The organism is Arthrobacter sp. MDT1-48-3 (assembly GCF_054511015.1).
In genome coordinates, this window is record NZ_JBTNDL010000003.1 from 1 (window position 1) to 55,683 (window position 55,683).

Below are 55,683 nucleotides of genomic sequence, written 5' to 3' on the forward strand. Positions count from 1 at the left end.
AATGAAGCCCGAAGGATGAAGCTCAAAGTCGTCCACAAGTGGATGACCCGTGCCTGTACTCACTGCACTCCACTCTTTGCCTACCCCCCCCCCCCCCCCCCTCCCCCTCCCCCCCCCCCCCCCCCCCCCCCCCCCCCCCCCCCCCCCCCCCCGCTACCGGGGTGCTACGCCTCGACGGCTTCCTGGTGCCCTGCACCGGGCTCCGTGGATTCGACCGCCGGGGATTCGACCGCCGTGGACTCGACCGGCGCGGAGAACTCTCCGCTGACGACCTCGATCTTGCGTGGCTTCGCGCGTGCGCTGACCGGGATCATCACGTTGAGCACGCCGTTCTCGTACCGGGCGGAGATGCCCTCGGTGTCGATGCCCTGACCGAGATTGAGCTGGCGCAGGAACGAGCCGCTCTCGCGCTCGCGGGTCAGCCACTTGACGCCTTCCGCGCCACGCAGCGTACGCTCCGCGCGGATGGTCAGGAGCTGGCCGTCGACGTCGATGTCGACCGATCCGGGGTCGATGCCCGGAAGGTCCGCGGAGACGATGTAGTGGTCCTTCTCGCGGTAGAGGTCCATCGGCATGAGACGGAGTCCGGGACGGTTCTCCAGCAGGGCGCCGGCAACGCGGTCCAGCTCGCGGAATGGATCGAACTTCATGGCCACTGGAAACAACTCCTTCACAGATGCCACCGGCAGGTGGTCGGTTCTCCAAGGTTGAGCGCCCTCCGCTCAACTAGGAAAAATGTTAGCACTCGACCCAGGAGAGTGCTAACAAAATCTGTTCGCCCAGGACGAACTCCCATGGACGCAGGAAAGGCCCGTACCGACGTATCGGTACGGGCCTTCCCGGGTGCTGTCTCCAGCCGATCCTCGTGCCTGCGCGGGGCCTCGATCCCCGGGCCTTCCGCGTGTGAAGCGGATGCTCTACCAGACTGAGCTACACAGGCAATTGGTTCTCCAACAGCTTAGGCCATCCGGGCGGTGCGCCAAATTCCCCTGCTGCACCGGGCCGGGGCGGAGGCCGGCGCTGGTCATCGGTCCGTCGCCTCAGTAGCCTGAAGGAAAGCCTGCTGATCATCCACCGGCGCCGGCACGGCGACGACGAAAGGGACCGAACCATGGACAACCAGGACATCCTCCAGCGTATCCAGGCACTCGTGCAGGAAGAGCACGACCTCCGCGAACAGCCCCAGGACGCCGGAGCCGGGGCCGAGCACCAGGACCACGCGGCCCGGCTGAAGCGGGTCGAGGAGGACCTCGACCAGTGCTGGGACCTGCTCCGCCAGCGCCGGGCGAAGGCGGACGCCGGTGAGGACCCGGCCGACGCCGATGCCCGGCCGATCAGCCAGGTGGAGGGGTACCGCCAGTAATGGCGTTGCCGCTGGTGCTGTTCGACGTCAACGGGACGCTCTCGGACATGGGCCGCATGTCCCAGCACTTCGAGGAGGTCGGTGCACCCCCGCAACTGGCCGCCCTGTGGTTCGCCTCGGTGCTCCGGGACGGCTTCGCACTGACCGCCGTCGGGCGTAACCCGGCCTTCGGCGACGTCGCCGAGGGCGCCCTACGGGTGGTTCTCGCGGACCAGGTGCTGAACCGGGACCTCGACGATGCGGTGACGCATGTGATGACGGCGCTGCAGGAGCTGCCGGTCCATCCCGACGTGGCGGACGGCATCCGCGCGCTCGCACTCGAGGGCTTCGGTGTCGCCGTGCTCACCAACGGGGCAGCGGCAACGGCGGCGGGCCTGCTGGAGCGGGCCGGAGTCGGGGGGCAGATCGCCGCTGTCCTCTCCGTGGCGGACGCCGCCCGGTGGAAGCCCGCGCGGGAGTCCTACGCCCACGCCCTCGAGACCCTCGGAAAGGCGGCGGGCGACGTCGTGCTGGTCGCCGTGCATCCCTGGGACATCGACGGCGCCGCGCGTGCCGGCCTGAAGACGGTCTGGCTGAACCGTGACGGCGGCCCGTATCCGACCGTCATGACGCCGCCCGACCACGAGGTCGCGTCCGTCGGGGAACTGCCCGGGGTCCTGCGGGCCTGACCGGCGTCGACCGCGGGCACCCCCGGCGGGACGCCCGGCCCCGAACTCCCTCAGACCTCCGCATCATCCGGCAGTTCCGACATCAAGGAGTACCCGTGACCGACCTGACAGCCTTCGCGCTCGTGTGCAGCCTCACCCCATCGCCGGGGCCGTCCAGTTCCGACCTGATGGCCCGGCACATCCTCGACCGCTTCGCGGAGCGGGGAATCGCGACGTCCAGCGCCCGCGTGGTCGACCACCACGTGGCACCCGGCGTGCAGAAGGACATGGGCGACGGCGACGAGTGGCCGATCCTCCGCGAGAAGATCCTCGCCGCCGACATCCTCGTGCTGTCCACCCCCATCTGGGTGGGCCACCCGTCGAGCCTCGCGCAGCGCGTGATGGAGCGGCTGGACGCCGACATCGCGGAGACGGACGAGGAGGGCCGGCCCGTGATGGCGGGCAAGGTCGCGGTGGTGGCCGTCGTGGGCAATGAGGACGGCGCGCACAAGACGATCGCCGACATGATGCAGGGCCTGAACGACATCGGTTTCTCCCTGCCGTCCCAGGGCTCCACCTACTGGGTGGGCGAGGCGATGCAGGCCGTCGACTTCAAGGACCTCGCCGAGGTCCCCGACGTGGTGGCGACGACGACCGCGGGCGTCGTCCGCAACGCCGAGCATCTGGCGAGGCTGCTGCGCCGGGAGAACTTCCCGCTGGAGTGACGGGCCGCCCCCGCTACCGGCCGACGTCCCGGCGTGACAGTCCGACGACGGCGACCAGCACGAGGATGCCGCACAGGGCGAGCACGGCCGCCATGCCCGCTCCGGCGCCGGTCGAGAAACCGTGGAGCAGCGGTGCGGGACCGAACACCCAGTCGTAGGGGGAGAGGCCCTTCAGCCACTGCAGGGCTTCCGCCTGGTTCCCGAGGGCGTTGAAGGCGTAGCCCAGGAGCGCCACCGCAGCCCCGGCGGCCACCGAGGCGGTCCGGGAGCCGGTCACCGCGCCCGCGGTGATGGCCGCCGATCCGCTGAGCAGGCTCAGCAGGTACAGGGCGAGGACACCCGCGACGGCCTTGCCGACGGCGAGGCCGAGCTCGGACGGGGCGTTCAGGGCGAGCACGGCCGCGAGCAGCACCGCGCACACGACGGCGATCCGCAGCGCGAGGGAGAGGACGGCCTCGAGCGCCACCTGCAGGCGTGTGACCCCGTGCGCCAGGGTGAGTTCGAGGGCTCCGCTCTCCTCCTCGCCACCGATCGCCGCTGCACCCCAGCCGACAGCGGCGATCGTCAGGAGGACGAAGCCGATCAGGCCCAGCAGCGTCGCCTGCGTGTATCCCGCGCCCGTGGAGATCGAGTCGAAGCCCAGGGTGGACACGAGTTCCGGGGGCAGGGACGAGACGACGGAGTCGAGTTGGCCGGAGGCACCCATCGACGGATAGATGGGCAGGTAGAGCAGGCTCGCCGCGACGAGGCCGGCCGACCAGCCGGCCATCCCGAGGCGGGAGCGTCGGAGGGTGTGCCGGACGAGGGGCAGGGTGCTAGCGGACATGGCGGGCTCCGGCCGCTCCTGCCGGGGCGGTCGGGGTCCGGCCGTACAGGCCGAGGACCGCCTGCTCGAGGTCCGGTTCCTCGATCACGACGTCGGTGAGCCCGAGGGCCGGGAGGACGTCGATCAGCGCGACGGGCGACCCGGACAACCGCCCTTCCACGACGTTTCCAGGGACCCCGGCGGACGCCCGGTCGACTCCGGGATCGGCCACCTCGAGGCCGGCCGCGAGGAGCGCGGCCGCCTGCCCCGGCGTCAGCGGTCTCTCCAGTTCGAGCCGCACGGTACGGGGCGCCTCGTCACGCAGGTCCGCCACGCGTGACGAACGGACGAGGCGCCCCTCCCGGATCACGGCGACGTGGTCGGCGCACTGCTGCACCTCGGAGATGACATGGGAGGACAGGAAGACGGCCTGGCCCGTCGACTTCGCGTCCCGGACGAGGGCGAGGAACTCCCGCTGCACGAGGGGATCCAGGCCGGAGGTGGGCTCGTCGAGGACGAGCAGGTCCGGCCGGTGCATGAGGGCCTGGACCAGGCCGAGTTTCTGCTTGTTGCCCCTCGACAGCGTCCCGATGCGGCGCGACGGATCGAGACCGAGGCGTTCGACGAGCTCGGACCTGTACGCGTGGTCCACGGGACCGGAGATGCGTCCGAGGTGGTCGAGCATCTCCGTGCCGGTGGTCCTGCCGTCGAGCCTGAGTTCCCCGGGCAGGTACCCGATGCGCTCCCGGAGGCGCGGGCCCGCCCGCCAGGGGTCCGCACCGAGGGTGGTCACCGACCCTGCAGTCGGCTTGATCAGGCCGAGGATCAGGCGCATGGTGGTGGTCTTCCCGGCGCCGTTCGGGCCGATCACGCCCACCACGCTCGCCGGTAACACCTGGAGCGATACGGCGTCCAGTGCCCGCCGCGACCCGTACGCCTTGGTCAGATCGCTCAGCTCCAGTGCGTGTTCCATGCTTCCTCCGAATGCGGGGGCTCCGGGGCCGGGCAGCGGCAGGACCCGGAGGCGTCAGGCCTTTCGCGAGAGCCAGGAGAGCGTCAGCGCGCCCGCGCTCCGCCGGAAGCCGCTCCGCCCGGAGACGACCTCGAGGACCGCCCAGACCGCCAGGCAGAGGGTGCTCGCCAGGCGCAGGCGCCCGCGGTTCTTCTCCTCGAGCGCCGCGAAGGAGGCGGCGCCGAGCAGTGCCCAGCCCAGGATCGGAGCGTTCGGCTTCTGGGCGATGGTCTGCCGGCCCAGGCTGTCGGTGAAGAAACCCATCACGCGCCCTTCTGCTTGGAGGTGCCGGCCGCCTTCTTGGCTCCGGCCTTCTTCTCGCGGTTCTTCTCGACGCTGCGGCGCAGTGCCTCCATGAGGTCCAGCACGTTGTCGCCGTCGTCCTCGCCACCGTCGGCCCCGAACGTCTCCTCGGTGCTGATGGTGTCACCCTTCTCGATCTTCGCGTCGATCAGGGTGCGCAGCTGGACCTGGTACTCGTCGGTGAAGTTCTCGGGGTCGAAGTCGGTGGAGAAGGAGTCCACGAGGGCCGCGGACATCTGCTTCTCCTTGGCGGAGATGCGGACCTTCTCCTCGAGTGCGGGGAAGGAGGCCTCCCGGACCTCGTCGTCCCACAGGAGCGTCTGCAGCATGAGGACGTCACCCCGGACGCGCAGCGCGGCGAGGCGGCTCTTCTGGCGGAGGGAGAACTGCACGATCGCGGTCCGGTCCGTCTCCTCGAGCGTGCGCCGCAGCAGGACGTAGGCCTTGGTCGAGGTGCTGTCGGGTTCGAGGTAGTAGGCGCGGTCGAACATGATCGGATCGATCTGGTCGCTCGGCACGAACTCCACCACGTCGATCTCCCGGCTCCGCTCCACCGGCAGTGACGAGAGGTCCTCGTCTGTGAGGACCACGGTGTGCTCGCCGTCGTCGTACGCCTTGTCGATGTGCTTGAAATCCACGACCTCGCCGCAGATCTCGCAGCGCCGCTGGTAGCGGATGCGGCCGCCGTCCTCGTCGTGCACCTGGTGCAGGGAGATGTCGTGGTCCTCGGTGGCGCTGTAGACCTTCACCGGCACGTTGACCAGCCCGAACGCGACCGCGCCCTTCCAGATGGCTCTCATGGGTCAAGTGAACACCAAGCAGGCTTAGTGGGCCAGAGGAGGCGGGCGGGCCGGCCCTAGACTTGGGAGGTGACTTCCGAGACCGTAGAGCCCATTGTCAGCAAGACGACCAGCGACGACGGCGGTACGGTGCTGCGCCTGGAGTTCCAGTTCGCGTTCCCGCCGACCGTGCTGTGGAAGCACCTGACGGAGGCCGACAAGCTGAAGTACTGGTTCCCCTGCGAGATGGAGTTCGAGCCGCACCCGGATGCGGAGATCCTCTTCCGCTACGCCGACCAGAAGCCTCTGCGCGGAGAGGTGCTCGAGGCGGCGCGGCCGTCGGTACTCGCCTACACCTGGGAGAAGGACAGTCTGCGCTGGGAACTGGCCCGGACGGGCGACAACGGGACCCGGCTCGTGCTGTTCCTGACACCGGGGAGCCCGCGGCACTCCGCGACCATGGCGGCAGGGTGGCACCTCACCATCGCCGGACTCGACGACTTCCTGAACAAGCGCAACCTCGGGCAGGACCCGGCGCTGTGGGATGTCTACGTCGAGCGTTACCGCGAGCAGTTCGCCGACTAGGACACAATCCCTGCCGCCTCCAGCCGGGTGTTCCGACCGAATCGGTACTGGACCACCACCGGCATCCGGTCAAGACTGGGGGGATGGCCCCCCCTCGCTCAGCACGGCAGCAGACCGTCACGGTGGAGGGGCGCACGCTCCGGCTGTCCAGCCTGGACAAGGTGCTCTACCCCGCGACGGGGACCACCAAGGCCGACGTCCTGGCCTACTACGCAGCCGTGGCACCCCACCTGATCCGCCATGCGAGCCACCGGCCGCTGACGCGGAAGCGGTGGGTGCACGGCGTGGGGACGCCGGAGGAGCCCGGCGAGGTGTTCTTCCAGAAGAACATCGACGACAATGCGCCGGCCTGGGTGCCGCGCAACGCGATCCGGCACAAGGACCACACGAACGTCTACCCCCTGGTCGACGACCTCGCGACGCTCACCTGGCTGGGGCAGATCGCCGCCCTGGAGCTCCACGTGCCGCAGTGGCGCTTCGACGCCGACGGCGCCAGGGGGAATCCCGACCGCCTCGTGCTGGACCTCGACCCGGGCGACGGCGTGGGTCTCGCGGAGTGCGCCGAGATCGCCCGGCTGGCCCGGCCGATCCTGCAGGGCATGGGGCTGGAACCGTTCCCCGTCACGAGCGGATCGAAGGGCATCCACCTGTACTGCGCCCTCGACGGCCGGCTGACCTCCGAGCAGGTGTCCGCCGTCGCCCACGAACTCGCCCGGGCCCTCGAGGCCGACCATCCCGACCTCGCGGTCAGCGACATGAAGAAGGCGCTGCGGACGGGCAGGGTGCTCGTGGACTGGAGCCAGAACCACGCCAACAAGACGACGGTCAGCCCGTACTCGCTGCGCGGCCGCTTCGAGCCGACCGTCGCCGCGCCGCGCACCTGGGAGGAACTCGACGACGTCGACCTCGGGCACCTCGACTACCGCGCCGTCCTGCAGCGGATCGGATCCCTCGGCGACATCCTCGCCGCCGCGACCCCACCCGCGACCGGCGCAGGAGAGAGGGGAAGCGCACCGACGGACCGGCTCTCCACCTACCGGGCGATGCGCGACGCAGCGAAGACACCGGAGCCCGTACCCGAGGCCGTGGGCCCGGCGGGTGGCAACAGCTTCGTGATCCAGGAGCACCACGCCCGCCGCCTGCACTACGACTTCCGGCTGGAGCATGAGGGCGTGCTCGTCTCCTGGGCTCTCCCGAAAGGACCGCCCCTGACGCCCAGCAGGAACCACCTGGCCGTGCAGACCGAGGACCATCCCCTCGACTACGGCTCCTTCCACGGAACTATTCCGAAGGGGGAATACGGCGCGGGGGAGGTCTCGATCTGGGATGCGGGCACCTACGAGCTCGAGAAGTGGCGTGAGGGCAAGGAGGTCATCTGCACACTCCACGGCAGGCCCGACGGCGGACTGGCCCGCGGCGGGACCGCTATCCGCCGCTACGCGCTCATCAACACCGGCGGCGGGCCGAACGGCAGGAGCAACTGGCTGATCCACCTCATGAAGGACCAGCCGGCCGAGGCCCGGCAGGACTCCCCGCACGACCCCGGCGCGTCGCCACCGGTCCCGGCGGACGGCGGCGACACCCCGCCCGTAGAGGTGCAGAGCATCGACCCTCCCGCTCCTGTCCGGGCTCCGGGTCCCGTCCGTCCCATGCTCGCCACCCTCGGCTCGGAGCAGGCCATCCCCGACCCCGACGACTGGGCCTACGAGATGAAGTGGGACGGCGTCCGCTGCATCGCGCTGGTGAAGGACGGCGCCGTCACCCTGGCCAGCCGGAACGGGATCGACACCACCGCGACCTACCCGGAACTCGGGGACCTCGGTGAGTACCTGAGTGCGGACAGCGCCGTGCTCGACGGCGAGATCGTGGCCCTGAACGCGAAGGGCCGCCCCGACTTCGGTCTCCTGCAGACCCGCATGAAGCTGACCCATCGGGCGGAGATCGACGACGCGCGCCGGAAGACCCCCGTGCGCTTCATGCTCTTCGACCTCCTGGAACTCGAGGGCAACGACCTCACCGGGCTGGACTACTGCCAGCGGCGGGAGCTGCTCGAGAAGGCGGTCGAGGAGGCGGAGGACGGCCACGTCCAGGTTCCGCCGGCCCTCGACGCGACGCTCGCGGAAGCCGTCGAGGCGAGCCGCCAGCTGGGCCTCGAGGGCATCATGGCCAAGCGCCTCACGAGCGACTACCAGCCCGGGACGCGGTCGGCGTCGTGGGTGAAGATCAAGCACCTCCACACGCAGGAGGTCGTGGTGGTGGGCTGGCGGCCCGGGAAGGGCAACCGGGCGGCGAAGATCGGTTCCCTGCTGGTCGCCGTCCCCGACGGCGTCGACCTCCGCTACGTGGGCCGCGTGGGGTCCGGGCTCACCGAGCGCGACCTCGCCGAGGTGGGGTCCAGGCTCAGGAAGCTGGCACGGAAGACCGCCCCGCTCGACGACGTGCCCGGCGCCGACGCATCCGATGCGCACTGGGTGCGGCCCGCCCTCGTCGGCGAAGTCCAGTACAGCGAGCACACCGGGACCGGCCGCCTGCGGCACCCCGTGTGGCGGGGCTGGCGACCCGACAAGACGCCGTCCGACGTCGTCGTCGAACTCTGAGATCCGCACCGTCCCGTTGCACCATCCAGGAGGCACACATGGCAAGTCTTGATATCCCGGCACTGGACGCGTGGTGGCGCGCCGCCAACTACGTCTCGGTCGGCCAGATCTACCTGCGGGACAACGCCCTGCTCACGCGTCCGCTCGCGGGCGAGGACGTGAAGGCGCGATTGCTGGGCCACTGGGGCACCACACCGGGGCTGAACTTCGTCTACACCCATCTCAACCGGGTCATCTCCGAGCGGAGGCAGGAGATGCTGTTCGTCACCGGGCCGGGCCACGGCGGGCCCGCCAACGTGGCCAACGCCTGGCTGGAGGGGACCTACTCCGAGATATATTCCTCCATCGGCAAGGACGGGGTGGGGCTGAACGCCCTGTTCAAGCAGTTCAGCTACCCCGGCGGCATCCCGTCCCACGCCGCCCCGGAATCCCCGGGGTCCATCCACGAGGGCGGGGAACTCGGCTACACGCTCGCCCACGCCTACGGCGCCGTCTTCGACAACCCCTCCCTCATCGCCGCCGCCGTGGTGGGCGACGGCGAAGCCGAGACGGGACCGCTGGCCACGAGCTGGCACTCGAGCAGCTTCGTGGATCCCGCGGTGGACGGCGCGGTACTGCCGATCCTGCACCTCAACGGGTACAAGATCGCCAACCCCACGGTGCTGGCCAGGATGCCCGAGGAGCAGCTCCGGCAGCTGATGTACGGCTACGGCTACGAGGCGCACTTCGTCACGGTGTCCGATCCTGGTGCCACCGAGGACGCCCACCGCGACTTCGCCGCCGTCCTCGACGCCTGCATCGACGACATCCACGCCATCCAGGACCGGGCCCGTACCTCGCCGGCAGGCGCGGACGCCGCCGCGGCCCGCTGGCCCATGATCGTGCTGCGCTCGCCGAAGGGCTGGACCGGCCCCGCCGAGGTGGACGGCAAGCCGGTGGAGGGGACCTGGCGGTCCCATCAGGTACCGCTCTCGGAGATCCACGACAACGAACAGCACCTGCACCAGCTCGAGGAGTGGATGCGGTCCTACGACCCGTCATCCCTGTTCACCGAGGAGGGGTCACTGCGGCCCGAGATCGCGGCGCTCGCGCCCGAGGGCGACCTGCGCATGAGCGCGACCCCCTATGCGAACGGCGGCCGGCTCCTCCGCGACCTCGTGCTGCCCTCGTACGCGGACCACGCCGTACCCGTGACGCGTCCCGGCGGGGAGAAGGTGAGTCCCATGACGACCGTGGGCGGCTACCTGCGGGACGTCATCGAGCGCAATCCGCACAACTTCCGCCTGTTCGGTCCGGACGAGACGGCGTCCAACCGCCTCTCCGCGGTCTACGAGGTGACGGACAAGGTGTGGGAACCGCGCATCGAGGACGTGGACGAGCACCTGGCCCGCTCGGGACGCGTCATGGAGGTCCTCAGCGAGCACCTCTGCCAGGGCTGGCTCGAGGGCTACCTGCTGACCGGCCGCCACGGGGTGTTCAACTGCTACGAAGCCTTCGTGCACATCGTCGACTCGATGTTCAACCAGTTCGCGAAATGGCTCAAGGTGCACCGCACGCTGTCCTGGCGCATGCCCATCGCGTCGTTCAACTACATGCTGTCGAGCCACGTGTGGCAGCAGGACCACAACGGCTTCTCGCACCAGGATCCCGGGTTCATCGACCACGTGGTCAACAAGAAGGCGGACATCATCCGGGTCTACCTCCCGCCGGACGCCAACACGATGCTCGCCGTGACCGAGCACTGCATGCAGACGCGCGACACAGTCAACGTGATCGTGACGGGCAAGCAGCCCACTCCCACCTGGTTCGGGCCCGAGGAGGCGCACCTGCACGTGAGGCGCGGCATCGGGATCCTCGACTTCGCGGGCTCCGAGGAACCGGGGGTGGAGCCGGACGTGGTCCTCGGCTGCGCGGGCGACGTCCCCACGCTCGAGGCGGTCGCCGCGGCGGGACTGCTCAGGGCAGCCGTCCCCGGTCTGAAGATCCGCGTGGTGAACGTCGTGGACCTCATGCGCCTGCAGGACAGCACGGAGCATCCGCACGGGCTGTCGGCCCGGGACTTCGACACGTTGTTCACGACGTCGAAACCCGTGGTCTTCGCCTATCACGGGTACCCGTGGCTCATCCATCGCCTGGCCTACCGTCGGAACAACCACGAGAACCTGCATGTTAGGGGTTACAAGGAGGAAGGCACGACGACGACGCCGTTCGACATGGCGATGCTGAACCAGATCGACAGGTTCCAGCTGGCCATGGACGTCATCGATCGCGTGCCGACTCTCGGAGCGACGCAGGCCCGTCTCCGGCAGGACCTGCAGGACCAGCGTCAGCGTGCGTGGCAGTACACGCGCGATGCCGGGAAGGACCTCGAGTCCATCACCGGCTGGACCCTCGACGAATCCTCGCCGGACGACGCCCAGTAGAGCCGCGCGCCCACGACCAGAAGGAGAACGACGCATGACGGAGTCCCGTATCTCAGCGACCCGGACGATCGACGCACCAGCCGATGCGATCTTCCACTTCCTGTCCGATCCCGCCCACCATGCAGCGCTCGACGGCTCGGGCATGGTGCAGTCGGACAGCAAGTCCGACCGCATCACCGCCGTGGGCCAGACGTTCACCATGAACCAGACCTGGGACAAGATGGGCGGCGACTACCAGACGGACAACCACGTGGTCGGCTACGACCCGAACAAGCTCCTCGCCTGGAAGACCGCGCCCGCCGGTGAGGTCCCGCCGGGCTGGGAGTGGATCTGGGAGCTGCAGCCCTCCGGCCCCGGTTCCACCGAGGTGTCGGTGAGCTACGACTGGTCCGCCGTGACCGACAAGGAGCTCCTGAAGACCATCGGCTTCCCGGCCGTGCCGCGGGAGGCGCTGGATTCCACGCTCGCGAACCTCGCGGCGCAGGTCTCGGAGGCCTGACCTCCCGCCGCAGGCACCCGGACGACGACGGCCGGCTCCCTGGAGGGGCCGGCCGTCGTCGTTGCCGGCCGGGCCGCTGCCTGCTACTGCAGCAGGGCGACGTCCGAGACGAGTTCGATGTGGCGCTGCATGGCATCGGCGGCCGCGGCGGCGTCCCGCGCCCGGATGGCCTCGGCGATACCCCTGTGCGATACGAGCGACTGCTCCGGCCTGCCCGGCTGGGCGAGCGATTCGAGGCGGGTCTCGAGGACCATCTCGCCGATGAACGCCATGAGCTGCGCCATCACGGGGGAGTGGGCGGCCCCGGTCACGGCCTGGTGGAACAGCTCGTCGCCGTGGGCGCCGCGGTCGCCGTCGTCGATCTCCGCCTGCATCGTCCGGAGCGCGTCCTCGATGGCCGCGAGATCGGCGTCCGTGCGCCGCTCGGCTGCCAGGGCCGCGAGCCTCACCTCCAGGGTGCTGCGGGCCTCCACGATGTCGGGCAGGCGGCTCCGGTGCTCGCGCAGCCCCTTGATGACGCTCGCGACACTCGCGCGGTGCCGGAGAACCGCACCGGTGCCGTGCTGGACGTCGATGACACCGAGGACCTCGAGGGCCACGAGCGCCTGGGCGAGCGTCGCCCGCGAGACCCCGAGGCGCTCGGCGAGATCCCGCTCCGCGGGGAGGAGGTCTCCCGGGCGGAGCCTCGCGGACTCGATGTAGCCCAGCAGCTGCTCGACCAGCTGTTCGTACAGCCGAGGACGCGCAAGGCGCCCCAAGGGTTGCGGATCAACGGCGTCGGTCATCCCTGTTCTCCCCGGATAGTGGTGGGCCCATGCTACCGGTGAACGATTGACAGGGACACCCACTCTCCTACAGGCTAGGCCAGTAGTCCTGTAACTCAGATCACAGGCTCGTCGAACCGTCCGTCGCCCGCTGGAGGATAATGATGTCCGCTCCACTCCTATCGATCATCATCCTTGCGGCGATGTTCCTGATAGCCACCCTGCTGCCCATCAACATGGGAGCCCTCGCCTTCGTGGGGGCCTTCCTGCTCGGCGCCGTCGTCCTGGGGATGGAGACCGACGACATCATCGCCGAGTTCCCCGGCGGGCTGTTCCTCACCCTCGTCGGGGTCACCTACCTGTTCGCCATCGCCCAGAACAACGGCACCATCGACCTGCTCGTGCAGGGGGCCGTGAAGCTCGTCCGCAACCGCGTGGCACTCATCCCGTGGGTCATGTTCCTCATCACGGCCGTCATCACCGCCGTCGGCGCGCTCGGTCCCGCGGCCGTCGCGATCATGGCGCCCGTCGCACTCGGCTTCGCGGCACGCCACAAGATCTCACCGCTGCTCATGGGCATGATGGTGGTCCACGGCGCACAGGCCGGCGGCTTCTCGCCCATCGCGGTGTACGGGGTGATCGTGAACGACATCGTCGGTGAGTCCGGCTTCGAGTCGAGCCCGCTCGCCGTGTTCCTGTCGAGCTTCATCTTCAACCTGCTGATCGCCGTCGTCCTCTTCATCGTCCTCGGCGGCCGCACGCTCCTGTCCTCGCGCATCTCCCACTTCGTCGAGGAGGCCGCCGAGGCCCGCCTGAACGCCAGCCCGGGAGCCCGCAGGGCCGACGTCGCCTACAAGGGCACCGGCAGCGGCACCTACGGACCGCGTGACCCCGCCGGCGACGGCGCCGTCGCCGTGAAGTCCCGCGAGGACCGCATCTCGCAGGCCGCCACCATCCTCGGCCTCATCGCGCTCGCCGTGATCGCCCTCGGATTCCAGGTCGACGTCGGATTCGTCGCCATCACGGTCGCCGTCCTCCTCGCGCTGATCTCGCCCAAGGCCCAGAGCGGTGCGGTCAACAAGATCGCCTGGTCCACCGTGCTGCTCATCTGCGGGATGCTCACGTTCGTGGGTGTGCTCACCGAGGCGGGGACCATCGAGTACGTGTCCGACGGCGTCGCCGGACTCGGCGCTCCGCTGCTCGCCGCCCTGCTCATCTGCTACATCGGCGCCGTCGTCTCCGCCTTCGCCTCGTCGACGGCCATCCTCGCAGCCCTGATCCCGCTGGCCATCCCGTTCCTCGAGACAGGCGCCGTGAGTGCGGTCGGCGTCGTCTGCGCCCTCGCCGTGTCCTCGACGATCGTGGACGTCTCGCCGTTCTCCACCAACGGCGCACTCGTGCTCGCCAACGCCCCCGAGGGCACGGACAAGGACCGCTTCTACAAGCAGATCCTCGGGTACGGGGCCCTCGTGGTCGTCGCCGGTCCGATCATCGCCTGGCTCGTCCTCGTGGTGCCCGGCTGGCTCTGAGCCGTCCACCCGTCCGACCAGACCGCACGAACCACCCGGAGGAAACATGAGCGACGCACCACAGGAACGAAGCGGGAGCGAGCGCGGGGAGCGCGGCGGTCCACTGTCCGGGCGCCTCGTCGTCGACCTCAGCCGGGCACTTGCCGGGCCGCACGCCGGCATGATGCTCGGTGACCTCGGCGCCCGCGTGATCAAGGTCGAGACACCGGGTACCGGGGACGACACCCGTGGCTGGGGTCCGCCCTTCGTCGGCCCGGAGGACGACCGCCAGGCCACCTACTTCCTGTCCTGCAACCGGAACAAGGAATCGATCGCGCTGGACCTCAAGAGCGACGACGGCAGGGCGGTGCTCACGGAACTGCTGCGCCGAGCCGACGTCGTGGTCGAGAACTTCCGGCCCGGGGTCCTCGACCGGCTCGGGTTCTCCACGGATGCCATGCACGAGCTGAACCCCGGCCTGGTCATCCTCTCCATCACCGGGTTCGGGCACGACGGCCCCGAGGCCAGGCGCAGCGGCTACGACCAGATCGTCCAGGGCGAGGCCGGCCTCATGTCCGTCACCGGGCCCGATCCCGACAACCCCCAGCGCGTCGGGGTCCCCATCGCCGACCTGCTGTCCGGCATGTACGGGGCGTACGGTGCCGTCGCGGCCCTGCTCGAACGGGAGCGGACGGGCCGGGGGCAGGTGGTGCGCACGTCGCTGCTCGCCGCGATCATCGGCGTCCATGCCTTCCAGGGCACACGCACCACGGTGGCCGGCGAGGTGCCGCGCGCCCAGGGCAACCACCACCCCTCGATCGCCCCGTACGGCCTGTTCAACTGCCGCGGGGGGAAGGTCCAGATCAGCGTGGGCAGCGAGAAGCTGTGGGCCACCTTCACCGCCGCCTTCGGACTCGACGCGGGCCGCGCAGAGTTCGCGACCAACGCGGACCGCGTGCGCAACCGCGACGAGCTGATCGGCGTCGTCGAGGACGCGTTCTCGGCCTACGAGGCGGAACCCCTGCTGGCGAAGCTCAACGACGCCGGCATCCCGGCGGGCAAGGTCCGCACCCTCGACGAGGTCTACGCCTGGGAGCAGGTGCACTCGCAGGGGCTGCTCCTGACCGTCCAGCACCCCGTCCTCGGCGACATCGCCCTGCCCGGGCCACCCCTGCGGTTCTTCGACGGCGACGCCGAGACGACCCTCACCGGCCACACGGCGCCGCCCCTGCTCGACGGCGACGGGGACGCCATCCGCGCCTGGCTCTCCGGGTCCGTCCCGGGAGGTACCGGAGCGTGACGGCGTCGGCTCCGGTCCGGCACCTCACGGCGCGGGAGCTCATCGAGGCCGTGCTGGACACCGGATCGTTCGCGTCCTGGGACACGCCGGTCCCGGCGGCCTACCCGGGGATCGCGGCGTCCTATCGGGAGGAGTTGCACCGGGCCAGGGAGAAGAGCGGGGCGGACGAATCCGTGCTGACGGGCGAGGGGCTCATCCACGGCCGGCGCGTGGCCGTCATCGTCTCGGAGTTCACGTTCCTCGCCGGATCGATCGGCGCCGCCGCAGCACACCGGATCACCTCGGCGGTCCTCAGGGCCACCCGGGAGCGGCTGCCCCTCCTGGCCGGACCGGCGTCGGGCGGGACCCGCATGCAGGAGGGGACGCCCGCGTTCCTGTCGATGGTGGACATCACCGGCGCGGTGCGGGCGCACCGGCAGGCCGGGCTGCCGTACCTCGTCTACCTCAGGCACCCCACCACCGGCGGCGTCATGGCGTCCTGGGGTTCCCTGGGGCACGTGACCGTCGCGGAGCCGGGGGCGCTGCTCGGCTTCCTCGGCCCCCGTGTCTACGAGGCGCTGTACGGCCGGCCGTTCCCGAGGGGGGTGCAGACCGCGGAGAACCTGTTCGACAAGGGTCTGATCGACGCGGTGGTGCCGCCCGAACACCTCGCGGGGATCGTCGACAAGGCGTTGAGCGTGCTGCTCGCGGGCAGCCCGACGGCGCCTGACGCGCCGTCCACAGTGTCGTCCCGGCCCGGCGGCGGCGACGCCTGGACCTCCATCCTCGTCTCGCGGAACCGCCGGCGTCCCGATCTGCGCCGGCTGCTCGCCTACGGGGCGCGGGACGTCCTGCCGCTGAACGGCACGGGCCAGGGGGAGAAGGATCCCGGGCTCCTCCTGGCACTGGCACGCTTCGGCGGGCAGCCCTGCATCGTGCTCGGGCACCAGCGGCCGCGCCTCGTGGGGGAGTCCGGACTGGGGCCGGCGTCGCTGCGCGAGGCGCGACGCGGCATGAAGCTCGCCGAGGAACTCGGCCTGCCCCTGCTCACGGTGATCGACACCGCGGGCGCGGATCTGTCGAAGGAGGCGGAGGAGGGCGGGCTGGCGGGCGAGATCGCCCGCTCGCTGCACGATCTCATCGGGCTGGCGTCGCCGTCGGTCTCCGTGCTCCTCGGTCAGGGCGCCGGGGGTGGCGCGCTCGCACTGCTGCCGGCCGACAGCACCATCGCCGCCGAGCACGCCTGGCTGTCGCCGCTGCCGCCGGAGGGTGCGAGCGCCATCGTGCACCGCACGGTCGACCGCGCCCCGGAGATGGCCGAGGCGCAGGGCGTCAAGGTCGCCGCCCTCGTCGACCGGGGCGTCGTCGACCACGTGGTCGACGAGCGGCCCGACGCGGCCGAGGAGGGCAGGGCCTTCTGCGAGCGGATGGCGGTCGCCATCGAGTACGAGCTGGCCCGGGTGAAGGAGCTCCCCGCGGGCGACCGTCTGGTGCGGCGTGCCGGGAAATACCGGGCGGGAGCCGGGGCGGAGGGCTAGGCGGCCGGCTACGCGCCGGGGTGCTGGCTGCGGTAGATCTCCATCTGGCGGTACCGGCGCTGGAGGCTGTCACGTCGGGGGGTGCTCTCCGCGTCCCGCGCCTCTGCCGTGAGGTCGATGTGCCGCTCGCCGTAGTGCCAGAGCAGCATGTCGTCGAGGAGCCGGTCGGGTCCGGGGGAGTACCGGTGGTCCAGCGCCTTGCGCACCGTGGTGATGGTGCCCGCCTGCAGGAGGGACACCAGTTCCAGGGTCGTCTTCAGGCCGTGGGCCGCGAGGAGTTCCGCCGCCCAGCCCCAGTTGTCGTCAGACTTCCGGTCCACGTGCGGCAGGAGCGTCTGCCAGATGTCGCGGATGCGGTTGGGCGTCAGGGGGGCGCTGCCCTCACCCTCCTCGTCCCAGAACCCGGTCACGGTCTCGTAGCGCTCGTGGAGTTCGGCGAACGCCGACTCCACGGTCTCGAGCATGGCCGCCGTTCCGGTGAACTGCCGGTCGAAGTAGGGGCTCCATGCCTTCGGGTTGGACGCCTTGAACCGGATGTCGTGCTCGATCTCCGACCAGGCGTGCGCCAGCACGGTGCGTACCTGTACTTCGAACAGGTAGCTCCCGGCGGCCCTGGTGTCGGGGTCGACGGCCTGCTGGAAGGACCGGACGACCTCGCTGTGGATGGTCCGCATGATGAGGTGGCGGCTGGAGTAGCCGTACGTGCCGGATTCGATGGAGCCGATGTCCTTCTCGCGGTCGCCCCGGCAGTCGAACTCGTGGCGCTGCCGCTTGAGCAGGTTCGCGGCGAGGTCCACCTCGTGCGGAAGGGTGGTGATGATGCGTACGCCCACCAGATCGGTGAGGTTGCGCAGCGGATCGGGGAACACGAGGACGGGCGGTGCACCGGCCTCGGGGGAGGGCAGGGTGCGGGAGGCCTTGTCACGGAAGGACTCGACGGTCTTGGTGCGCGCCGTGACGAAGAGCGGGTTCAGGTCCGTCCCGTCGAAGATCGCGGCGATGCTGTCGCGCATGGCGACCGTGACGCGGTCGAGGGCCGGCCGCACGCGCTCGTACTCACGCGTGTGCGCTTCGACGGCAGGCCGCAACCGCTCGTCGAGATCATCCCACGCGCCCATGAACCGTGCCTTTCCACGAAGAGTCTTCATCGTAGCCAACCGGGACGACGGTTAGGCTTCCCCTGTGGATCGAGGACACCCCGTGGGCCGGCGCTCCGTGCTCGCGCTGCTGACGGCCGCCGGTACGGGCGTCCTGGCCGCCTGCGGCATCAGGGCGGCAACCAGGGCCCGCGCCGCGGTGCCGCAGCGCTATCACTACGGCGGGCATCCGAGCCAATTCGCTGACCTCCATCTGCCTGCCGCCGGGATGGCAGTGCGCGGCGTCGTCGTCATCATCCACGGTGGCTACTGGCGCTCCACCTACGGCGCGGAGCTCGGCGAGCCCCTCGCGCAGGACCTGGTGGGACGCGGTTACGCCTGCTGGAATCTCGAGTACCGACGGGCGGGCGACGGCGGGGGCTGGCCCGCCACCTTCGAGGACGTGGCCGCCGGTATCGACCACCTGGCCCGCGCGGCGGACGAGCACGGGCTGGACCTCGGCTCGACGACGGCGCTGGGACACTCCGCGGGCGGGCACCTCGCGGTGTGGGCGGCGGGGAGGGCCGCACTGCCGGCCGGGGCTCCCGGGGCCGGGACGCCCGGAGTGCCGCTGACCGCCGTCGTCAGCCAGGCCGGTGTGCTCGACCTCCGCGAGGCCCGCGAACTGGGGCTGGGCGACGGCGCCGTCGAGAACCTGCTGGGTGCACCCGACGACCCCGAGCGCTACCGGCTCGCGGACCCCATGACCGCCGTCCCGCTCGACGTCCCCGTCTACGCGGTGCACGGGGAGAAGGACACCACGGTGCCGCTCAGCCAGGCGGAGAGCTATGTGCGGGCGGCGACGGCAGCGGGCGCGACGGCGGAACTGTCCCTCGTGCCCGGCGACCATTTCGCCGTCATCACCCCGGGATCGAAGGACTGGGACCGCGTCGTCGAACTGCTCGACGACGCGGCCGCCTCCGGACTGCCCGCACCGGGCTGACCGGGGTCCGGGTCACGGCGCTCCCTAGTTGAGGGGAAGCGTGCCCTCGGGCAGGGTGCCGCCGGCGAGCAGTTCGCGTGCGGAATCCGCCAGTGCGGTCAGGGCGACGCGCTGGGTCCAGGGTCCGTAGGAGATCCGGGCGACGCCGAGTTCCTGCAGGCGGGACGGTGCGAGGCTGCCGGGTACGTTGATGACGCTGAGGCGCTGCGGGCCGAAGGCCTCCACGAGGGTGGTGACGGCCTGCTCGTCGAGCAGGCCGGGCACGAAGACCGTGGTGGCGCCGAGGTCGAGGTACGCCCTGCCCCGTTCGACGGCGTCGGCCAGGACGTCCGCGGGATCACGGTCTCCCCCCTTCACGAAGGCATCCGTCCGCGCATTCAGCACGAAGTCGACACCCTCCGACGTCCCGGCCCTCAGGACCGCCTCCATCTGCGTGATCGCGTCGGCCAGCGGTCGCATCTGGTCCTCGATGTTCGCGCCGACGATCCCGACGCCGATCGCCCTGCGGACCGTGTCCCCGGGGTCTCCGTAGCCGGCCTCGAGGTCGGCGGAGACCGGGAGGTCCGTCGCGGCGGCGATCCGCCCGACGACGGTGATCATCTCGTCGAGCGGGATGTTCTCGCCGTCCTCGTAGCCGAGCGACGCGGCGATGGAGTGGCTCGCCGTGGCGAGCGCCGTCGTGCCCGGGATACCGGCGATCGTCCTCGCGCTGATGACGTCCCAGACGTTGACGACCTGGAGGATCTCCGGGGCGGAGTGCAGCCGGGCGAGCGTGGTGGCCTTCGCGGCGGTATCGGTGCGTGTTTCGGTCATTGCCTTACCTTCTGCGTGTGGGAGCTGATCCAGGCGGCTGCGCCGTCCATCTCGGTGGGGTGGATCCCGTGACCGCCCTCGCGGACGTTCCGGTCTACTTCGGCGCCGCGGCTCTCGAGGACCGAACCGACGCGGATCACGCTGTCGGTCGGGGCCATGGCATCCGCGGTCCCGTTGAACAGGGCGACCGCCGTGCCCGAGAGATCAGCCTCGATGGTGCGTCCTTCCAGCGGGTACATGCCGGAGAACGCGACGACGTCCGCGACCACGGCCGGGTGGAGCAGCGCGGCGGCGAGCGCGATGTTCGCACCGTTCGAGAAGCCCACCGCGACGAGCGGGCGGTCGGTGATGCCGTAGTGCTCCCGCGCCCAGTCGATGAATCCGGCGAGCTCGCCGGCGCGGCGGACGACGTCGTCGACGTCGAACACGCCCTCGCCGAAGCGCCGGAACCAGCGGTTCATACCATGTTCCTGCACCGGTCCGCGCGGTGCGAGGTAGCCGGCGCCGGGCGCGAGGCGGTCGACGAGCGGAAGGAGGTCGTGCTCGGTGCCGCCCGTACCGTGCAGGAGCAGGAGCACCGGCGTGCCTGCTGCTCCTGCACCGAACAGGTGCGGCCACGGATGCGTGGTGGTCATGTCCGTACCTACTTCACGAAGGCCTGGATGGCCGGGTTGTTCTCCCCGGGCAGTTCGATCTTCGCCACGGCGGCGGAGATCGCCTCGCGGTTCGGCTCGAGCCACGGCGGCAGCTTCAGGGAGCGGCCCAGTTCCAGCAGCGGCTCGTCGATGTCGAAGCCCGGTGTGTCGGTCGCGATCTCGAGGAGGGCTCCACCGGGTTCGCGGAAGTAGATCGAGGTGAAGTACTGGCGGTCGAGGATGGCCGTGACGCCGTAGCCGCGCTCGGCGAGCTCCTGGCGCCAGAGTTCCTGCGTCTGCTGGTCGGGGACACGGAAGGCGATGTGGTGCACCGTGCCGCCGGCGACGAGCCCGCGTTCGCCGCGCGCATCGGTGACGACGTCGACCACGGTGCCGGGTTCGCCGTCGTGCGTGCTCAGGCGGTAGCGGCCGTCCTTCTCGGCGAGGACGTTCATGCCGAGATCGCGCGTCAGCGTCTCGAGGGTGCGGGTGGGGTCCTGCACGGTCAGGACGGAGGAGTGCTGGCCGCGGACGGCGTACTCGGCGGGGACGGACGCGGAGTCCCAGGGATTGCGGGGGTCCGAGACGGAGGAGGCGACGAGGTCGATCTGCAGGCCGTCGGGGTCGCGGAGCGAGAGGCGCTCCTCCTCGGAGGATGCGCGGGAGACGGTCGACTCCACGCCGAGGGCCTTGAAGTGCTCCTGCCACCAGCCGAGGGTGCCCTGCGGCACGGAGAACGCGGTGGTGGTGGACTGGCCGCTGCCGACGCGTCCGCTGCGGATGCCCTGCCAGGGGAAGAAGGTCAGGAGGGAACCGGGACGGCCGGCCTCGTCACCGTAGTACAGGTGGTACGTGCCCGGATCGTCGAAGTTCACGGTCTTCTTGACGAGGCGCAGCCCCAGTCCCCTGATGTAGAAGTCGATGTTCCTCTGGGGATCACCGGCGATCGCGGTGACGTGATGAAGGCCTTCGGTTCGTGCAGTCACAGTGTCCTCCTTGGTAGCGACCGGTCCACGTGCGCCGGTATGTCCATGCAAACGCATGTATATCGGTATTTGTTCCCTCCCGCACGGCCCGGCCCTGTACACGGTAGGCAGCCTGCTGAGCGTCGTGTGTGTCCGGCGTCCTGTGTCATCCTGTGTGCATGGCAGCGAGAGAGCGGGTCCGGGGCTGGGTCCGCCGTACCGGCATCGAGGTGCTCGGGTGGACCCTCGTGGTGCTCGGAATCGCCGCCCTCGTGCTGCCCGGACCGGGGCTGCTGATGCTGGCCGCGGGCCTCGCCGTCCTCTCGCAGCAGTACCACTGGGCGCGCCGGTATCTGAAGCCCCTCAAGGAGAGCGCCTACCACGCCGCTGCGCTGGGGGTGAAGACGATCCCACGCATCGCGGCGAGCTGCCTCAGTGCCTTCGTGATCATGGGTCTCGGGGTCGTGTGGATCCTGCAACCCGGCGTTCCGTCCTGGTGGTTCCTCGAGGACAGGTGGTGGCTCTTCGGCGGGTCCGGTACAGGGGTCAGCCTCATCGCCTCGTCCCTGATAGCCCTCGCCCTCATCGCCTACAGCGTGCGGCGTTTCCGGGGGCGGCCGGTGCCGGCGAGGCGTTCACCCGTCGGGACGGACGCCGAGTAGGGCCCACGTCCGGGGCGTCCCCGACAGGGAAGAGCCTCCGGCCGGGTGACGCACCGGGGCTGGTACGTTGAAGGTGTGCTCACCGTAATCGGGGAAACCCTCATCGACGAAGTCGTCAGCGACACCGCGTCCATGCGCGCCCACGTGGGCGGAAGCCCCATGAACGTGGCCGTCGGGCTCGCGCGGCTCGGCCACCCGGCGCAGTTCGTCGGCAGGTACGGCGACGACGAGTACGGCCGCATGATCCAGCAGCACCTCCGCGACAACTCGGTGCCCTTCCCGGTCGAAGCCGACGGCTCGCCCACCAGCGTCGCCACCGCGCGCCTCGACCCCGCAGGCGGCGCGGCGTACGACTTCCAGCTGGTCTGGGACCTGCCCGGCCTCGCCGGGCAGAAGGACAGGCTCCTCGACGGGACCACCCTCCTGCACACCGGTTCCATCGCGACCATGCTCGCCCCGGGGGCCGACGACGTCCTGGCGCTGGTGACGGCCGCGCACCCGCTCGTCACCGTCACCTACGACCCGAACTGCCGGCCGACCATCATCCGGGACGCGGCTTTCGCCCGGGACCAGGCCGAGAGGTTCGTGGGGCTCGCGGACGTCGTCAAGGCCTCCGACGAGGACCTCCAGTGGCTCTATCCCGATCGGGCCCCCGAGGAGTCGGCGCGGGCCTGGCTGGAGGCCGGAGCCGCCGTCGTCGTCGTGACCCGCGGATCGAAGGGCCCGTGGGCGCTGTGCCGCGCGGGCCAGGTGTCCGTGCCCGCACCCCCGACGAGCGTCGTGGACACGGTGGGTGCCGGGGACTCCTTCATGGCGGCCCTCGTGGGATATCTCGTGGATCTCGAACTGGACGGCGCCCATCGCCGGGACGAGCTGCGCCGAATCAACCTCGGGCAGCTGACGGACCTGCTGCAGTACGCGGCCCGGGCCGCGGCCATCACCGTCTCCCGTGCGGGCGCCAATCCACCCACCCGGGACGAGATGGCGCGCCGGGCCTGACCCGAACGAGCCATGACGACCTCCAGGAGCACACCGATGACCCGCGACCCCTACGCAGACCTTCCGCAGGTACCCGAATTCGAGCTGACCAGCGAGGACATCACGCACCAGGAGCCGCTCGGCGCCGCGCAGGCATCCGGGGTCATGGGGGCCGGCGGCAGGGACGAATCCCCGCAGCTGGGCTGGAGCGGCTTCCCGGACGGCACCAGGAGCTTCGCGGTGACGGTCTACGACCCGGATGCGCCGACGGCCAGCGGATTCTGGCACTGGGCTGTCGCCGACCTGCCGGTCACCACCACGTCGCTGCCCGCCGGGGCCGGCACGGAGGGCTCCGGACTGCTCCCGGACGGTGCGGTGCAGCTCCGGAACGACGCCGGATTCGCCGGCTTCATCGGCGCCGCCCCGCCCGAGGGCCATGGCCCGCACCACTACCACGTCGTGGTGCACGCCGTGGACGCCGAGTCGCTGGGCGTCCCCGCGGACGCCACGCCCGCCTCGCTCGGGTTCGCCCTGTTCTCGCACACTCTCGGCCGCGCCCGGCTGATCGGCACGTTCGAGCAGTAGCCGTGGCCATCCGGCGGGTGGCCCCCGCGCCGCCGGTAGGGTGGGAGTCCAGGAAACGAAGGAGTCAGCGATGCGCCTCGTGGCGAGCGACATGGACGGGACCATCATCGGTCACGACGGCAGGATGAGCGAACGGACGGTCCGTGCGTTCCGCGCGTGCGTCGAGGCCGGGGTCGACGTCGTGTTCGTCACGGGCCGCCCGCCGCGCTGGCTGCAGCCGCTCCGGGACCAGCTCGGCCACACCGGGACGGTCATCTGCTCGAACGGCGCCCTGACGTACGACCTCGAGGCGGAGCGCGTCCTCGACGCGAAGCTCCTGAAGCCCGAGGACGTCTTCGCCGCACGCGACATCATCCGGGGGCTCTTCCCGGCGGCGACCTTCGCGGCCGAGACGGTGTCCGGCTTCCACCTCGAGCCGGGTTTCGGCGACGCCGCCACCTCCGAGCTGCTCGGCGGGATCACCGCCCAGCCGTTCGAGGAGTCCCTGCCGGGCGAGGACGTCGTCAAGTTCCTCTCCCGGGAGCGGGACGTCTCACCCGACGACTTCCTGGCGGCCGTCCGCCCCGCCGTCGCCCACCTCGTCTCGACGACGCACTCCGCTCCCACCATCGCGCTGCTCGAGATGGCGGTGCCGCACATCGACAAGTCCGTGACGCTCGCCGGCTACGCCGCGGCGCGGGGCATCGATGCCGCCGACGTCGTGGCGTTCGGCGACATGCCCAACGATGTCCAGATGCTCGGCTGGGCGGGGCAGGGGTACGCCATGGCCTCCGGGCACCCCGACGCCCTCGCCGCCGCGAAGCTCGTGGCGCCTCCGTTCGACGAGGACGGCGTGGCACAGGTGCTGGAGGAACGGCTTGCGGCGCTTCGTACGGCCTGACGCGGGCCGCTTCCCCTATCTCGACAACCGGTCCGGCCTGCGACCGGGCGGCCTCCCGCTCGCGCTGTCCCACCGCGGTTTCGCGCCCGACGGCGGGGAGAACACGATGGCCGCCTTCGAACGCGCCGTGGACCTCGGCTTCGGCTATCTCGAGATCGATGTCCGCGCGTCGAGCGACGGCGTGGTGATGGTCTTCCACGACGGGGACCTCGACCGGGTGGCCGGCGTCGGCGGACCGATCGCGGCGCGCACGGCGCTGGACCTGGGGGCGTTGTCCATCGGGGGACACGGCGGCATCCCGACCCTCGAGGCCGTCCTGGTCCGGTGGCCCCGGCTGCGCCTGAACATCGACGTGAAGAGCGATGACTGCGTGCGACCCTTCGCCGAGCTCGTCAACCGTCTGGGGGTCCATGACCGCGTGCTGGTGGCGTCCTTCTCCGACCGTCGGCGGCTCGCGGTGCTGCGCCTGCTCGGGAGGCCGACGGCGTCCTCCGCCGGCATGGCGGTCAACACCCTGGTGAAGCTGCTCGCGCCGTTCGGGCTGGCCGGTGCGGTCGCGCGCATCGCGCGGGTGCAGGCGCTGCAGGTCCCCGAGACGTACCGCGGCGTGCGCGTCGTGACGGGCCGCTTCCTCCGCGCCTGCCGGGCGGACGGGCTGCAGGTCCACGTGTGGACCGTCAACGAGCGCACGGAGATGGACCGGCTGCTGGATCTCGGCGCCGACGGCCTCGTGTCCGACGCCGCCGATGTCCTCGCCGCGTGCATGGCCGCTCGGTCCGCCTGGCCCCAGGGCCGTCCGGCCTGACGTGCAGGAGCCCGGTCGCGGCCACACCCGCAACCGGGCTCCTTCGGTATCGGCGCGCCGGCCGGGGTATCGCGCCCCCTGCCGGTCCACCGAGTCTGGTGGGTGCGGGCAGCTACCCGCTGCCCGTCTACATTATTCTTTACATCGTTGTAGAACATTCCCACGGCTCCGTGGTGGCCGTCAAGGAGGGGAGCCCTAGGACGCCGTACCGGCGGCCAGCACAGGATCGGTCAGGGTCCGCAGGTAGTGCAGGGCGGCGGGTGCGTAGGTGCGCATCGAATCGTCGTCGGCGTACACCAGCAGGCGCAGCCACGAACCGTACCGGTGCACCCCGGCCAGGGCCAGGGCGGGCTCGACGGCGGCCCGCAGTTCCGACAGGGGAGCGTAGCCGGTCCACCGCTCGAGGTAGGCGGTGACCACTGCCTGGAGGCGAGGATCGTCCGGCGTCGTGCGCCATTGTTCGTGCATCCGGGTGAGCGGCACGAGCAACGCGCTGAAGGGATGCGCCCAGTAGGAGTCCGCGAAGTCGAAGAACCGCAGCGGCTCGGTGCTGGTCCCGGGCAGGAAGCAGTTCCGCGGATGCAGGTCGTTGTGGTCGAGGGACAGGGGGACGGCGACGCTGCGCAGGACCTCGACCGCCTGGTGGATGGCCGGCAGGCGCCCGACGACGTCGTCCGCCTCCTCCGCGGACAGGTACAGCGGATGTCCGGCCGGCAGGCCCGTGTGGAGCAGGAGCTGGTTCTCGACGAAGTTGGCGGCGACTTCCGGGTTCATGAGGACCAGGCCGGCCTGCGAGAGCCGCTCGCCGTGCGGCGCGAGGAGCTGTTGCAGGTCGGCGAAGTCGCCCGTGATGCGGGCCCAGACGGAAGGGTCGGCGGAGCCCAGGGTGTCCAGGGTCGCGCCGTGGTCGGCGGTGAGCATCCAGCCCCTGGACGGTTCGATGGCCAGGGGCGCCGCGACGTGGTCCGGGGCGAGCTCACCCAGCAGCGACAGGACGGACGCCTCTGCGAGCTGCCCGAGGTTGTTCTCCTTGAACCACAGTGTCCCGTGGTCCGTGGGTACGGTCAGCTGGGTCGACCAGAAGCGGATGCGCGGCTGCTCCGTCGGTCCCAGCCGCGTGACACCGAAGTTCTCGAGCACGAGGTCGATCCACTGTTCGGCCTGCTGCCGCCACTCGGGGGAGGCCCAGACCTCGCGGGGAGACGTCATCGGACGCTGCGGATGATGGAGGAGCGGAGCATGGACCTCATTCTCGCATCGCCCGGGAGTCAGCCGAGCTTGGAGGGCCTGCTGCCGTGGTCGCTGGATTCGAGGTCGTCCGGACCCGCGACGTGCTCGCTGCCGCGGGCGCGGGCGATCGCCGTCATGCCGTGGAAGATGAGGAGCGCCGCGGCGGTCCCGAGGGCGATCCCGGCGAAGGTGAGATCACCGATCGTCCAGGTGAAGTCCGCGATGCCGATGACCAGGGCGACCCCTGCCGTGGACAGGTTGATCGGGTTGGAGAAGTTGACCTGGTTCTGCACCCAGATCCGGACGCCGAGGATGCCGATCATGCCGTAGAGCACCACGCCCGCACCGCCGAGCACGCCGGCGGGGACCGTGGCGATCAGGGCGCCGAACTTCGGGAACAAACTCAGGAGGATCGCGACGATGCCGGCCACCCAGTAGGCGGCCGTCGAATAGACACGCGACGCCGCCATGACGCCGATGTTCTCGGCGTACGTGGTGGTGCCCGAACCGCCGCCGGCACCGGCGATCATGGTGGCCAGGCCGTCCGCCATCAGGGCCCGCCCGGTCAGGGGATCCAGGTCCCGGTCGGTCATCGCGGCCACGGATTTCACATGGCCGATGTTCTCGGCCACGAGCACGAGCACGACGGGCACGAAGAGGCCGACGACGGACAGGTGGAACTCCGGGGCCGCGAAGTCCGGCAGGCCGACCCAGGCCGCGTCCCGGATCGCCGCGAAGTCGACCTCGCCCCGGATCATGGCGACGACGTAGCCGGCGAGGACGCCGACGAGGATGGAGAGCCGGCCGAGGATGCCCTTGAAGAGCACCGTGACCAGCAGGATCGCGATCACCGTCACGAGGGCGGTGAGCGGAGCCTGCTCGAAGCTCGACTTGGCCGTCGGCGCGAGGTTGAGGCCGATCAGGGCCACGATGGCACCCGTCACGATCGGGGGCATGGCCACCTGGATCCAGCGTGCGCCGGCGGTGTGGACGATGAACCCGATGATCGCCAGGGTCGCACCGGCCATGATGATGCCGCCGAGGGCGCCGGCCGCGCCGTGCTGCGTCTGCGCGGCGGCGATCGGTGCGATGAAGGCGAAGCTCGAACCGAGGTAGCTCGGCACCTTCCCGGCCGTGATGATCAGGAACAGGATCGTCCCGATCCCCGAGAACAGCAGTGTGGTCGACGGCGGGAATCCGGTGATGAGCGGGACGAGGAAGGTCGCGCCGAACATCGCCACGACGTGCTGCGCCCCGATGCCGATGGTCCTGGGCCAGCTGAGGCGTTCCTCGGGCGCGACGAACCCGCCCGCGGTCACGTTCCTGCCGTCCCCGTGGAGGGTCCAGCCGATTCCTCGTGCGCTCATGGGTATGCCTTCCGGGGATGGTCGAGGGGTTCCGGGAAATCCTATCCGCAGCACGTGACCGGGATGTTACGTTGCTTGGAATCGAGGGAAGGGCAGAGGGATGGTATCGCCGATCCGGGGACGCACCGTACTGGTCACGGGCGCGGGCAGGGGCATGGGCAGGCTCTACGCCGAACGGGCGGCCAGGGAGGGAGCGGCCGCCGTCGTCCTCTGGGACGTCGACGGGCGAGCACTCGAGGAGGTGGTCGCCGGCCTGGCATCGACCACGGCGACCGTGCACAGCTACGTGGTCGACGTCGCGTCGGTGGAGTCGATCCGGTCGGCGGCCGATGCCGTCCTCGGCGACGTCGGCGCGCCGGACGTCCTCGTGAACAACGCCGGGATCGTCCGCGGGAAGTACTTCTGGGAACACGACCACGCCGCGGACATCGACCTCACGCTGCGGGTGAACACCGCGGGGCCCATGCATGTCACGCGCGCGTTCCTCCCGGCGATGATGCGGCGCGGCACGCCCGCGAGGATCCTCAACGTGGCCTCGGCCTCCGGGACCCTCGCCGTGCCCCGCATGAGCGTGTATGCGGCGTCGAAATGGGCCGTGATCGGCTGGAGCGATTCCCTGCGCCTCGAACTGGCATCGACCGGTTCCCCGATCACCGTCACCACGCTCATCCCCAGCTACATCAGGACCGGCATGTTCGAGGGGGCCCGCGGCCCCCTGATGACTCCGCTGATGGAACCGGACCATGTGGTGGACAGGGCCTGGCGGGGGATGCTCGCCGGCAGGGCACGCGTCCAGCTGCCGTGGACCGTGCAGCTCGCCGGCACCCTCCGCAACGTCCTGCCGCAGCCCGTGTGGGACGTCGTCGCGGGGCGCGTCTTCCGGGTGTACAGCTCGATGGAGCACTTCACGGGACGCCCCGGTGCTCCCGCCGATCAGAAGGAAGGCGACGCATGAACGCCGCAGGGCTCCTCGCCGACCAGCGCCGGTACTTCGGGACGGGGGTGACCCGTGCCGCCGGGTGGCGGCGCGAGCAGCTGCGTGCGCTCCTCCGGCTGCTGGCCGAACGCGAGGACGAGCTGACGGGCGCCCTGGAGGAGGATCTCGGCAAGAGCCGGACGGAAGGCTTCCTCTCAGAGGTCGTCGTGGTCCGGGCGGAAGCGCGCTACGCCCTCCGGCACCTGGACCGCTGGATGGCACCGGAGCGGATCCCCGTCCCGGGCGGGCTGCAGCCGGGCCGCGCCTGGTCGCAGGCCCGCCCGCTCGGCGTCGTCCTGATCATCGGGCCCTGGAACTATCCGCTGAATCTCGTGCTGGCGCCGCTCGTCGGGGCGCTCGCGGCCGGCAACACGGCGGTGCTCAAACCCAGCGAGCTCGCGCCCGCGACCTCCCGGGTGCTCGCGCGCCTCGTGCCGGAGTACCTGGACCGGGAGGCCGTCGCCGTCGTCCAGGGGGGAGCCGAGGTGAGCACCGACCTGCTCGCGCAGCCGTTCGACCACGTGTTCTACACGGGCGGAGAGCGCGTGGGGAAGATCGTGATGAAGGCCGCGGCCGAGCACCTCACGCCGGTGACGCTCGAGCTGGGCGGCAAGTCGCCGGCCGTCGTCGTGGGCGGGGACCTGCGCACCGCGGCCCGCCGCATCGCCCACGGGAAGTTCCTCAACGCCGCCCAGACGTGTGTGGCGCCCGACTACGTCCTGACCACACCGGCCGCCGCGCCGATCCTCGCCGATGCGCTCGCGACAGCCGTCCGGGACTTCTACGGCAGTGATCCGAGCTCCTCGGGCGACTACGGCCGGATCATCAACGAGCACCACTTCGACCGTCTCGTGGGCCTGCTGGACGGGGGCACCGTGGTCTCCGGCGGTCACCACGAGCGCACGGAGCGGTACATCGAGCCGACCGTCCTGCGCGATGTCGATCCGGGCTCCGCGCTCATGCAGGAGGAGATCTTCGGCCCGCTGCTGCCGATCCTCGAGGTCGAAGACCTGGACGAGGCCATCCGGTTCATCGGCGCGCGGCCCCACCCCCTGGCCGCCTACCTGTTCAGCGACCGCGAGGAACACCTGCGCGAGTTCACGGACCGGGTGCAGGCGGGCGGGCTGGCCCACAACGCCTGCACCATCCAGCTCGCGGTGCCGGGCCTGCCGTTCGGGGGAGTGGGCGCGAGTGGCACCGGCAGCTACCACGGACGTCAGTCGTTCCTGACCTTCAGCCATGTGCAGCCGGTGTTCTCCAAGCCCACCCGCATGGACACGCTGCGCCTCGCGTATCCACCCTTCGGGCCGGTCAAGAGGAGGCTGCTGCGCAGGCTCCTCTGAGTCCCGTCAGCTGATGACGCCGTCCACCAGGGCCTTCGCCTCGGCCTGCACCTGCTTCAGGTGCTCCTCGCCCCGGAAGGACTCCGCGTAGATCTTGTAGACGTCCTCGGTGCCCGACGGGCGCGCGGCGAACCACGCGTTCTCGGTGGTGACCTTCAGGCCGCCCACGGGGGCGCCGTTGCCCGGTGCCTCCGTCAGGCGGGCGGTGATCTCCTCGCCGGCGAGGGTCGTGGCGGTGACGTCCGAGGGCGAGAGCCTGCCCAGGGCCGCCTTCTGCTCGCGGGTCGCTGCGGCGTCGATCCGCGCGTAGACGGGCGCGCCGAACCGCTCGGTCAGCCCGGTGTAGTGCTGCGACGGGGTCTTCCCGGTGACGGCGGTGATCTCCGAGGCCAAGAGGGCCAGCAGGATGCCGTCCTTGTCGGTGCTCCAGGGTGTCCCGTCGTGGCGCAGGAAGGATGCGCCGGCGGACTCCTCGCCACCGAAGGCGAGGTCGCCGGTCAGCAGTCCGGGCACGAACCATTTGAAGCCCACGGGGACCTCCTGCAGCACGCGACCGAGGTCGAGGGCGACGCGGTCGATGATCGACGACGACACGAGGGTCTTGCCGATCACGGCGTCTGCGCGCCAGTTGGGACGGTTGGCGTAGAGGTACTGGATGGCGACCGCGAGGTAGTGGTTCGGGTTCATGAGGCCGGCGTCCGGGGTGACGATGCCGTGGCGGTCCGCGTCGGCGTCGTTGCCCGTGGCGATGTCGAACTCGGCGGCCCGTCCGATGAGCGACGCCATGGCCGACGGCGACGAGCAGTCCATGCGGATCTTCTCGTCCCAGTCCAGGGTCATGAACGCCCACTGCGGATCGACGGTCGGATTGACCACGGTGAGGTTGAGGTTGTGCCGCTCGCCGATGGCACCCCAGTAGTCGACGGACGCGCCGCCCATCGGGTCCGCGCCGATGTGGACGTTCGCGGACCGGATGGCATCGAGGTTCAGGACCGAGGGGAGGTCGTCGATGTACTGCTGCAGGAAGTCGTAGCTGCCGATGCCCTCGGCGGTGCGGGCCTGTGCGATCGGCAGGCGCCGGACGTCCCGCAGTCCACCCTCGAGCAGGTCGTTGGCGCGGTTCGCGATCCAGGTCGTGGCATCGGAGTCCGCGGGACCGCCGTGCGGCGGGTTGTACTTGAAGCCGCCGTCGCCGGGGGGGTTGTGCGAGGGCGTGATGACGATGCCGTCCGCCTGCTCGACCTTGGCCGCGTTGTAGGTGAGGATGGCGTGGGACACGGCGGGGGTGGGTGTGTAGGCGCCGCGGGCGTCGACGAGGACCGTGACCCCGTTGGCCGCAAGGACCTCGAGGGCGGTGTTCTGCGCCGGCTCGGAGAGCGCGTGCGTGTCCTTGCCCATGAAGAGGGGCCCGGTGATGCCCTGACCGGCGCGGTACTCGACGATCGCCTGGGTGATCGCCGCGATGTGAACCTCGTTGAAGGACGACTTCAGGGACGAACCGCGGTGGCCCGAGGTGCCGAAGGCCACCCGCTGCGCAGGGTCCTGGAGGTCGGGTTCGACGTCGAAGTACGCGTCGAGGAGCTTGGTCACGTCGACGAGGTCGCTGGGAAGGGCAACAGTGCCCGCTCGGTTAGCCATGGCCCCAGCATGCCAAAGAACTCGTCCGATTACACCCGTCGGCGGGTGCATGACGGGTTCAATGACGGACGTGGCCCACGGGTTGCCCGCATGCCGATCATCAGTAAGCTGAGTATCAGCACCCAGCCAGGGGGCAGACGCATTCCGGAAGGTATCACCATGAGCGAGAATTCCAGTGACAACCCAGCCGCCGACCCCGAGGAGCAGGGCGCGGAGGAGGCCGGCACGCTCGAGGAGCAGACCGCGGGCGGCTACGGCGGGCCCGGCACCGAGGACGAGATCGCTCCGGACTTCGAGGCGGACAACGACGGCGGCTCCGGCGACTGACACCCGTCGGTCGGCCCCGGAGCGGGGCTCGACCGCCCGCTAGGGTGGACGGGTGACCACGCCAGCGCAGCAGCGCCCGCTCAAGATCGTCCTCGCACCCGATTCCCTCAAGGGCAGCCTTCCCGCAGCGGAGGCTGCCCTCGCCATGTCCGCGGGGGTCCGGGCGGCGGCGGCCCGGCTCGGCCATCCCGTACCCCACGTGGTCCTGGCGCCGCTCGCCGACGGCGGCGAAGGGACCCTCGACGCGCTCCTCACGGCCTGGTCCGCCGAGGCGCGGACCGCCGCCTGCCACGACGCGGCCGGCCGGACGCGCACCGCACGCTACGGCATCTCGAGGGCAGGAGGCCCGGGGGATGCGCCGGTGCGGGGCGTCCTGGAGGCTGCGGAGGCCAACGGCCTGCCCCTCGTCGCCGATCTCCCCCTCGATGCGCTCACGGCCACCAGTTTCGGCGTCGGGGAGATCGCGGCGCAACTGCTCGACGACGGCGCGGAGGAGATCCTGCTCTGCATCGGCGGCTCCGCGACGACGGACGGCGGGACGGGTCTGCTCTCCGCCCTCGGTGCCCGCTTCCTCGACGCCGACGGTGATCCCCTGCCGCCGGGCGGAGGAGCGCTCGCGGCCCTGGCGACCATCGACACCGCCCACCTCCATCCGCGCTCCCGCGAGGTCCGCTGGCGCATCGCGGTCGACGTCGACAATCCCCTGTGCGGACCCCGCGGTGCCGCAGCCGTCTTCGGTCCGCAGAAGGGCGCGACGCCGGACGACGTCGCCGTCCTCGACCATGGCCTGGCGCACCTGGCCGCCGTCGTGGGCGCGGTGTCCGGCGTCGACATGCTGGAGGTCCCCGGGGCGGGAGCGGCCGGCGGCCTGCCCGCGGTGCTCGTCCCGTTGCTGGGCGCGGAGATCGTCCCCGGGTCCGCCCTGGTGGCCGACGCCGTCGGTCTGGCCGGCGCGCTGGCGGACGCCGATCTGGTCCTGACGGGTGAGGGGTCCTTCGACTCCCAGTCACTGGGCGGCAAGGTGGTGCAGGCCGTGGTGGAGAACGCCCCGGCGAGCTGCGCCGTCGTCGCCGTCGCGGGGCGCGTGCAGCTCACGGCGGCCCAGGTGCAGGACGCCGGGCTGGCGGGGGCGTTCTCCATCGCGACCGGTCCCATGGTGCTCGGCGAGCTGATCCGGGATGCCGGGATGCTGATGGAGGACGCGGCCGCGCAGGTCTACGGCGTCTTCGCGGCCGGTCGGGGCTAGAGCCTGATCTCGCGCTTGAGGATCTTGCCGGTGGGTCCCTTCGGCAGGGCGTCGACCAGCACCACGCGGCGCGGGTACTTGTAGGCGGCGACCCGGTCCTTCGCGAAGTCGACGATCTCGGCCGCGAGTGCCTCGCGGGCGCCGTCGTCGGCCGGGGCGTGTTCGGCCTTGATGCCGACGACCGCCACGATCTCCTCGCCGTGCAGGTCGTCCGGCACGCCGATCACGGCGGCTTCCGCCACGGCGGGGTGCTCGTACAGCACCTCCTCCACCTCGCGCGGGTAGATGTTGTAGCCCCCGCGGAGGATCACGTCCTTCTTGCGGTCCACGATGAAGAGAAGGCCGTCCTCGTCCACGCGGGCCAGGTCGCCGGTGCGGAACCAGCCGTCCGGGATGGCCGCCTCCGTGGCGGCCGGGTTCTCCCAGTAGCCCTTCATGACGCAGTGACCGCGCACGGCGAGCTCGCCGACGTCGCCCTGCGCCACCTCGTCGCCCATGGGGTCGAGCATCCGCACCTCGACGCCCTCCACGGGCGTGCCGATGGAGCCGGGTTTGCGCAGGTGCCCCACCCGGTTGAAGCTGACGATCGGGGAGGTCTCCGACAGTCCGTAGCCCTCCAGGAGGTCCGCACCGAAGACACGCTCGAACTCGTGCAGCACCTCCACCGGCAGCGCCGATCCGCCGGAGACGGCCACGCGGACCGAGGAGAGGTCGGTGTCCGTGACACCCGGGTGGCGCAGCATCGCGATGTACATGGTGGGGACGCCCTCGAAGATCGTCACCCGGTCGCGGGCGATGATCTCGAGCGCCTTCCCGGGCTCGAAGCGCGGCAGGAGCGTGACCGTGGCCCCGGTGAGGACGGCGGCGTTGAGCGCGCAGGTCTGCCCGAAGATGTGGAAGAACGGCAGTCCGCCGAAGAGCACCTCGCCCTCGGCGGTACCCATGAGGTCGCGGGAGATCTCGGTGTTGCGGGAGAGGTTGGTGTGGGAGAGGGTGGCTCCCTTGGGGCGGCCGGTGGTGCCGGAGGTGTAGAGGACCACGGCGGTCTCCTCGCCGTCCAGGTCGACGACGCCGGGGGTGGGCTCGGCGGCGGACACCTGCTGCATGAACGTGGTGCTGTCCACGGGGATCACGCTCACGGGATCGCCGGTCTCGGCGCCGGACGCCTCGGCGCCGGCCTGCGTCTCAGCGAGGATGCCCTCCCAGGCGAAGACGAGCCGGGCGCCGGAGTTCGTCAGGTGATAGGCGACCTCGCGGCCCTTGAGGAGCGGATTGAGGGGCACGACCACGGCGCCCGCCCGCAGGACCCCGTAGTAGACGAATGCCATCTGGGGAATATTGGGCATGATGAGCGCCACGCGGTCCCCGCGCTGCACGCCGTGCCCGGCGAGCAGCGTCGCCACCTTCTGGCTGAGTACCTCGAGCGCCCCGAAGGTGACCTCGATGTCGTCGAGCTTGATGGCCACGGCCGAGGGGCTCCTCGTTGCAGTGGCCACGAGGTTGTTGGCGAGGTTCGGCACGCGATCTCCTTTGATCTCCAGCACGATGCTGCAACGGACGGTACGGGAGTTACCGGTCGGTAGAAGTCTGGGCGATGGGCGCTTCGCATGCAACAGGACCCGCCCGGAGGTGCCGGGCGGGTCCTGTTCATGCCGGGGGCCGCACCGGCCCCGGGCAGTGCTGCAGACCTAGCGGACCCCGCTCATGGCCCTCCGGATCGCGGGGGCGCCGGCGATGAGCGCTCCGCCGAGGATGATCGCCGTGATGCCGCTGAAGGCGAAGTAGGGCACCTCGTTCGCCTCGGAGTAGAACCCCGCGAGCAGGCCGGACACCGTGGTGCCCAGGGAGATCGACAGGAAGAACAGGGCCAGCATCTGGGTGCGGAAGGCCTCCGGCGCCAGCTTCGTGGTCACCGACAGCCCGATCGGGGAGATGAAGAGCTCGGCCCAGGTGAAGAGCAGCAGGATCCCGGCGAGGCCGACCAGCGGCGTGCTGTTGGGGCCGCCGCCCGCGAAGGGGATGAAGGCGAGGAACGCGACACCCATGATGATCAGGCCGAAGGAGAACTTCAGCGGGGAGGACGGCTGGCGGCTGCCGAGGCGGGTCCAGAGGGCCGCGAAGATCCCGGCGAACACGATGATGAAGACCGGGTTGATCGACTGCACCATGCCCGGCGGCATCTCCCAGCCGAACAGGTTCCGATCCAGCCGGCTCTCCGAGTACAGCGCCACCACGGTGAACTGCTGCTGGAACAGGGACCAGAAGGCGGCACTGGCGAGGAAGAGCGGCATGAAGGAGTAGACCCTGCGCCGTTCCACCCCGCTGACCTTGCTGCTCGAGAGGATGACCGCGAAGTAGGCGATCGTCGCCGCGATGGCGGTGTAGGCCATGACGTTGGCCAGGTTGCCGGCATTGAGGAGCCCGGTGGCCAGCACCACGCCGAGGAGGACGACGACGGCGGCGGCGATGACGATCCAGCGCGGGTACGCCGTGCGGGGGAGCGGGTTCTCCACGAGGTGCGCGGCGTCCGGGAGGTTCTTCCGGGTCGCGGCGTACTGGAGGAGCCCCGCGGCCATGCCGATCGCCGCCAGTCCGAACCCGACGTGGAAGCCGTAGGCGTCCCATGCGAGGTTCGTCAGCAGCGGTCCCACGAGGGCGCCGATGTTGATGCCCATGTAGAAGATGGAGAAGCCGGCATCGCGGCGGTCGTCCCCGGGGGGGTAGAGCGTGCCGACGAGCGACGAGGCGTTGGCCTTCAGCCCGCCCGAGCCGACGCCCACGAGCACGAGGCCGATCGCCAGTCCGACGACGCCGGGCAGCAGGGCGAGCGCGATGTGGCCGCACATGATGATGATGGCCGAGTAGAACAGCACCCGCTCGGAGCCGAGCACGCGGTCCGCGAGCCACGCTCCGAGGATGGTGGAGAGGTAGACGCCGCCGCCGTAGGCCCCGACGAGGCCCGCGGCCGTGGCGGAGTCGAAGCCGAGCCCTCCCTCGGCGAGGGAGTAGGTCATGTAGTAGAGGAGCAGTGCCTGCATGCCGTAGAAGGAGAAGCGTTCCCACAGCTCCACGCTGAAGAGGTTCGCCAGCATACGCGGGTGGCCGAAGAACGTTTTCCCGCCGGTGGCGGCGGTCCGCTGGGTTGTGCTCATTCACTCCATGGTGCCACCGGGCGCAAGGGGAGTAAATTCGCGATCTTCCTGGCGCAGGGCCTCGATCTGGGCGGTCACGGCGAGTAGCTGGGCCTCCTCGCCGGGCCGTCCGATGAGCTGCACGCTCATCGACAGGCCGTCCGGCAGGCGCAGCGTGGGGACGGTCACGGCGGGCAGGCCGCAGACGTTCACCATCGACGTGAAGGGCGAGTAGCGGCACTGCCGGAGGTAGTCGGTGTCGCCGTCGGCGTCGGTGTACCAGCCGAGGGGGCGGGGTGTCATGGCGGCGGCGGGGGTGAGCACCATGTCGAAGCCGGAGTACTGCCTGATGGTGTCCTGCTCGAACTGCCGCAGGACGTCGACGGCGGCCGCGAGATCCGCCGCGCTGCGGCCCAGGGCGCGACGGCGCAGCACGCGCGTGATGTCCGTCAGCCGGTCCTCGCGCTCGTCGGGGATCGGCGCGGTGGCGAGGCCGGCCGTCCAGACGAGCTGGAACGCGTCGTGGTAACGGCGGTCGTAGGTGAGGTCCGCGTCGACGACGTCGTGGCCGGCCTGCTGCAGCCGGCGGATCCCGGCGGAGAAGGCATCGGTGGCGGCGCTGTCCAGGCTGATGTCCATCGCGCCGGAGAAGGGGGAGGCCGTGCTGACGCCGATGCGGAAGCGGCCCTCGGCCCGCAGCGCGGCCTCGGTGAAGGACCCGGGGTAGCGGGACGCCGCACTCGTGGGCCGGTAGTTCGGCTCCCGCACGAGGGCATCGAGCATCAGCCCGGCGTCCACGGCCGAGCGGGCGAGCGGGCCGGCGACGACGAACTGGCCGAGGTCCGCCTGTCCCGAGCCCGACGGCACGCGGCCGCGGTTCGGCTTGAGGCCCACCAGCCCGGTCGCCGCCGCCGGGATGCGGATGGAACCCCCGCCGTCGGTGCCGGGCGCGAAGGGGACCATTCCGGCGGCGACGGCGGCGGCGCTGCCGCCCGACGATCCGGCCGGGCTGAGGCGACGGTCCAGGGGGTTGCGGGCCGGTGGGGCGATCCGGTTCTCGCTGTAGCAGCTCAGTCCGAACTCGGGGACCTGGGTCTTGCCCAGGCTGATGGCGCCGGCCCGGCGCAGCACCGAGGCCAGCGGGGCGTCCTGCTCGGCGACGGCGTGGTCGAGGGCCGCCGTGCCCAGGGTGGTCCTCACGCCGGCGACGTCGGTGAGGTCCTTGTGTGCCAGGGGCACGCCGTGGAGCGGGCCGAGGGCAACCCCGGACGCACGCAGCCGGTCGGCGTGGTCGGCGGCCCGCAGGGCGTCGTCGTGGGTCACGGTGACGAAGGAGCCGAGGTCGGGGTCGAGGGTGTCGATGCGCCGGAGGAAGTGCTCGGTGACCTCGCGGGCGCTGACCGCGCCGCGCACCAGCGCGTCGCGGAGTGTGAGTGCGGAGAGTTCGTGGAGTTCGCTCATGGGTTCCCAATCGGAGGCGGGCGGTTCCGGGACCCGCCGCGCCATGGGCCCGTGAAGAAACGACAAGGACAACTATAGGAGCCGTTCCCCCGCCCGGTGCGGCCGTAGCAATGGCGGCACCCTACCGGGCCGTGAAAAGGTAGGCGCATGAGCGAACCCCAGAACGTACCGGTGACGGCCGTGCCCGACGACGCGAGGATCCTCGACGTGCGCGAGGACTACGAGTGGGAGGCGGGCCACGTCGACGGCGCGCTGCACATCCCGCTCGACCAGCTTCCCGCCCGGCTGGGTGAACTGGATCCGGACGAGGACCTGCACGTCATCTGCCGCAGCGGTGGCCGCTCGCAGCGCGCAGCCCAGTGGCTCGAGGGCAACGGCTATACGGCGGTCAACGTCAGCGGCGGCATGGGTGCCTGGCTCGAGGCCGGCAAGCCGATGGTGTCCGAGACGGGCAGCGAGCCGACCGTCCTGTGACTCGGTCCGATTCCTACGCCTACTTGGGCCCTGAGGGGACCTTCACGGAAGCCGCACTGCTCCAGGTGCCGGGGGCGGAGGACGCACGCCGTGTCCCGGCGTCGACGGTCGGCGCGGCGCTCGACGCCGTCCGCTCCGGAACCGTGGATGCGGCGATGGTGCCCATCGAGAACTCCGTGGAGGGCGGGGTGAGCGCCACCCTCGACGCCATCGCCGTGGGTGAGCCGCTCCGGATCCTGCGCGAGGAGCTCGTGCCGATCACATTCGTGCTGGCTGCCCGTCCGGGCACGCCGCTCGACGCCGTCCGCCGCATCGCCACGCACGGCCACGCCTGGGCGCAGTGCCGCAACTGGGTCGATGCTCATATACGCGAAGCGGAATACTTCCCGGCGTCGTCGACCGCCGCCGCCGCGTACGGGCTGGCCGACACGGATGCGGGCTACGACGCCGCCATCTGCTCCCCCCTCGTCGCCGGGCGCCTCGGACTCGCGGTCCTCGCGGCCGACATTGGGGACGTCACCGACGCCGTCACGCGCTTCGTGCTGGTGGGCAGGCCGGACGCCCTGCCGCCACGCACAGGGGCCGACAAGACCACCGTCGTGATCCCCCTGCCCGACGACCACCCGGGTGCGCTGATGCAGATCCTCGACCAGTTCGCGGCGCGCGGCGTCAACCTGAGCCGCATCGAATCCAGGCCCACGGGCCACTTCCTCGGGGACTACTTCTTCAGCGTCGACGCCGACGGCCATGTCGAGGACGCCCGTGTGGCCGACGCCCTCAAGGGGCTGCACCGGATCAGTCCGGGACTGCGCTTCCTCGGGTCCTACGCCCGCGCCGACCGCCGCACCCCCGCCGTCGAACGCCACACGTCCGACGACGCCTTCGGTGCCGCCGATGCCTGGCTGGGCGGGATCACCGGAGGGCGATAGCGGGGGGCACCGGGAGGACCGAAAGCACAGTAGGCTTACTATCGAAGGTCCTCCTCCCACAAAAGGCTGGTTCCACGATGGCTCGATTGCGCCGCAGCAACACGCGCAGGCCCGGTATCACCCGCCGCCGCCACGGCAAGGGGTTCAGCTACCGCGCCCCGAACGGCGAGCTGCTGCAGGACCGCGACGAGATTGAGCGCATCCGGGACCTCGTGATCCCGCCGGCGTGGAAGGACGTGTGGATCGCGCCCTATCCGAACGGGCACGTCCAGGCGATCGGCACGGACGACGCCGGCCGGCGCCAGTACATGTACCACCCGGCATGGCGCGAGCAGAAGGACCGCGAGAAGTTCGACCGCGCCCTGGATTTCGGAGCGAAGCTGCCGAGCGCCCGCCGGGCCATCACCCAGCACCTGCGCAGTGATGGCGTGACGAGGGAACGCGCATTCGCCGCTGCGCTGCGGATCGTCGACGCCGGGGCGCTGAGGATCGGGTCGGCCCAGTACGCCGAGGCGAACGGTTCCTTCGGCGTCACGACCCTCCTCGTGGAGCACTGCACGATCGAGGGCTCCATCATCACCTTCGACTTCCCCGGGAAGAGCGGGCAGCACTGGGAGACGCGGCTCGAGGACGAGGACCTCGCCGGTGCCCTGCGGCCCATGATGGAGCGCGAGGACGCCGACACGGTGCTCGCGTACCAGACGGAGGACGGCAAGTGGCACCACGTGGACGGCTCCCTGCTCAACGAGTTCCTCCGGCAGGTGACCGGCGGTCCGTTCACGGCGAAGGACTTCCGGACCTGGCAGGCCACCGTCGTCGCGGCCATGGCGCTGGCCAAGGAGGACCTGAAGGCGACGAGCCGCACGGCCCGCCAGAAGGCCGTGACGGCGACCATGAAGGCCGTGGCCGACCACCTCGGCAACACGCCGACCGTCGCCAGGAGCTCGTACGTCGACCCGAGGCTCGTGGACCGGTTCATGAGCGGCGAGGTCATCCCCATCACCACCTACTCCGCCTCGGAGAAGGCCGTGCAGGAACTCCTGCGGAACTGAACAGCACATTTCCAACCATCCCGCCGGTCAGTACGCTGGCAGCGGGCGCCCAACGAGGAGCGCATCCTTCGACGAAAGGAAGCATCATGACCGAGAACGCTCATGGAGGACACATCGTGAACCCCAACGAGGGCGACGGCTCGACGTCGGACCCCAACTGGCAGGGCGATATGGGCGACCAGGGGAACGACGTCCGCTTCGCCGAGGAGCAGGCCCTGATCAACGAGCAGGCCGGCCGCGCCGACCGCGACCCGGCGGAGGCCGTCGACGCCTCCGAGCAGGAGGGCCACTACACCAGCTCGGATCCCGCCGGAGCCTCCGGTGGCTACACCTCGTCGCAGGACCCGGCCGAGGAGGGCGAGTACACCGACAAGGACAAGCCCCTCATCGACGAGCCCGAGGGCCAGGGCGAGTACACGGACCGCGACCGCTAGGACGGACCGGCCCTAGGGGCGGCGCAGGACCTTCTGCCGGCCCCGCTGCCAGCCCTGCTGCCACGTCCTGGGCCACCGCCGGTGCCAGTCGGGCAGCGGCAGCACCGAGGACCCTGATGGTCCGGGAGCCGTCACCGGCACCCGGACCATCAGTGCGTCCGGGTCCACCCGGGCGGTCAGCGAGGTGATGGAACCGGAAGAATCGCCGTCGAGCTGGGTGGCGATCGGATCGGCTGACCAGACGGTCACCTCCCGGGCGCGGTAGTAGCTGATGACCGGGATGACGCCGCGGTGCCGCGAGAGGATCTTCGCGGCCATCCAGGTCCAGCCGAGCAGGCTGCGGGGGCTCAGCACCACGACGTCGAGGTAGCCGTCGTCGATCACGGCGTCGGGCACGAAATCCACCCCCGCCGGCAGCTTGCCGCAGTTCGCGACGAGGAGGCTGCGGACCTTCCTGCTCTGCGGCGGCTGTCCGTCGAGGCTGATCGAGATGCGCCGGCGCCTGCCGGGCAGGTGGCGCACTCCGGCCTCGCTGTAGGCGAGCCAGCCGAATTTCTCCTTCAGGTCCTGCTTCGCGTCGGCCACCACGCTCGCGTCGAAGCCCACGCCGCCCATGACGAGGAACGGGTGCTCGGACACCACCTCGCTGCGGTCGTTGCGCAGCCTGATCCGGGCCATGTCGATGCGCCGCTCGGAGCCGTGCAGGGCGAGCCGGAGGCAGCCCGCGATGTCGTTGTACGGCAGGCCGAGGTTCCGGACGAGGAGGTTCCCGGTCCCGAGGGGCAGCAGGCCGAGCGCGGCGGGCTGGTGCGCGAGTGCCTGCGCCACGGCACGCACCGTGCCGTCGCCGCCGGCCGCGATGACGACGTCGGCCCCGGCCGCAAGTGCCTGCGCGGCCTGCCCCGTGCCCGGATCCTCGATGGTGGTCTCGAGGACGAGCGGGGGTTCCCAGCCGGCGTCCGAGCACGCCTGCTCCACGAGGGCACGCGTCGCGTCGGCCTGGAGCTTCGAGGGATTCAGCACGAGTGCGACGCGCTGCGGGCCCGCCGCCACCGGCGTCGGCTCGTGGACGGAGGCGGTGGGGGTGCGGGTCTGCTGCAGCCGCCGGACGGACCAGTACGTCTGGAGGGACGCGACGGCGGCGGACGCCGCGGCGGTTCCGGCAAGCAGTTTGCGGCGCATGGTCATCCAGAATAGCGGCACGGCCACCGCGGGCGGCCGTGCCGCCGGGTTTGGGTAGTCTTGACGGGTGATCGACGTCAACGACCTCCGCCTGAATCCCGAGCAGTTCCGAGCATCGCAGCGCGCCCGCAGGGCGGATGAGTCCCTCGTCGACGCCGTCCTCGCGGCGGACACGACGCGGCGGGAGTCCGTGACGGCCTACGAGACGCTGCGCGCCGAGCAGAACGCCTTCGGCAAGCGGGTGGCCCAGGCCAAGGGCGAGGAGAAGCAGGCACTCCTGGCCGAGGTCAAGGAACTCGCGGCGTCCGTCAAGGCCGCCGCGGCACGCTCCGAGGAGGCCAAGGCCGAGCAGGAGGCGCTCCTGCGCAAGCTGCCGAACCTCGTGCAGGACGGCGTCCCCGAAGGCGGCGAGGACGACTACGTCGTGGTGAAGAAGGTCGGCACCCCGCGGGACTTCGCGGCCGAGGGTTTCGAGCCCCGCGACCACCTCGAGATCGGCGAGCTGATCGGCGCCATCGACATGGAGCGCGGCGCCAAGGTGTCCGGTTCGCGCTTTTACTTCCTGAAGGGCGTCGGTGCCCGCCTCGAGCTCGCCCTGCTGCAGATGGCCCTCGACCAGGCGATCCGCGCCGGCTTCATCCCGATGATCACCCCCACCCTGGTGCGGCCCGAGACCATGCAGGGCACCGGCTTCGACATCGCCCACGACGCCGAGATCTACCGGCTCGAGGCGGACGACCTGTACCTCGTGGGCACCTCCGAGGTGGCGCTGGCCGGGTACCACTCGGACGAGATCCTCAACCTCGGTGCGGGTCCGGTCCGGTACGCCGGCTGGTCCTCCTGCTACCGCCGCGAGGCGGGGTCCCACGGCAAGGACACGCGCGGCATCATCCGCGTGCACCAGTTCAACAAGGTCGAAATGTTCACCTACACGACCGTCGAGGACGCCGCTGCGGAGCACGAGCGCATGCTCGCCTGGGAGGAGGAGATGCTCGCGAAGGTGGAACTGCCGTACCGCGTCATCGACACGGCGGCCGGCGACCTCGGGATGTCCGCCGCACGGAAGTTCGACTGCGAGGCGTGGGTCCCCACCCAGGGGGACTACCGCGAGCTGACGTCGACGTCGAACTGCACGACCTTCCAGGCCCGCCGGCTGAACATCCGCGAGCGCCAGGACGGGGAGGGCCAGAAGGGGACGCGCGCCGTCGCCACCCTGAACGGGACGCTGGCGACCACCCGCTGGATCGTGGCGATCCTCGAGCACCACCAGAACCCGGACGGTTCCGTCACCGTGCCGGCGGCGCTGCGGCCTTATCTTAACGGTCTGGAAACACTTCCGGTACTGTGAGCGCCGTCCTACCGGGGCTTCAGTGAGGTCTGGTTCACTGAACCATGAGTACTTTGAGCGATGCCGGCATCGATGACCGGCAGGAGAACAGGAAGCACCACCTCGTCGCCCTCGACGTCGACGGCACCCTTGTGGATCACGAGGGGTCGATGACCGAAGAGGTGCGGGACGCCGCGCGGGCCGTCATCGAAGCCGGGCACGACGTCATCATCGCCACGGGCCGGTCCCTCGGGGCCACCCTCCCCGTGATCCGGCTCCTCGGTATCACGCGCGGTTACGCGGTCTGCTCCAACGGCGGGGTCACACTGAGGATCGACGCGGCGCTGCCGGAGGGATTCGAGGTCCTCGAACGCGTCACCTTCGATCCGAGACCCGCCCTCACCGCGCTCCGCGAGCGGCTCCCCTCCGCCAAGTACGCGCTCGAGGACGATCGCGGCCGCTTCCTGTCCACGGAGAGCTTCCAGGACGCGAGCTTCGGTTCCGAGGCGCAGAGCGTCGGCTTCGAGGAGATGCTCGAGAGCCGGGCCGTGCGTGTGGTGGTGTTCAGCACCGACAGTTCGGCCGACGAGTTCGGGAACGCCGTCGCGTCGATCGGGCTGCACGGGGTGACCTACTCCGTGGGCTGGACCGCCTGGCTGGACATCGCCGCCTCGGGCGTCACGAAGGCCAGCGCCCTGGAGGCCCTCCGGCAGCGCCTCGGGACCGACCGCAGCCTCACGGTCGCCGTCGGCGACGGCCGGAACGACGTCGAGATGCTCGAGTGGGCCGGCCGCGGGGTCGCGATGGGGCAGGCACCCGAGGAGGTCCGTGCTGCGGCGTCGGAGGTCACCGGCAGCGTGTACGACGACGGCGCCGCGAAGGTCCTGCGCTCGATCGTCTGACTCCGTCTAACTCCGTCCGACTCCGTCCGACCCCGTCAGTACGCCAGGGCCGCCTCGGGCAGTGATGCCGGTCCGTGCGTGAGGTCCAGCAGGCGGGCTGCCGCGGGCCGCGTGGCCCACTCCTCCATCCAGTGCGAGCGGACGACGGCGCGGCTCACGGCCTGCGTGGTGATGCCGAGTTCCTGCGCGACGTACTTCTGCTGCCCGCGGGCACCCGGCGTCATGAGGTCCAGGACGGCCCACTCCGCGTCCGTGCGCGTGTACACGATCTGCCCGAGCAGTCGCAGCACCGCCTCGGCCTCGGCCGCGATACCGCCGTCGGGCCCCTCCACCGCGAGGGGGATCCGCTCGCCGGTCTTCCGGGCGCGGTCCACCGCGCGGCGCGCGTAAACGAGGCCGTAGCCCTGCGCGTCGACGAGCCGCTCGGGGACCGGGGGCGTGAGGCCGCCGACGCCGATACCCACGTGCCAGCGCCGGTAGCGGATGGCCTGCAGCGCGGCGTCGACCGCCGTGGACGCCGCATCCACGACGCCCTGCACCTCGTCGCCGACGGAGCGCTGGAACGGGATCACGGTGGGGAGCCGGCGCAGGACCCTGAGGAGGTCGCCGACCAGGTCCCCGGCCTCACGCGAGTCACGCTGGTTGATGGTCAGGACGTAGTGCATGGCCCCAGTATGGGGGACCTACCGCCGAAATCAACGTCTTCCGGTTGATCGGGGCGGCTCAGGGCCCCGCAGCGGGCGGAGGAGGGGCCGGAAACGCAGGAGCTCCCGCCGTCCCCGGCGGGAGCTCCTGCAGGGACGTCCTAGCGGCCCTCGGGGGTCTCCGTGGCGTTCTTCGCCTCCACATCGACGGAGCGGCCCTGGGGCTCGTCCTGCGCGCTGCCCTCGCCGATCTCCTGGAAGCGCTTCAGCGACGCCTCGACCTCGGCCTCGGCCTCCTCGCGCCCGGCCCAGTCGGCGGCCTCGACCCACTTGCCCGGCTCGAGGTCCTTGTACTTCGTGAAGAAGTGCTTGATCTCGTCGAGCAGGAAGTCCGAGACGTCGGACAGGTCCTTGATGTGGTCGAAGCGGGGATCCACGGGTACGCACAGCACCTTCGCGTCCCCGCCGCCGTCGTCCGTCATGTTGAAGACGCCGATCGGGCGCGACTCGACGAGCACGCCCGGGATGAGGTCGAAGTCCTGCAGCAGGACGAGCGCGTCCAGCGGATCGCCGTCCTCGCCGAGCGTGTTCTCGAAGTAGCCGTAGTGCGTGGGGTACTGCATGGCCGTGAACAGGACGCGGTCGAGGCGCAGCCGGTGGGTGTCGTGGTCGATCTCGTACTTGACGCGCGATCCCTTCGGGATCTCGATGGTGACGTCGAGCTTCATGGCAACTCCTGGGGCTAGGTGCGGTGGCAGCCGGCGGCCGCGCCCTCCGCTGGAGGGCCGCCCGACCGGTCTAGTGTTTCATTCGTCAGCCCTAACATATCGGTCGGCCGCCGGTACCAGAGCATTTCCTCGTGGTTGCGGCGCTGCCCCGCCGGACCTTGCGAAAGGACACCATGAAGCGCCTGCTCCGCCTGCTGACCGGTCTCCTCCTGGTCCTGGTGATGGCGGGGATCGCCGTACCCCTGGCCGTGTACCTGACGCCCCGGGTCCTCGCGGCCGTGGATCCCGCCCCTTCGGCACCTCCCGTGACGCCCTCCCCGCAGGTGCCGCCGACGGCGGTCCCCCTGCCCGACGTCGTGACCCCCCTCTCCCCGGCGGCGCCCGCACCGGACCCCGCGGTCCTCGGCCCACCGCTGGACGCCGCCCTGGCGATCCCCGGGCCCGGGAGCTTCGCGGGCACCGTCATCGACTCCGCGGACGGTGCCGTGCTGTACGCGAGGGACGCCGACCGCCCGCAGCCACCGGCGTCGAACATCAAGCTCCTCACCGCCGTCGCGGCCATGACCTACGGCCGGCCGGACCAGGTGCTGGAGACGACGGTCCTCACCTCGGGGACCGCGCCCGGAGCGCTCTACCTGCGCGGCGGGGGTGACGTCCTCCTCGGCTCCGGTCCCTCCGACCCCGACGCCGTGATCGGGCGGGCAGGCCTCGCCACCCTCGCCGCCGACGCGGCCGACGCCCTGCCCGACGGCTCCGGCCCCTACAGCGTCTACCTCGACGACTCCCTCTTCGCCGGTGCCACCCTCAATCCGACCTGGGCGGACGGCGACGTCCAGGCGGGGGAGGTCGCGCCGGTCCACGCGCTCGCCGTCAACTCGGCATGGCTCGAGGAAGGCAGGACCGGCGGGCCGCGATCCCAGGACGCCGCGCTCGACGCCGCCCGTGCGTTCACCGCCGCGCTCGTGGCGGCAGCCGGGGACCGCGGGATCGCGGTGGGCCCGGATGTCCGGCGCCAGGTGGCTCCCGAGGACGCCGAGACCGTCGCCGCCGTCGCCTCCGCGCCGCTGGAGGAGCAGATGCGCCACATGCTCGAGATCTCCGACAACTACCTCGCCGAAGCCCTGGCGCGGATTGCCGCGCTCGAGAGCGGACGGCCGGCATCCTTCGGGGGAGCCACCGAGGCGCTCACCGCCGCGGCCGTGCGCCTCGGCGTGCCCCAGGAGGGGCTCAGCGTCGGCGACGCAGCAGGACTGTCCGTCCGCAACGCCGTGTCCCCGGCCCACCTCGCCCAGCTGGTCCGCGGCACCACCACGTCGCAGGAGCCCGGCCTCGCCGCCGTCGCACGATCGCTCCCCATCGCCGGCCTGACCGGGACGCTGGCGACACGGTTCACGGCCGAGGACGGTGCGGGTGCGGGTGCGGGGACCGTCCGCGCGAAGACGGGGACGCTCAATGCCGTCACCGGGCTCACGGGGCACGTCGTCACCGCCGACGGCCGCCTGCTCGTCTTCTCCTTCCTCGCCTCCGGACTCGACGGCACCACGGCCGAGGCGCGCGCCGCGGCGGACCGCGCGGCCGGACTGCTCGCGGGATGCGGCTGCCGCTGAGCCCCTACGGGCTGATCCTGCCCGTTCTCTGGGAGCCGCCGTCGGCAGGATGTGATCGAATAGGCGCATGTCCAGGAACGAGCCCGCAGCACCCCGTCCGCAGCTGGTCAACTGGGACGTCGCGGCCTCCACCGCGGCATCGCTGACCCCTGCCGGACCCACCATGGCGCCCGCGGACATCGCCCGCGCCGTCCAGAACATGCGGGAGCTGGCCGATGCGTCCGTCGGCCACGTCCACGCCATCTCCCGGCTCGACGCCGCGCGGGACCTGCGGGACTCCGAGCTGCTCGTCGTCGACCGCGCGACGTGGTCGAGGGCCAATTCCCAGAGCTTCCGCACGCTCATGGAACCTGCCCTGGACCAGCTCGCGGCATCCCGTCCCGAGGTCCTGAGGTCGGCGTCCCTCGCCCTCGGCGGAACGGTCACGGGGGCACAGCTCGGTGCCATCCTGGCGTTCCTCTCGAGCAAGGTCCTGGGCCAGTACGATCCGTTCGTGCCGTCGCGCAACGGGCAGGGCGGGCGGCTGATGCTCGTGGCGCCCAACATCATCTCGGTGGAGCGGGAACTGAACGTGGACCCGTCCGACTTCCGGCTGTGGGTGTGCCTCCACGAGCAGACGCACCGCGTCCAGTTCGCCGCGGCCCCCTGGCTCAAGGACCACATGACGAGCCACATCGGCCAGCTGACGTCCGGGCTGATGGACAAGGCGGACACGGTCTCGGAGCGCCTCGGTGCGGCCGTGAGGAACATCGCCGCGGGCAGGGCGCGTGCCCGCGGGGAGGGTCCGGCCGTGGACGCCCTGCCGTCCCAGGAGGTCGGCGTGCTGTCGATCCTGCAGGACCCGGACGACAAGGCGCGCCTGTCCCACCTCACCGCCGTCATGAGTCTGCTCGAGGGCCACGCGAACGTGGTGATGGACGGTGTGGACGGGAGCATCGTGCCGTCAGTCAAGACCATCCGTCGCCGTTTCAACGCCCGGGGGAAGTCCCGCGGGCCGCTCGAGAAGGTCATCCGGCAGCTTCTGGGACTGGACGCGAAGATGCGCCAGTACAGCGACGGCTCGAGGTTCGTGCGCCGCGTCGTCAGCCAGACGGGCATGGAGGGCTTCAACGCGGTCTGGGAGTCCGCCTCGCACCTGCCCACCGAGCGGGAGATCCACGCCGCCGACGAGTGGATCGACAGGATGAGCCTCCGCCGTCATGGCTAGGCGCCCCCGGCTGCTTCCCGCCGTCGGGGCCGCACGCAACCTGCTCGAGGCGAGCCTGCAGGGACTCCTGGCGGATCCGGTGCGGCAGGATCGTGCCGAGCCCGCATCGTCGGGTGCCCCTGGCGGCCGTGCCGCCCGGAACCTGCCGCTGGTGCTCGTCGCCTGCAGCGGCGGACCGGATTCACTGGCCCTGGCGGCCGTCGCGGCGCACTTCGCGCACACGGGCCGCTGTCGCGTCGGGGCCGTCGTCGTCGACCACGGACTGCAGGCCGGCAGTGCGCGGACGGCCGCGGCCGCCGCCGGCGCCGCGCGCGAACTCGGCCTCGACCCCGTCGAGGTGCGGCGCGTCGCCGTCGAACGCGAGGGCATGGGACCCGAGGCGGCGGCCAGGACCGCCCGGTATGCGGCACTCGACGACGCCGCCGCGCGGCTCGGAGCCGCCGCCGTGCTGCTTGGGCACACCCTCGACGACCAGGCGGAACAGGTGCTCCTCGGGCTGGCGCGCGGTTCCGGCACACGCTCGCTCGCAGGGATGCCCGCACGCCGCGGCCTCTACGTCCGCCCGTTCCTCGAACTGCGCCGCTCGGACACCGAGGCCATCTGCGACTTCTACGGGCTCGACCCCTGGCACGACCCGACGAACCTCGACCCGGCCTACGCCCGCTCACGCGTCCGCGCCGATGTGCTGCCGTTCCTCGAGGAGCAGCTCGGCCCGGGCATCGCCCAGGCGCTGTCCCGGACCGCACGGATCCTCGGGCAGGACGCGGACCACCTCGAACGCCTGAGCGCCGAGGCCTACCAGCAGCTCCGGCGGCTCGACGACGGCGGCATCCTGCTGTCCGAGGAGGGGCTGAGGGCCCTGCCCGCAGCCCTGAGGCAGCGGGTCCTCGCCCTCGCCGCGCTCGAACTGGGGGCCTTCCAGCCGAGCTTCGAACGCCTTCGCGCCGCCGAGTCCCTGCTCGACAGGAAGGGGTCCGCCGGTCCGGTGCAACTGGGCGGGAAGGTGAGCGTCCACCGCCAGGTGCGGGGGCGGGCGGTTCTCCGGGGAGAGCCGAGCTATGGCAATCTTGTCCTTAGAAGCAATGGCCCCGGCGTGAAGCAGTCGCGCCGTCCAACCCAGGAGTAATCGGTGGATTCCAACGACGTCCAGTCAGATCTCAAGCACGTCCTCTACACCAGGGAAGAGATCCAGCAGCGGATCAACGAGCTGGCCCAGCAGATCGATGCCGACTACCAGGGCCGGGACATCCTCCTCGTGGGTGTCCTGAAGGGTGCGGTGATGGTCATGGCGGACCTCGCACGCGCACTCCACTCCCACATCACCATGGACTGGATGGCGGTCTCGTCCTACGGCTCGGGAACGCAGTCCTCCGGCGTGGTCCGGATCCTCAAGGACCTCGAGACCGACCTCATGGGCAAGCACGTCCTGATCGCCGAGGACATCATCGATTCCGGTCTGACGCTGTCCTGGCTCAAGGCCAACCTCCTGTCCCGCGGACCGGCATCGGTCGAGATCTGCACCCTGCTGCGCAAGCCCGACGCCGCGAAGGTCGATATCGACGTCAAATACGTGGGCTACGACATCCCCAACGAATTCGTCGTCGGCTACGGCCTCGATTTCGCCGAGAAGTACCGCAACCTCGATTTCATCGGCACCCTCGCGCCGCACGTCTACGAATAGGGGATTCCCCCTCGCCCCATGCGGGGAGTACGCCAAGAGGGAACTATTGCCACAATCCGCGCGTGGTGAATCTCGGACGGTGTATATGTTGAGGTGCTCCACGGGCACCCACGCAGCAGTGCGCCCGCACACTTTTACTTGCATCAGCAGGAGGGACAGGGCTTGCTGCCCTGAGACGTATGAAATTCAAGAACATCTTCAAGGGGCCCTTCTTCTGGATCATCCTCGCGGTCGTTGCGCTCCTCCTGGTCCTCCCGAGCCTCTTCGGCACGGGCAGTTCCCGCGTCGACACCAACGTCGGGCTCCAGCTCCTCGAAGATGACAAGGTGTCGCAGGCCAAGATCTACGACGGCGAGCAGCGCGTGGACCTCACCCTCCGTGAGGACTACGAGGGCAAGGGCGAGAGCGTCCAGTTCTACTACAGCACCGCCCGCGCGGAGAGCGTCGTCGATGCCATCAACACCTCGGACACCGACGGCTTCACCGACCAGCCCGCCGAGAGCAACTGGCTGCTCAGCCTCGCCGGCCTGATCTTCCCCATCCTGATCCTCGGCGTCATCTTCTGGTTCCTGCTCAGCCGCATGCAGGGCGGCGGCTCCAAGGTCATGCAGTTCGGCAAGTCCAAGGCCAAGCTCATCTCCAAGGACATGCCCCAGGTGACGTTCAACGACGTCGCGGGTGCCGACGAGGCGGTCGAGGAACTGCTCGAGATCAAGGAGTTCCTGCAGGAGCCCGCCAAGTTCCAGGCCCTCGGCGCCAAGATCCCCAAGGGCGTCCTGCTGTACGGCCCTCCCGGGACCGGCAAGACCCTCCTCGCACGCGCCGTCGCCGGTGAGGCCGGCGTCCCCTTCTACTCCATCTCCGGATCCGACTTCGTCGAGATGTTCGTCGGCGTCGGCGCGTCCCGCGTCCGCGACCTGTTCGAGCAGGCGAAGAACAACTCGCCCGCCATCATCTTCGTGGACGAGATCGACGCCGTCGGCCGCCACCGCGGTGCGGGCGTCGGTGGTGGCAACGACGAGCGCGAGCAGACCCTGAACCAGCTCCTCGTCGAGATGGACGGCTTCGACGCGACCACCAACGTCATCCTGATCGCCGCGACCAACCGTCCCGACGTCCTCGATCCCGCGCTCCTGCGCCCGGGACGCTTCGACCGCCAGATCGGCGTCGAGGCCCCCGACATGAAGGGCCGCGAGCACATCCTCTCGGTGCACGCCAAGGGCAAGCCCATGGCGTCCAACGTGGACCTGAAGGCCGTGGCGAAGAAGACGCCAGGCTTCACCGGCGCGGACCTCGCGAACGTCCTCAACGAGGCGGCACTCCTGACGGCCCGTTCGAACGCCCAGCTGATCGACGACCGCGCACTCGACGAGGCCATCGACCGCGTGATCGCCGGTCCCCAGAAGCGCAGCCGCGTGATGAAGGAACTCGAACGGAAGATCACGGCGTACCACGAGGGCGGCCACGCCCTGGTGGCGGCGGCGCTCCGCAACACCGACCCCGTGACCAAGGTGACCATCCTGCCGCGCGGACGCGCCCTCGGATACACGATGGTCATGCCGAGCGACGACAAGTACTCGGTGACCAGGAACGAACTGCTCGACCAGCTCGCCTACGCCATGGGCGGCAGGGTGGCCGAGGAGATCGTGTTCCACGACCCGTCCACGGGTGCCTCCAACGACATCGAGAAGGCCACGGGGACCGCTCGCAAGATGGTCACCCAGTACGGCATGAGCGAGCGCATCGGCGCCGTGAAGCTCGGCCAAGGAGCCGGCGAGCCCTTCCTCGGCCGCGACATGGGCAGCGACCGCGACTACTCCGACCAGATCGCCCTGGTGGTCGACGAGGAGGTCCGCCGCCTGATCGACAACGCGCACGACGAGGCGTACCAGATCCTCACCGAGAACCGCGACGTCCTGGACCAACTGGCGCTCGAGCTGCTCGAGCGCGAGACGCTCAACCAGGCGGAGATCGCCGAGGTCTTCCACAACGTGCGCAAGCGCGACCTGCGCGAGGTGTGGCTGTCCAAGCAGACGCGCCCCGTGCACTCGCTGCCGCCGGTCACGTCCCCGAAGGAACGCGCGGAAGCACTGGAGAGCGGCCGGCCCACCCCGGAATCCGTGGCGCCGCAGGACCAGATCGCCGACGCGGACATCCCCGGTGATTTCGACGTCCGGGGCTCGGACCTCCCGTCGCCCGAGTCGGGCGACCGCCCCGGGGACAGCCGGGACGGCTAGTCCCGCAGGAGTACGCCACCGGCCAGGGGGCCGGTGGCGAGCAGTGTCCGAGGAAGGGGTGGAAGAGCTGTGACTGATTTCGACGACGAGGTGGTGGAAGCCGCGCTGGAAGCCACCGGTTCCCCCGTGGACCAGGTCCGCATCCAGCGGGCGGTCCGGGAGATCCTGGCGGCGATCGGCGAGGACCCGGATCGCGACGGCCTGCTCGAGACGCCCAAGCGGGTGGCGAAGGCGTATGCGGAGATGTTCGCGGGGCTGCACCAGGATGCCAGCGAGGTGCTGTCCACCTCGTTCGACCTGAACCACCAGGAACTCGTGCTGGTGAAGGACATCCCGTTCTACTCCACCTGCGAGCACCACCTGGTGCCGTTCCACGGGACGGCCCACCTCGGCTACATCCCGTCGGAGGAGGGCCGCGTCACCGGCCTCAGCAAGCTCGCGCGCCTCGTGGAGGTCTACGCCCGGCGCCCCCAGGTCCAGGAACGGCTGACCACGCAGATCGTCGATGCGATGATGGAGCACCTGAAGCCCAAGGGCGCGATCGTCGTCATCGAATGCGAACACATGTGCATGTCGATGCGCGGGGTGCGGAAACCCGGAGCAAAGACCGTCACGTCAGCCGTGCGCGGCCAGATCCGTGAGACGGCGACGCGTGCCGAGGCGATGAGCCTCATACTCGGAAGGTAGGACCCCATGGATTCTCTCGCTGCAGCGCCCGGGACGGGGCCGGCGACCTCGCCGCTGCCCGTCCTCCGGCCGGTCCGGGTGGCAAAGGCCGTCGGGGACCTGCCGGCGGACCGCGCCGTCGTCCTGGGGATCCTGAACGTCACTCCGGACTCCTTCAGCGACGGCGGCAGGTACGCCACCACCGACGACGCGATCGGCCACGGCCTCCGCATGCACTACGCGGGTGCGGACATCATCGACGTCGGTGGGGAGTCGACCCGCCCGAACGCCCGCCAGGTGCCGGTCGAGGAGGAGCTGGCCCGCGTGCTCCCGGTGGTGAAGGCCCTCGTGAAGGCCGGAGCCCTGATCAGCATCGACACCATGCACGCGGAGACCGCGCGGCAGGCACTGGATGCGGGTGCCGCGATCGTCAACGACATCTCGGGCGCCGGCTTCGATCCCGCCATGCCGGCACTCGTCGCCGAGCGCGGCGTGCCCTACGTCCTGACCCATCGGAGGGGCACGGCCGCGACGATGGACGGCCTCGCGACCTACGGCGACGTCGTCGCGGAGGTGACCGCGGAACTGGTCGGACTGCGCGACCGGTTCATGGCCGCCGGCGTCGCCGCCGAGCAGATCATCCTCGATCCGGGACTCGGCTTCGCGAAGACCGACGAGCACAACTGGGCGATCCTGCGGAACCTCGACGCCTTCACCGGGCTGGGACACCGCGTGCTCGTCGGTGCCTCCCGCAAGCGGTTCCTCGGCACCCTCCTGACCTCGGCGGGCAGGGCCGCGGCGCCCGGAGAACGCGACTCCGCCTCACTCGCGGTCGCGACCCTGGCCGCCGCCGCCGGCGCCTGGGGCGTCCGCGTCCATGATCCTGCCGCGACGCTCGACGCCGTCAAGGTCGCCGCCGCCGGCGCCCGACGGTGAACGGGTCTCCCGTGCCGGGCAGGCCCGGTTCACCCTCCGGGCACCTGGACACGGTGGTGCTCACCGGCATCACCGCCAAGGGGTACCACGGCGTCTTCGACCACGAGCGCCGGGACGGCCAGCCCTTCGCGGTGGATGTCGTGCTCCACCTCGACCTGCAGCCCGCGGGGACCAGCGACGATCTCGCCAGGACGGCGCACTACGGGGAGCTCGCCGAACTGGTGCACGGCATCATCGGCGGGAAGCCCTTCGACCTCATCGAGGCCCTCGCAGAGACGATCGCCTCGGCGGTCCTGGCCGCGTTCCCCGTCGCCGCCGTCGACGTGACCGTCCACAAGCCGAAGGCACCCATCGAGGTGCCGTTCGGCGACGTCGCCGTGACGCTGCGCCGGAGCCGGGCATGAGCACGGTCCGGTCGGTCCTCGCACTGGGCAGCAACCTCGGAGCCAGCAGCGACACCCTGGTGCGCGCCGTCGCCGACCTCGTGGATTCCGAGCACGTGCGCCTCCGCGCCGTCTCCCCCGTGGTGCGGACGAAGCCGGTGGGAGGCCCGGAGCAGCCCGACTACCTCAACATGGTGATCGAGGTGGAGACGGACCTCGGACCGTACGAGCTCCTCGCGCACTGCCAGTCCGTCGAGGACGTCCACCACCGCAAACGCACGGTGCGCTGGGGGCCGCGCACGCTCGACGTCGACATCATCACGTACGGGGCGTGGACCTCCGACGACGACGCGCTGACGATCCCGCACCCCCGCGCCGCGTCCCGTGCGTTCGTCCTGCAGCCCTGGGCCTGGATGGACCCCGGGGCGGAACTGGGCGGCCGGCCCGTCGCCGGGCTCGCCGCGGAGGCCGCCGATCTTGCGGGCCTGGTGCCCTTCGAGGGAGTCTAGGACGCTGTGAGCACCCTTCGGTTCCGCTGGCTGGCCCTGGTGGGCGTGCTGGCCGGACTCGCCGGCTGGCTGGCCAACTGGCTCGCGACCCGCAACGGCTACGGCACCCCGACCCTGCCGCTGACGTCCCTCGTCACCACGGCGGTGATCCTCGGGATCACCCTGGTCTTCGGGCGCCGCGTGCTGCGGTGGCGCAACGGCAACCGCGATCGGCCCCTCGATCCGATCCTCGCCACCCGCACCCTCGTCCTCGCACAGGCCTGTGCGTACGCGGGGGCGCTCAGCCTCGGCTGGCACGCAGGGATCCTCGTGGACCAGGTGGCCCTCCTGGCGGTCCGCTCCACCACGGCACCCCTGTGGGGGTCCGTGGCACTCATGGTGGGCGGGATCCTGATGATTGTGGTGGGATTGGTCGTCGAGAGCTTCTGCAGGCTTCCGCCCGACGACGACGGCACGGGCGCTCCGGGCTCCATCGAGGGGGAATATGCGTAGGGAACCGATCGACCCGTCCGGGCTCGAGTGGTCCAGGGTGTCACCGAAGTACCTGCGCGTCCGGCTGCTCGGCTGGCTCATCGGGTCGGTGGTCTGGCTCGTCCTCGCGAGTGTCCCGCTCGTCCTCCGCCTCACGGGCCTCTGGGACTCGTTCCCGCCGCCCGTGATCGCCTGGGGGCTCCCCGCCGTCGTGTTGGTCATCGCCGTGTGGCGGGGCATGCTGCTGCCGCGCCAGGTCGCCTCGATCGGCTATGCCGAGCGCGACGACGACCTCCTGGTCCGCCAGGGCGTCTTCTTCCAGCGCACCATGGTGGTCCCCTACGGCCGCATGCAGTACGTCGACGT

56 protein-coding genes and 1 tRNA gene (1 of these 57 only partly in view) are annotated in these 55,683 nt (G+C 70.6%); 37 read left to right on the forward strand and 20 right to left on the reverse strand.

All coding sequences use genetic code 11. From position 1 onward, the window contains the following. Positions 1-164: 164 nt before the first annotated feature. Entirely contained in the window at positions 165-650 is a 486-nt protein-coding gene (locus tag ACX80L_RS07635) for an Hsp20/alpha crystallin family protein (protein WP_459288823.1), read from the reverse strand. Between the two features lie 216 nt (positions 651-866). Then, a tRNA-Val gene (locus tag ACX80L_RS07640) sits at positions 867-940 on the reverse strand. A gap of 171 nt (positions 941-1,111) precedes the next feature. Here ACX80L_RS07640 and ACX80L_RS07645 point away from each other — a divergent pair. The 3 genes from ACX80L_RS07645 to ACX80L_RS07655 all read left to right on the forward strand — a co-directional run bounded on the left by ACX80L_RS07645 (position 1,112) and on the right by ACX80L_RS07655 (position 2,735). Further along, the gene (locus ACX80L_RS07645) at positions 1,112-1,363 is read left to right on the forward strand and encodes a DUF2630 family protein (RefSeq protein WP_133080041.1); all 252 of its coding nucleotides are present in this window, start codon (positions 1,112-1,114) and stop codon (positions 1,361-1,363) included. Continuing rightward, positions 1,363-2,031 (forward strand): haloacid dehalogenase type II, encoded by a 669-nt coding sequence (locus ACX80L_RS07650; RefSeq protein WP_208740143.1) that lies wholly within the window; start codon positions 1,363-1,365, stop codon positions 2,029-2,031. The genes ACX80L_RS07645 and ACX80L_RS07650 overlap by 1 nt, the downstream gene beginning before the upstream one ends. 95 nt (positions 2,032-2,126) lie before the next feature. Then, entirely contained in the window at positions 2,127-2,735 is a 609-nt protein-coding gene (locus tag ACX80L_RS07655) for a flavodoxin family protein (RefSeq protein WP_208740142.1), read from the forward strand. A gap of 13 nt (positions 2,736-2,748) precedes the next feature. Here ACX80L_RS07655 and ACX80L_RS07660 read toward each other — a convergent pair whose 3' ends face one another. The 4 genes from ACX80L_RS07660 to ku are packed head-to-tail and all read right to left on the reverse strand — an operon-like array spanning position 2,749 to position 5,655. Next, positions 2,749-3,561 carry an ABC transporter permease subunit gene (locus ACX80L_RS07660; RefSeq protein WP_133080044.1) on the reverse strand — a complete coding sequence of 271 codons (813 nt, stop codon included), beginning with the start codon at positions 3,559-3,561 and terminating at the stop codon, positions 2,749-2,751. Continuing rightward, positions 3,551-4,513, reverse strand: a complete 963-nt coding sequence (locus ACX80L_RS07665; RefSeq protein ID WP_459288826.1) for an ABC transporter ATP-binding protein — start codon at positions 4,511-4,513, stop codon at positions 3,551-3,553. The genes ACX80L_RS07660 and ACX80L_RS07665 overlap by 11 nt, the downstream gene beginning before the upstream one ends. A 54-nt stretch (positions 4,514-4,567) precedes the next feature. Beyond that, complete coding sequence (locus ACX80L_RS07670; RefSeq protein ID WP_133080046.1) at positions 4,568-4,816, reverse strand: hypothetical protein; 249 nt, start codon at positions 4,814-4,816, stop codon at positions 4,568-4,570. Beyond that, complete coding sequence (gene ku / locus ACX80L_RS07675; RefSeq protein WP_459268446.1) at positions 4,816-5,655, reverse strand: non-homologous end joining protein Ku; 840 nt, start codon at positions 5,653-5,655, stop codon at positions 4,816-4,818. Before ku ends, ACX80L_RS07670 begins: the two co-directional genes overlap by 1 nt. A gap of 69 nt (positions 5,656-5,724) precedes the next feature. Between ku and ACX80L_RS07680 the strand changes: the two genes are divergently transcribed. From ACX80L_RS07680 to ACX80L_RS07695, 4 genes are all read left to right on the forward strand, one after another. After that, positions 5,725-6,219, forward strand: coding sequence for an SRPBCC domain-containing protein (locus tag ACX80L_RS07680; RefSeq protein WP_208739074.1), 495 nt, complete (start codon positions 5,725-5,727; stop codon positions 6,217-6,219). A gap of 83 nt (positions 6,220-6,302) precedes the next feature. Next, complete coding sequence (locus tag ACX80L_RS07685) at positions 6,303-8,816, forward strand: ATP-dependent DNA ligase (protein ID WP_459288828.1); 2,514 nt, start codon at positions 6,303-6,305, stop codon at positions 8,814-8,816. A 38-nt stretch (positions 8,817-8,854) separates the two neighbouring features. Beyond that, on the forward strand, positions 8,855-11,239 hold the full coding sequence (locus ACX80L_RS07690; protein ID WP_459288831.1) for a phosphoketolase family protein: 2,385 nt from the start codon (positions 8,855-8,857) through the stop codon (positions 11,237-11,239). A 34-nt stretch (positions 11,240-11,273) separates the two neighbouring features. Further along, positions 11,274-11,738, forward strand: coding sequence for an SRPBCC family protein (locus ACX80L_RS07695; RefSeq protein ID WP_459268442.1), 465 nt, complete (start codon positions 11,274-11,276; stop codon positions 11,736-11,738). Between the two features lie 83 nt (positions 11,739-11,821). On the opposite strand, the gene ACX80L_RS07700 is transcribed toward ACX80L_RS07695, so the two are convergent. Continuing rightward, positions 11,822-12,523: a FadR/GntR family transcriptional regulator gene (locus ACX80L_RS07700; protein ID WP_459288833.1), complete on the reverse strand. Its 702-nt coding sequence runs from the start codon at positions 12,521-12,523 to the stop codon at positions 11,822-11,824. A 143-nt stretch (positions 12,524-12,666) separates the two neighbouring features. Here ACX80L_RS07700 and ACX80L_RS07705 point away from each other — a divergent pair, with 143 nt between their 5' ends. Genes ACX80L_RS07705 through ACX80L_RS07715 form a run of 3 tightly spaced genes read left to right on the forward strand, consistent with a single transcriptional unit; the run spans position 12,667 to position 16,827 of the window. Further along, positions 12,667-14,031 carry an SLC13 family permease gene (locus tag ACX80L_RS07705; RefSeq protein ID WP_133080053.1) on the forward strand — a complete coding sequence of 455 codons (1,365 nt, stop codon included), beginning with the start codon at positions 12,667-12,669 and terminating at the stop codon, positions 14,029-14,031. Positions 14,032-14,077: 46 nt separating this feature from the next. Beyond that, positions 14,078-15,310 (forward strand): CaiB/BaiF CoA transferase family protein, encoded by a 1,233-nt coding sequence (locus ACX80L_RS07710; protein ID WP_459288835.1) that lies wholly within the window; start codon positions 14,078-14,080, stop codon positions 15,308-15,310. Continuing rightward, positions 15,307-16,827, forward strand: coding sequence for a carboxyl transferase domain-containing protein (locus ACX80L_RS07715; protein WP_459288837.1), 1,521 nt, complete (start codon positions 15,307-15,309; stop codon positions 16,825-16,827). The genes ACX80L_RS07710 and ACX80L_RS07715 overlap by 4 nt, the downstream gene beginning before the upstream one ends. Positions 16,828-16,835: 8 nt before the next feature. On the opposite strand, the gene ACX80L_RS07720 is transcribed toward ACX80L_RS07715, so the two are convergent. Continuing rightward, positions 16,836-17,945 carry a GTP pyrophosphokinase gene (locus ACX80L_RS07720; protein WP_133080056.1) on the reverse strand — a complete coding sequence of 370 codons (1,110 nt, stop codon included), beginning with the start codon at positions 17,943-17,945 and terminating at the stop codon, positions 16,836-16,838. Positions 17,946-18,093: 148 nt separating this feature from the next. Between ACX80L_RS07720 and ACX80L_RS07725 the strand changes: the two genes are divergently transcribed. After that, positions 18,094-18,906: an alpha/beta hydrolase gene (locus ACX80L_RS07725; RefSeq protein ID WP_459289329.1), complete on the forward strand. Its 813-nt coding sequence runs from the start codon at positions 18,094-18,096 to the stop codon at positions 18,904-18,906. A 24-nt stretch (positions 18,907-18,930) separates the two neighbouring features. Here ACX80L_RS07725 and ACX80L_RS07730 read toward each other — a convergent pair whose 3' ends face one another. From ACX80L_RS07730 to ACX80L_RS07740, 3 genes are read right to left on the reverse strand one after another with little or no spacing between them, the layout of a single operon-like run. After that, on the reverse strand, positions 18,931-19,719 hold the full coding sequence (locus tag ACX80L_RS07730) for an isocitrate lyase/PEP mutase family protein (RefSeq protein ID WP_459288839.1): 789 nt from the start codon (positions 19,717-19,719) through the stop codon (positions 18,931-18,933). Further along, positions 19,716-20,354 (reverse strand): alpha/beta hydrolase, encoded by a 639-nt coding sequence (locus ACX80L_RS07735; protein WP_459288841.1) that lies wholly within the window; start codon positions 20,352-20,354, stop codon positions 19,716-19,718. The genes ACX80L_RS07730 and ACX80L_RS07735 overlap by 4 nt, the downstream gene beginning before the upstream one ends. 8 nt (positions 20,355-20,362) lie before the next feature. Next, positions 20,363-21,340 (reverse strand): ring-cleaving dioxygenase, encoded by a 978-nt coding sequence (locus tag ACX80L_RS07740; RefSeq protein WP_459288843.1) that lies wholly within the window; start codon positions 21,338-21,340, stop codon positions 20,363-20,365. A gap of 158 nt (positions 21,341-21,498) precedes the next feature. On the opposite strand from ACX80L_RS07740, the gene ACX80L_RS07745 reads away from it, so the two are divergent. The 5 genes from ACX80L_RS07745 to ACX80L_RS07765 all read left to right on the forward strand — a co-directional run bounded on the left by ACX80L_RS07745 (position 21,499) and on the right by ACX80L_RS07765 (position 25,229). After that, the gene (locus ACX80L_RS07745) at positions 21,499-21,981 is read left to right on the forward strand and encodes a PGPGW domain-containing protein (protein ID WP_133080060.1); all 483 of its coding nucleotides are present in this window, start codon (positions 21,499-21,501) and stop codon (positions 21,979-21,981) included. Positions 21,982-22,056: 75 nt separating this feature from the next. Beyond that, a complete protein-coding gene (locus tag ACX80L_RS07750; RefSeq protein WP_133080061.1) occupies positions 22,057-22,980 on the forward strand; it encodes a PfkB family carbohydrate kinase in 924 nt (307 codons plus the stop codon). Between the two features lie 36 nt (positions 22,981-23,016). Further along, a complete protein-coding gene (locus ACX80L_RS07755; RefSeq protein WP_133080062.1) occupies positions 23,017-23,544 on the forward strand; it encodes a YbhB/YbcL family Raf kinase inhibitor-like protein in 528 nt (175 codons plus the stop codon). Positions 23,545-23,614: 70 nt separating this feature from the next. Next, a complete protein-coding gene (locus ACX80L_RS07760) occupies positions 23,615-24,424 on the forward strand; it encodes an HAD family hydrolase (protein ID WP_459288846.1) in 810 nt (269 codons plus the stop codon). After that, positions 24,402-25,229 carry a glycerophosphodiester phosphodiesterase family protein gene (locus tag ACX80L_RS07765; RefSeq protein ID WP_459288848.1) on the forward strand — a complete coding sequence of 276 codons (828 nt, stop codon included), beginning with the start codon at positions 24,402-24,404 and terminating at the stop codon, positions 25,227-25,229. Before ACX80L_RS07760 ends, ACX80L_RS07765 begins: the two co-directional genes overlap by 23 nt. A 195-nt stretch (positions 25,230-25,424) precedes the next feature. On the opposite strand, the gene ACX80L_RS07770 is transcribed toward ACX80L_RS07765, so the two are convergent. Both ACX80L_RS07770 and ACX80L_RS07775 read right to left on the reverse strand, forming a co-directional pair. Continuing rightward, positions 25,425-26,438 (reverse strand): phosphotransferase family protein, encoded by a 1,014-nt coding sequence (locus ACX80L_RS07770; protein ID WP_459288850.1) that lies wholly within the window; start codon positions 26,436-26,438, stop codon positions 25,425-25,427. 59 nt (positions 26,439-26,497) lie between these two features. After that, positions 26,498-27,826, reverse strand: coding sequence for a uracil-xanthine permease family protein (locus tag ACX80L_RS07775; RefSeq protein WP_459288852.1), 1,329 nt, complete (start codon positions 27,824-27,826; stop codon positions 26,498-26,500). Positions 27,827-27,926: 100 nt separating this feature from the next. Between ACX80L_RS07775 and ACX80L_RS07780 the strand changes: the two genes are divergently transcribed. Together ACX80L_RS07780 and ACX80L_RS07785 are read left to right on the forward strand one after the other, a co-directional pair. Further along, positions 27,927-28,781, forward strand: coding sequence for an SDR family NAD(P)-dependent oxidoreductase (locus ACX80L_RS07780; RefSeq protein WP_459288854.1), 855 nt, complete (start codon positions 27,927-27,929; stop codon positions 28,779-28,781). After that, positions 28,778-30,145, forward strand: coding sequence for an aldehyde dehydrogenase family protein (locus ACX80L_RS07785; RefSeq protein ID WP_133080067.1), 1,368 nt, complete (start codon positions 28,778-28,780; stop codon positions 30,143-30,145). The genes ACX80L_RS07780 and ACX80L_RS07785 overlap by 4 nt, the downstream gene beginning before the upstream one ends. A 6-nt stretch (positions 30,146-30,151) precedes the next feature. On the opposite strand, the gene pgm is transcribed toward ACX80L_RS07785, so the two are convergent. After that, complete coding sequence (gene pgm / locus ACX80L_RS07790) at positions 30,152-31,783, reverse strand: phosphoglucomutase (alpha-D-glucose-1,6-bisphosphate-dependent) (RefSeq protein ID WP_133080068.1); 1,632 nt, start codon at positions 31,781-31,783, stop codon at positions 30,152-30,154. A gap of 159 nt (positions 31,784-31,942) precedes the next feature. Between pgm and ACX80L_RS07795 the strand changes: the two genes are divergently transcribed. Next, positions 31,943-32,110 carry a hypothetical protein gene (locus ACX80L_RS07795; protein WP_459288856.1) on the forward strand — a complete coding sequence of 56 codons (168 nt, stop codon included), beginning with the start codon at positions 31,943-31,945 and terminating at the stop codon, positions 32,108-32,110. A 52-nt stretch (positions 32,111-32,162) separates the two neighbouring features. Next, on the forward strand, positions 32,163-33,356 hold the full coding sequence (locus ACX80L_RS07800) for a glycerate kinase (protein WP_133080069.1): 1,194 nt from the start codon (positions 32,163-32,165) through the stop codon (positions 33,354-33,356). Here ACX80L_RS07800 and ACX80L_RS07805 read toward each other — a convergent pair. From ACX80L_RS07805 to ACX80L_RS07815, 3 genes are all read right to left on the reverse strand, one after another. Then, entirely contained in the window at positions 33,353-34,876 is a 1,524-nt protein-coding gene (locus tag ACX80L_RS07805; RefSeq protein ID WP_459288859.1) for a long-chain-fatty-acid--CoA ligase, read from the reverse strand. The two genes, ACX80L_RS07800 and ACX80L_RS07805, sit on opposite strands and share 4 nt — an antisense overlap. A 168-nt stretch (positions 34,877-35,044) precedes the next feature. After that, positions 35,045-36,508 carry a peptide MFS transporter gene (locus tag ACX80L_RS07810; protein ID WP_459288861.1) on the reverse strand — a complete coding sequence of 488 codons (1,464 nt, stop codon included), beginning with the start codon at positions 36,506-36,508 and terminating at the stop codon, positions 35,045-35,047. Continuing rightward, on the reverse strand, positions 36,509-37,948 hold the full coding sequence (locus tag ACX80L_RS07815) for an amidase (RefSeq protein WP_459288863.1): 1,440 nt from the start codon (positions 37,946-37,948) through the stop codon (positions 36,509-36,511). 147 nt (positions 37,949-38,095) lie between these two features. On the opposite strand from ACX80L_RS07815, the gene ACX80L_RS07820 reads away from it, so the two are divergent. The 4 genes from ACX80L_RS07820 to ACX80L_RS07835 all read left to right on the forward strand — a co-directional run bounded on the left by ACX80L_RS07820 (position 38,096) and on the right by ACX80L_RS07835 (position 40,837). Next, positions 38,096-38,422: a rhodanese-like domain-containing protein gene (locus ACX80L_RS07820; protein ID WP_133080073.1), complete on the forward strand. Its 327-nt coding sequence runs from the start codon at positions 38,096-38,098 to the stop codon at positions 38,420-38,422. Beyond that, positions 38,419-39,351, forward strand: coding sequence for a prephenate dehydratase (gene pheA, locus ACX80L_RS07825; protein ID WP_459288865.1), 933 nt, complete (start codon positions 38,419-38,421; stop codon positions 39,349-39,351). Before ACX80L_RS07820 ends, pheA begins: the two co-directional genes overlap by 4 nt. 77 nt (positions 39,352-39,428) lie before the next feature. Beyond that, positions 39,429-40,403: a DNA topoisomerase IB gene (locus ACX80L_RS07830; protein WP_459288866.1), complete on the forward strand. Its 975-nt coding sequence runs from the start codon at positions 39,429-39,431 to the stop codon at positions 40,401-40,403. An 86-nt stretch (positions 40,404-40,489) separates the two neighbouring features. Beyond that, positions 40,490-40,837, forward strand: coding sequence for a hypothetical protein (locus ACX80L_RS07835; protein WP_208740345.1), 348 nt, complete (start codon positions 40,490-40,492; stop codon positions 40,835-40,837). Positions 40,838-40,849: 12 nt separating this feature from the next. Here the strand turns inward: ACX80L_RS07835 and ACX80L_RS07840 are convergent, their stop codons facing one another. Beyond that, positions 40,850-42,019, reverse strand: coding sequence for a diacylglycerol/lipid kinase family protein (locus ACX80L_RS07840; protein ID WP_459288869.1), 1,170 nt, complete (start codon positions 42,017-42,019; stop codon positions 40,850-40,852). 67 nt (positions 42,020-42,086) lie between these two features. Between ACX80L_RS07840 and serS the strand changes: the two genes are divergently transcribed. Both serS and ACX80L_RS07850 read left to right on the forward strand, forming a co-directional pair. After that, positions 42,087-43,367, forward strand: a complete 1,281-nt coding sequence (serS, locus tag ACX80L_RS07845; protein WP_459288871.1) for a serine--tRNA ligase — start codon at positions 42,087-42,089, stop codon at positions 43,365-43,367. Between the two features lie 44 nt (positions 43,368-43,411). Next, on the forward strand, positions 43,412-44,248 hold the full coding sequence (locus ACX80L_RS07850) for an HAD family hydrolase (RefSeq protein WP_133080079.1): 837 nt from the start codon (positions 43,412-43,414) through the stop codon (positions 44,246-44,248). A gap of 35 nt (positions 44,249-44,283) precedes the next feature. Here ACX80L_RS07850 and ACX80L_RS07855 read toward each other — a convergent pair whose 3' ends face one another. Continuing rightward, a complete protein-coding gene (locus tag ACX80L_RS07855; protein WP_133080080.1) occupies positions 44,284-44,913 on the reverse strand; it encodes a hypothetical protein in 630 nt (209 codons plus the stop codon). Between the two features lie 140 nt (positions 44,914-45,053). Continuing rightward, a complete protein-coding gene (locus ACX80L_RS07860; RefSeq protein WP_133080081.1) occupies positions 45,054-45,620 on the reverse strand; it encodes an inorganic diphosphatase in 567 nt (188 codons plus the stop codon). A 173-nt stretch (positions 45,621-45,793) separates the two neighbouring features. Here ACX80L_RS07860 and dacB point away from each other — a divergent pair, with 173 nt between their 5' ends. The 11 genes from dacB to ACX80L_RS07915 all read left to right on the forward strand — a co-directional run. After that, a complete protein-coding gene (dacB, locus tag ACX80L_RS07865; protein WP_459288874.1) occupies positions 45,794-47,227 on the forward strand; it encodes a D-alanyl-D-alanine carboxypeptidase/D-alanyl-D-alanine endopeptidase in 1,434 nt (477 codons plus the stop codon). 67 nt (positions 47,228-47,294) lie between these two features. Next, entirely contained in the window at positions 47,295-48,434 is a 1,140-nt protein-coding gene (locus ACX80L_RS07870; RefSeq protein ID WP_133080083.1) for a zinc-dependent metalloprotease, read from the forward strand. After that, the gene (gene tilS, locus ACX80L_RS07875) at positions 48,427-49,560 is read left to right on the forward strand and encodes a tRNA lysidine(34) synthetase TilS (protein WP_459288876.1); all 1,134 of its coding nucleotides are present in this window, start codon (positions 48,427-48,429) and stop codon (positions 49,558-49,560) included. The genes ACX80L_RS07870 and tilS overlap by 8 nt, the downstream gene beginning before the upstream one ends. 3 nt (positions 49,561-49,563) lie before the next feature. Beyond that, positions 49,564-50,115: a hypoxanthine phosphoribosyltransferase gene (hpt, locus tag ACX80L_RS07880; protein ID WP_104116634.1), complete on the forward strand. Its 552-nt coding sequence runs from the start codon at positions 49,564-49,566 to the stop codon at positions 50,113-50,115. Between the two features lie 179 nt (positions 50,116-50,294). Then, positions 50,295-52,352 (forward strand): ATP-dependent zinc metalloprotease FtsH, encoded by a 2,058-nt coding sequence (gene ftsH / locus ACX80L_RS07885; protein ID WP_208740352.1) that lies wholly within the window; start codon positions 50,295-50,297, stop codon positions 52,350-52,352. A gap of 69 nt (positions 52,353-52,421) precedes the next feature. Further along, positions 52,422-53,039, forward strand: a complete 618-nt coding sequence (folE, locus tag ACX80L_RS07890; protein WP_133080086.1) for a GTP cyclohydrolase I FolE — start codon at positions 52,422-52,424, stop codon at positions 53,037-53,039. 6 nt (positions 53,040-53,045) lie between these two features. Continuing rightward, entirely contained in the window at positions 53,046-53,954 is a 909-nt protein-coding gene (gene folP / locus ACX80L_RS07895) for a dihydropteroate synthase (RefSeq protein WP_459288879.1), read from the forward strand. Between the two features lie 11 nt (positions 53,955-53,965). Continuing rightward, positions 53,966-54,358, forward strand: a complete 393-nt coding sequence (gene folB, locus ACX80L_RS07900; RefSeq protein ID WP_459288881.1) for a dihydroneopterin aldolase — start codon at positions 53,966-53,968, stop codon at positions 54,356-54,358. Continuing rightward, positions 54,355-54,846 (forward strand): 2-amino-4-hydroxy-6-hydroxymethyldihydropteridine diphosphokinase, encoded by a 492-nt coding sequence (gene folK, locus ACX80L_RS07905; protein ID WP_133080088.1) that lies wholly within the window; start codon positions 54,355-54,357, stop codon positions 54,844-54,846. The genes folB and folK overlap by 4 nt, the downstream gene beginning before the upstream one ends. A 6-nt stretch (positions 54,847-54,852) precedes the next feature. After that, on the forward strand, positions 54,853-55,338 hold the full coding sequence (locus tag ACX80L_RS07910) for a DUF3180 domain-containing protein (RefSeq protein ID WP_133080089.1): 486 nt from the start codon (positions 54,853-54,855) through the stop codon (positions 55,336-55,338). Further along, a protein-coding gene (locus ACX80L_RS07915; protein ID WP_459288883.1) for a PH domain-containing protein crosses the window boundary here: on the forward strand, positions 55,331-55,683 show its 5' portion. Its footprint extends 163 nt past the window's final position; 353 of the gene's 516 nt are visible here — the first part of the coding sequence; it begins with the start codon at positions 55,331-55,333; the stop codon falls past the right edge of the window. The genes ACX80L_RS07910 and ACX80L_RS07915 overlap by 8 nt, the downstream gene beginning before the upstream one ends.

Coding starts and splice junctions, on each gene's coding strand:
- ku (WP_459268446.1), bottom strand. CDS start 5,655: ATGAGAGCCATCTGGAAGGGCGCGGTCGCGTTCGGGCTGGTCAACGTG.
- ACX80L_RS07770 (WP_459288850.1), bottom strand. CDS start 26,438: ATGACGTCTCCCCGCGAGGTCTGGGCCTCCCCCGAGTGGCGGCAGCAG.
- ACX80L_RS07710 (WP_459288835.1), top strand. CDS start 14,078: ATGAGCGACGCACCACAGGAACGAAGCGGGAGCGAGCGCGGGGAGCGC.
- folP (WP_459288879.1), top strand. CDS start 53,046: ATGGATTCTCTCGCTGCAGCGCCCGGGACGGGGCCGGCGACCTCGCCG.
- ACX80L_RS07870 (WP_133080083.1), top strand. CDS start 47,295: ATGTCCAGGAACGAGCCCGCAGCACCCCGTCCGCAGCTGGTCAACTGG.
- ACX80L_RS07835 (WP_208740345.1), top strand. CDS start 40,490: ATGACCGAGAACGCTCATGGAGGACACATCGTGAACCCCAACGAGGGC.
- ACX80L_RS07660 (WP_133080044.1), bottom strand. CDS start 3,561: ATGTCCGCTAGCACCCTGCCCCTCGTCCGGCACACCCTCCGACGCTCC.
- ACX80L_RS07685 (WP_459288828.1), top strand. CDS start 6,303: ATGGCCCCCCCTCGCTCAGCACGGCAGCAGACCGTCACGGTGGAGGGG.
- ACX80L_RS07815 (WP_459288863.1), bottom strand. CDS start 37,948: ATGAGCGAACTCCACGAACTCTCCGCACTCACACTCCGCGACGCGCTG.
- ACX80L_RS07795 (WP_459288856.1), top strand. CDS start 31,943: ATGAGCGAGAATTCCAGTGACAACCCAGCCGCCGACCCCGAGGAGCAG.
- dacB (WP_459288874.1), top strand. CDS start 45,794: ATGAAGCGCCTGCTCCGCCTGCTGACCGGTCTCCTCCTGGTCCTGGTG.
- folK (WP_133080088.1), top strand. CDS start 54,355: ATGAGCACGGTCCGGTCGGTCCTCGCACTGGGCAGCAACCTCGGAGCC.
- ACX80L_RS07855 (WP_133080080.1), bottom strand. CDS start 44,913: ATGCACTACGTCCTGACCATCAACCAGCGTGACTCGCGTGAGGCCGGG.
- ACX80L_RS07840 (WP_459288869.1), bottom strand. CDS start 42,019: ATGCGCCGCAAACTGCTTGCCGGAACCGCCGCGGCGTCCGCCGCCGTC.
- ACX80L_RS07785 (WP_133080067.1), top strand. CDS start 28,778: ATGAACGCCGCAGGGCTCCTCGCCGACCAGCGCCGGTACTTCGGGACG.
- ACX80L_RS07700 (WP_459288833.1), bottom strand. CDS start 12,523: ATGACCGACGCCGTTGATCCGCAACCCTTGGGGCGCCTTGCGCGTCCT.
- ACX80L_RS07755 (WP_133080062.1), top strand. CDS start 23,017: ATGACCCGCGACCCCTACGCAGACCTTCCGCAGGTACCCGAATTCGAG.
- ACX80L_RS07690 (WP_459288831.1), top strand. CDS start 8,855: ATGGCAAGTCTTGATATCCCGGCACTGGACGCGTGGTGGCGCGCCGCC.
- tilS (WP_459288876.1), top strand. CDS start 48,427: ATGGCTAGGCGCCCCCGGCTGCTTCCCGCCGTCGGGGCCGCACGCAAC.
- ACX80L_RS07775 (WP_459288852.1), bottom strand. CDS start 27,826: ATGAGCGCACGAGGAATCGGCTGGACCCTCCACGGGGACGGCAGGAAC.
- ACX80L_RS07820 (WP_133080073.1), top strand. CDS start 38,096: ATGAGCGAACCCCAGAACGTACCGGTGACGGCCGTGCCCGACGACGCG.
- ACX80L_RS07735 (WP_459288841.1), bottom strand. CDS start 20,354: ATGACCACCACGCATCCGTGGCCGCACCTGTTCGGTGCAGGAGCAGCA.
- ACX80L_RS07645 (WP_133080041.1), top strand. CDS start 1,112: ATGGACAACCAGGACATCCTCCAGCGTATCCAGGCACTCGTGCAGGAA.
- ACX80L_RS07830 (WP_459288866.1), top strand. CDS start 39,429: ATGGCTCGATTGCGCCGCAGCAACACGCGCAGGCCCGGTATCACCCGC.
- ACX80L_RS07745 (WP_133080060.1), top strand. CDS start 21,499: ATGGCAGCGAGAGAGCGGGTCCGGGGCTGGGTCCGCCGTACCGGCATC.
- ACX80L_RS07810 (WP_459288861.1), bottom strand. CDS start 36,508: ATGAGCACAACCCAGCGGACCGCCGCCACCGGCGGGAAAACGTTCTTC.
- ACX80L_RS07730 (WP_459288839.1), bottom strand. CDS start 19,719: ATGACCGAAACACGCACCGATACCGCCGCGAAGGCCACCACGCTCGCC.
- ACX80L_RS07695 (WP_459268442.1), top strand. CDS start 11,274: ATGACGGAGTCCCGTATCTCAGCGACCCGGACGATCGACGCACCAGCC.
- ACX80L_RS07850 (WP_133080079.1), top strand. CDS start 43,412: ATGAGTACTTTGAGCGATGCCGGCATCGATGACCGGCAGGAGAACAGG.
- ACX80L_RS07665 (WP_459288826.1), bottom strand. CDS start 4,513: ATGGAACACGCACTGGAGCTGAGCGATCTGACCAAGGCGTACGGGTCG.
- ACX80L_RS07780 (WP_459288854.1), top strand. CDS start 27,927: ATGGTATCGCCGATCCGGGGACGCACCGTACTGGTCACGGGCGCGGGC.
- ftsH (WP_208740352.1), top strand. CDS start 50,295: ATGAAATTCAAGAACATCTTCAAGGGGCCCTTCTTCTGGATCATCCTC.
- ACX80L_RS07705 (WP_133080053.1), top strand. CDS start 12,667: ATGTCCGCTCCACTCCTATCGATCATCATCCTTGCGGCGATGTTCCTG.
- pgm (WP_133080068.1), bottom strand. CDS start 31,783: ATGGCTAACCGAGCGGGCACTGTTGCCCTTCCCAGCGACCTCGTCGAC.
- ACX80L_RS07760 (WP_459288846.1), top strand. CDS start 23,615: ATGCGCCTCGTGGCGAGCGACATGGACGGGACCATCATCGGTCACGAC.
- ACX80L_RS07670 (WP_133080046.1), bottom strand. CDS start 4,816: ATGGGTTTCTTCACCGACAGCCTGGGCCGGCAGACCATCGCCCAGAAG.
- ACX80L_RS07650 (WP_208740143.1), top strand. CDS start 1,363: ATGGCGTTGCCGCTGGTGCTGTTCGACGTCAACGGGACGCTCTCGGAC.
- ACX80L_RS07860 (WP_133080081.1), bottom strand. CDS start 45,620: ATGAAGCTCGACGTCACCATCGAGATCCCGAAGGGATCGCGCGTCAAG.
- ACX80L_RS07720 (WP_133080056.1), bottom strand. CDS start 17,945: ATGGGCGCGTGGGATGATCTCGACGAGCGGTTGCGGCCTGCCGTCGAA.
- ACX80L_RS07635 (WP_459288823.1), bottom strand. CDS start 650: ATGAAGTTCGATCCATTCCGCGAGCTGGACCGCGTTGCCGGCGCCCTG.